Genomic DNA, 46,095 nt, shown 5'->3' on the forward strand with positions numbered 1-46,095 from the left:
AGTCGAATGCAATCGTTTATCATTGCGTGACACTGAAAAATTCATTAGATACATTAAGATAATACAACGTATCGATAATAATGAAATTGGAAATATTCTTTATGGTAAAGCGCTAGCTAAATTGATTGCTGTTTACATATTTTGCTTTAATACAAACTTAGCCATTAATATCGCTAATGGCAGTTACGATATTGGTTCCACACTTGGACTATTTAATTTAAGTAAATTTAATCTTCAACGTAATTTAGATGAAACGCCTAATTTAATTATAGCACTTTTTAATATACTTAAAGATACTCGTGAAATAAAAATATTACATCCAGAGGTAAATGATGAAATTAAAGGAAACTGGCTTGGAAGAATGGCAATTATATCAGGAAGTCCTGTAAGTAACGTTTATCAAATATTTTGTGAAACAATAAATAAATTACAACTTAAATGATGAAGGTCCCACAACACCCTTCAAGGATGTTGTGGGCCGTGTTTATACTGGCAATTTTTCATCTCTAAGACGTCTGACCTCATCCTCTTCAAAAGCATCTCTTAACAGTTGTAGCTGATCGGGAGGATGAGAAGCAACGCATAATTCGGGCCGATATCGTCAGGATGCTCGAGCATCACATGCACCAGGACTCGCGAGCGATCGACCAGTTCTCTGGCTGAGGGTTGTTCTACGGTGATTTTCATAGATACCTCCGGCGGAGGCTGGTGCAATGGGAAATTCAGGGACAGGACACATACGCAGCGCTCCGCTTCGTGATAAGCAGGTTAACGCCACCACCGGAGACGCCAGGCTCACTGGTGGTGACCCAGACAGGGTTGGCGTACCGGTTATCACGACCCGGCGCTTCTTTCGAAGCCCCTGCCTGAGCCACCATTGAAGGGGCGAGCGCAGGCCGCGCCAGTAGCACTGTAAACATCGCTACCGACACTCGTGATAATTCGGAACGCCAATTCCGGTTGCAGTTTTGCCGCAACGTGGGGACTATAGCGCAAGTCAGCACGCAAAAACTATGCTTATCGCCTCATCACCGAGATCGTTTTATGCGCACCGCATAAAACCTTGTGAGTATTTGAAACCGCATATAGTCATAAATTCAAAAATTATACTGCAATAAATTAATAGGTTAGATCAACATATCGGCTTCAGAGACTACACTAGTAGTGTATACAGGAAGTTTGAATAAAAAAGGGAATATACATTTATATTAATCAATAGCCAAAAAATTACAGCAACGGTCCATTTTCAATTGGCGAAGTTCAGATACCCGCATACCGATAAAACTAAAAAGAAGGCTGCGAAAAATCTCCGCAGCGACCTCTTTAGCATAACGTCATATTGTGAATCATTTTAATTTATTATTTTCTCTCTTTCTAAAACTTCTCTTATATCTTGGAATACAGCAGATATATTTCCTTTAGGGAATCTAATTTGACCAAGACCATTTATGTTAGAAAACTCCTCACATCCTTCTTCTAACAATACAATAGCTCGTTCGAACCCTAATCTTCCTTGAAATAAACCAACTTCATGAATAACATTCATTCTCGCCTGCTTATTTCCATCCATCATTTCATCTTCCGCTGTCATTACAAGAAATGCAATGCAGGCTTGATCTAGCATTTGAGCTAACCTAGTAATATTAGTAACCCCAGCAACGGGGACTCGATTAAACTCATCATAAGGTAACCGTAATTTATCTTGGACAAAATCTTTTAAATCTCGCCACATATAGGAACGTCCATGACCAATAAAAACATTTACACCTCTACGATCTTCCACTTCTGATTTTTTCTCTTTGTTTTTTAGATGATTAGCTAGTTTTATGAGATCTAACCTTAACTCTTTACATGCCGTGTAAGGAGCTTTTATGGCCATAACATCACAGAATATAGATATATGGGGAGGTGTTTGAAATCCATGAGTTAAGGCATTCATATCCCTACTGATAAATTTACCGCTAGGTTTAACATAGCTTAAAATATCACTTCTTTTTAATACCGAGGATTTCTCTATTTTTTCAATCAAATCAGTTAAAAATTTATCATCTTTAATGTTATCTCTATTTGAATATACTATAGATAAAACATCACTCTTACAATTTTCAAATGTAGTGCTAGCTTCAATAGAGTTCTTTTCGTAATCATCCAAATCGATATTATTTGCCTGATTATAGATATAATCAATTACATAGTCGTATTGATACTCAACCCAATCTCCTCGAGATCCCATAGAAAAAGCATCCATCATACCCCATTCAGAGCTGAAAACAGCACCAGCAGGAGGACGATTAAATCCCTTGTAATAAACCCGAGAATGATAGCCTAACCATGAACCTGAAAATGACTTTGCAACATTATCATTAATATTTAAAAATTCGTCTAACTTATCCAGATCAACATCTTCATACGAAATTAACTTATCCGCAATTTTTTGCAATTCATTTGATATGACCATTTTCATTCTCATTATCGATTAATAAAGCACAATGAAACTGATTAGTGTACCTTCTCACCGCAAAGCGTTTCGGTGTTCTGCACCATGCGAACTCACCCCCGGTATCCCAAGGCTTTTCTATTGTATATCATAACATTCAAGTTATTTACTTTTAACGAAATTTTCCTCAGAATGTGACTACAATGTGCTCAACGCATCGAACATATCCTCACCGTTGTTGAATGCATGATCTGGTACTTGAATGAATGATATAACGTCAGATATCAGTTCAAATTGAGCAACCTAATTCGTATAGAACGCATTCTGCCTTCCCTTTCCACAAGGTTTATGAAAATCCCCAAGCATATTTGATTATAAATCAACCATGGAAATGAGTTCTTGAATAGATGTGAGTGCACTTCAGCATCCTGCTTTTGTGTCCTTGAATGTGCCCATAGCCATGTTTTCTAGGCAATGCATCGCTGATAGATTAACGAGTTAGTTCGATTTTCCAGCTTCTGTATTGAACCAGAATTAACATGTTGTTAATTCTGGTTTTCTTTTCTCTCGTGCCGCACTAATCCCTCACCTTCGGCTAAACTGGTTAACAGTCCTCTTTTCTTGTTAAACAGGCCACCGCCATGACAACTGAATACACGCTGATTGAAACCACTCCATCTGCTGAAGACTTCTGCCGCCTGCGCAAAATAGCTGGCTTGTCTGCTCGCCCGCTTGCGGCGGCCGAAATCGGCCTGCCACGTAGCTGCTACGGCGTTCATATCCTTTGGCAGGGCACACCGGTAGGCATGGGGAGGATCGTCGGCGACGGTGCGCTGAATTTTGAAATCGTCGATATCGCCGTCGATCCTGAGCATCAGGGAAAAGGCCTGGGGCGTAAAATTATGGAAGCGCTCGTGTCCTGGTTGAATGCCCATGCGTTTAAAGGCAGCTATGTCTCACTCGTCGCCGACGTTCCGGAGCTGTACGCCAAATTCGGCTTCGAATCCGTACGCCCGGAAAGCGAAGGCATGGCGAGGGTCTGGAAGTAAGTTTCCTTGCAGGAAATCACTGTTGTCCAAATGGCAACTCGTGTCATCTCATACACCCCAGTATGCTGAGCGCCACATTTCTCGTGAGGTCGCCATGACACGCTTTCTCGTCTGCTGTTTTGCCCTGGTTTTACTCTATCCCGCCGGTATTGATATGTATCTGGTGGGATTGCCCCGCATCGCCGCTGATTTACAGGCCAGCGAAGCACAGCTGCACATCGCGTTTTCGGTCTATCTGGCCGGGATGGCAACCGCCATGCTATTCGCCGGAAAAGTGGCAGACCAATCAGGTCGCAAGCCGGTGGCCATTGTCGGGGCGCTGATCTACATCGTCGCTTCTGCTATCTGTTCGCTGGCGGAGAGCGGCACGCCCTTCCTGGTCGGCCGATTTATTCAAGGCGTGGGGGCTGGCTGCTGTTATGTGGTGGCCTTCGCAATCCTGCGTGATACGCTCGACGATCGTCTCCGAGCCAAGGTACTGTCGCTGCTTAATGGCATCACCTGTATCGTGCCGGTGCTCGCACCGGTGATGGGGCATCTGATTATGCTCAAATACCCGTGGCAGAGCCTGTTCTACACGATGATCGGCATGGGCATCGTGGTCTGCCTGCTGTCGGTATTTGTGCTGCGAGAATCGCGCCCGGCGACGATTCCTGCCTCGGCAGGCTATACGTCGGGAGCAGAGTCGCTGGTTAACCGCTTTTTCCTCAGCCGCCTGGCCATCACCACGCTGAGCGTGTCGGTGATCCTCACTTTTGTGAACACCTCACCGGTGCTGCTGATGGAAGTGATGGGCTTCGACCGTGGCGAATACGCCACGACCATGGCGATGACCGCAGGCGTCAGCATGGCAGTGTCGTTCTCGACACCATTTGCCCTAAGCCTGTTTAAGCCACGAACCCTGATGCTGACGTCACAGGTACTGTTCCTGGCGGCAGGCATTGTACTGACGCTTGCAGGCACGCATACCGTGACGCTCTTCGGGCTCACCTTAATATGCGCAGGCTTCTCGGTTGGCTTTGGCGTTGCCATGAGTCAGGCGCTGGGGCCGTTTACGCTACGGGCCGGCGTTGCCAGTTCAGCGCTGGGTATTGCTCAGGTTTGCGGGTCGTCGCTATGGATATGGCTGTCGGCTATCCTCGGTCTCGATGCGTTGAATATGCTGATCGGGATTCTGATTGGCTGTAGCATAGTGAGCATCATGCTGATTATCTCAGTTGCTCCTAACCGGTCTGCGCCAACACATGAAGAAGTCCCTCACCAGTCTCGATCTTAACTTACTGCTCTGCCTGCAGCTTTTGATGCAGGAGCGTAGCGTCACCAAAACCGCCAAACGGATGAACGTCACGCCGTCGGCGGTCAGTAAGTCGCTGTCGAAGCTGCGCGCCTGGTTTGACGATCCCTTGTTTGTGAACACCCCGCTAGGGCTAACGCCAACGCCGCTGATGGTTAGCATGGAGCAAAGTCTGGCCGAGTGGATGCAGATGGGGAATCAACTGCTGGATAAGCCGCATCACGAAACGCCGCGCGGGCTGAAGTTCGATCTGGTTGCCGAGACACCGCTAGTCATGATCATGTTCAACGAACTCTCCAGCCAGATCTACCAACGCTATCCCCAAGCGACCATCAAAGTGCGTAATTGGGATTATGATTCGCTGGATGCGATTATTCGCGGCGAGGTCGACATTGGCTTCACCGGACGCGAAAGCCACCCTCGCTCACGCGAGCTGCTGAGCCTGCTGCCGCTGTCGATAGACTACGAGGTACTCTTTACCGACCTGCCCTGGGTTTGGCTGCGTAAAGACCATCCAGCGCTTCAGGAAGAGTGGAATCTGGAAACGTTCTTGCGCTACCCGCATATCAGCATCTGTTGGGAGCAGAGCGATACCTGGGCGCTGGACGACGTGTTACAGGAGATGGGACGCGAGCGCCATATCGCCTTAAGTCTACCGGGTTTTGAACAGTCGCTATTTATGGCCGCCCAGCCAGACCACCAGATGATTGCGACTGCGCCACGTTATTGCCAGCACCACAACCAGCTGCATAATCTGCCATTAGTCGCTCGCCCTCTGCCGTTCGATGCCGTTCAACGGGAAAAACTGCAGGTGCCGTTTACCCTTCTCTGGCATAAACGAAATAGTCACAACCCGAAAATTATTTGGCTCCGTGATACCCTCAAAGCCTTATACCTCACTGTTTCCTGATTCATTATTCGTAAAAATAATTCGTTTCAGTTAAGGCGAAGTGTAAAAGTCTCGTAATACCCCTTTTCAATCGCATTTTTAGGCAGTAAAACCTGATCATAACTGACGTAAATGTTAATCTCGTCATATCCACAGTCCATTAATCACGGAGCGAAAAATGGCGACGCATTTTGCAAGAGGGATCCTTAAGGACGGACATCTACTATCGGTCAGGCTCTCATCCACCAGCCATAATATCGCACGCCAATTGCCGGCCCATCGACGGACCCGTTACCTGGCTTCCCGCGCGCTGCTGGCGGAATTGCTGTTTATGCTGTACGGCATCAGCGAACTGCCTGAAATCGAGACTCAGGAAGAAGGTAAACCGTACTTTAAGGACAGCCATCTGCCTGATTTTTCTATCGCTTATGCGGGCAACATCGTCGGCGTTGCTCTGACTACCGAAGGCCAGTGCGGCCTCGATATGGAACTGCTGCGCACGCTGCGCAATACGCCGCAGGCCACGATGATGGAAAGCTACCGCTTTACCAGTAATGAGAATCTGTGGATCAACAACCAGAACGATCCACATGAGGCGCGCGCGCAGCTCATCACGCTGCGTCAGAGCGTCCTCAAGCTGTCAGGTGACGTTCATCACGACTCCCCGCAAACACTCCAGCTCCTGCCAGGCTCAGGCCGTCTGCGCTCGGCATTAACCGACCAGCTCGAGGTTATCTGCGATGCGGAGGATGTACTGGTCTGGTCGCTGGCGGCTTCACCGTCTATCGACAAACTAAAGGTTTGGGAGTTTGATGGTAAGTACGGCTGGCGTAGCCTGCCTGATGCCCAGACCCGGGCCAATGAACCTTCGGCACGCCTGATGAGATTCACCAGCCTACCGGCGGAGAAAGCGCTTATACTCAACTGATTCGGCTGGATTTCAGCCGCCAAGATGGAAAGGAGTAGTCATGTCTGAAACGTTGAACGTTGTTACGTTACTGGGAAGCCTGCGCAAAGGCTCATTCAACGGTATGGTCGCTCGTACCCTGCCTAAAATTGCCCCGGCGGGTATGAACGTTTCCGCCCTGCCGTCCATCGGCGATATCCCACTGTATGACGCAGACCTCCAGCAGGAAGACGGTTTCCCGCAGAGCGTCGAAGCGCTAGCAGAACAAATTCGTCAGGCTGATGGCGTGGTCATCGTAACACCGGAGTACAACTATTCTGTGCCGGGTGGCCTGAAGAACGCCATCGACTGGCTTTCTCGCCTGCCGGATCAGCCACTTTCCGGCAAACCGGTACTGATTCAGACCAGCTCCATGGGCGCGATTGGCGGCGCACGCTGCCAGTACCATCTGCGTCAGATTCTGGTGTTCCTGGATGCGATGGTGATGAACAAGCCGGAGTTTATGGGTGGTGTGATTCAGAATAAAGTCGACCCGCAATTGGGTGAAGTGATTGAACAAGGGACGTTGGATCATTTGACCGGTCAGTTGACCGCATTTGGCGAGTATATTCAGCGCGTTAAAGCATAATCCTTGATACCCTCACCCCGACGGGGTGAGGGTCATTTCCATCAATGTGCGTCAATAAACACAATCTTCAGGATAAACAGCAGTGCGACAACAATCACGCACGGGCTGAGGTCGCGGAAGCGGCCGGTACCAATCTTCATCACCAGGTAAGAGATAAAGCCCAGCGCGATACCTTCAGTGATTGAGAAGCTGAACGGCATCATCACGGCGGTAATAAACGCTGGAACGGCTTCGGTCAGATCATCCCACTTCACGCGAGACAGGCTGGATGTCATCAGGACACCCACGTAAATCAGCGCACCCGCAGCCGCGTAGCCCGGCACCATACCCGCCAGCGGCGACAGGAAGATAACCAGCAGGAACAGCAGACCGACGACGACCGCCGTCAGACCAGTACGACCGCCTACGGACACACCGGAGGAGGATTCGATATACGCGGTAACGGAAGAGGTACCGATAAAAGAGCCCGCAACCGAGGAGACGCTATCCACGAACAGCGCCTGCTTCATGCGTGGGAACTTGCCTTTCGCATCGGCCAGGCCGGCTTTATCGGTCACGCCAATCAGCGTACCGGAGGAGTCAAACAGGTTTACCAGCATGAAGGAGAAGATAACTCCAGCCAGACCCAGGTTGAAGGAGCCTGCAAGGTCAACGTGGCCGACCACGGTGGTAATGCTCGGCGGCGCCGAAACGATGCCGCTATAGTGCACATCACCCAGCATCCAGCCCAGCAGCGTAGTCACCACGATAGAGACCAGCACCGCCGCGTGAATGTTGCGGGAGGCCAGAATCGCAATGATAAAGAAGCCCAGCACGCCCAGCAGTACGCTGTGAGAGGTCAGATTACCGATAGAAACCAGCGTGTCCTGGTTCGCGACGATAACGCCCGCGTTTTTCAGGCCCATCATGCCGATGAACAGCCCGATACCGCTGGTGATACCCACACGCAGGCTCACCGGGATATTGGCAATCATCCAGTAACGCACGCGGAAAATCGTCAACAGCAGCAGACCGATAGCGCCCCAGAAGATGGCACCCATACCTACCTGCCACGGCAAGCCCATCGCCTGCACCACCACGAACGCGAAGAATGCGTTCAGGCCCATTGCCGGTGCCAGTGCTACCGGCAGGTTGGCGAATACGCCCATCAGGATACTGCCCAGCGCCGCAATCAGGCAGGTGGTAACGAACACCGCGCTGGTGTCCATGCCAGCAACGCCAAGAATTTGCGGGTTAACGAAAACGATGTAGACCATCGTCAGGAAGGTCGTGAAACCGGCGATCACTTCGGTACGTGCCGTCGTGCCGTGCTCGCGCAGCTTAAACACGCGCTCCAGTATCCCCTGACCGGAAGCCGGGGTGGTGTGTTGTTGACTCATTATTAATTTCCGCAGACATGGAAGGAAAATTCGTCGCTATCCTATACCAAAATGCGACAATAGGCGCGGTTGTGAGATACTTTTTTTCATTGATTTTGCTTATACGGCAACGATTGCGTCTCCCAATTCGGCATTACGTAAACGTTAAACTTGTTAAAAAGGAAATGACATGTCCGGAGTTGAAGCGGTTTTTTTCGACTGTGACGGTACGCTGGTAGACAGCGAAGTGATCTGTTCACGGGCCTACGTCCATATGTTTAAAACATTTGGCATCACGCTCGATCTGGAAGAGATTTTTAAACGTTTCAAGGGCGTAAAGCTCTACGAGATTATCGACATCATCAACGATGAGCACGGTACTCAGTTAGAAAAAGCTGAGCTAGAACCGGTTTACCGCGCCGAGGTCGCACGCCTGTTCGACACCGAGCTGGAAGTGATCGCCGGGGCGAATGCGCTGCTCGACGCAGTTAGCGTGCCGATGTGCGTCGTATCAAACGGCCCGGTCAGCAAAATGCAGCATTCGCTGGGCAAGCTGGGGATGTTGCATCATTTCCCGGAGAAGCTATTCAGCGGCTACGACATCCAACGCTGGAAGCCTGACCCGGCGCTGATGCACCATGCGGCAAAAGCGATGAACGTGGATGTGGAGAAGTGTATTCTGGTGGATGACTCTACCGCTGGCGCACAGTCGGGGATTGATGCGGGTATGGAGGTGTTCTATTTCTGCGCCGACCCGCACAACAAACCGATTAACCATCCAAAGGTGACGACGTTTACCGATCTCGCGGAACTGCCTGCGCTGTGGAAAGCGCGCGGGTGGGATATTACGCAATAACGCCTGATGGCGCGAAGCTTATCGGGCCGACAACCTTAGCCCGCCTGAGCGCAGCAACGATAGAGAACAAAAAACCTGCCGAGGCAGGTTTTTTTAACGCGTTTTAAGCGATCACTCTTTCGGGTCTTTTCCCGCCAGCAGCTTATCCAGCTCATCACCGCCCACGTGACGGAAGTCTTGCCCCTTCACGAAGTAGAAGATGTATTCGCAGATATTCTGGCAGCGGTCGCCGATACGCTCGATAGAGCGCGCACAGAACAGCGCGGTCAGCACGCTTGGAATGGTGCGCGAGTCTTCCATCATGTAGGTCATCAACTGACGCACGATGCCTTCATATTCCTGGTCAACTTTCTTATCTTCACGATAAATACGCACCGCTTCGTCGAGATCCATACGCGCGAACGCATCCAGCACGTCATGCAGCATCTGCACGGTGTGGCGGCCCAATGACTCCAGACTGACCAGCAGCGGCTGGTGCTGTTGGGAGAATTTCTCCAGCGCAGTACGGCAGATTTTATCCGCGACGTCACCAATACGTTCCAGCTCGGCGATGGTTTTGATAATCGCCATCACCAGACGCAGGTCGCTCGCCGTTGGCTGGCGCTTGGCGATGATGCGCACGCAGGCTTCATCAATCGCCACTTCCATCATGTTGACGTGCTTATCGCCGTCGATGACGCGCTTCGCCAGTTCGCTATCCTGGTTGTGCATGGCGGTAATCGCATCAGAAAGCTGCTGCTCTACCATGCCGCCCATGGTCATCACCTGGGTGCGGATGCTTTCCAGTTCTGCGTTGAACTGGCCGGAAATATGTTTATTAAGGTTTAAATTATCCACAGTTCTCTCCCGATCAACCGTAGCGGCCAGTAATGTAATCTTCAGTTTGTTTCTTCGCAGGCTTGGTGAACAGATCGTCCGTGTTACTGAACTCAATCAACTCGCCCAGGTACATAAATGCCGTGTGATCGGAGCAACGTGCAGCCTGCTGCATGTTGTGGGTCACGATAACTACGGTGTAGTCCTCTTTCAGCTCGGTGATAAGCTCCTCGATACGCCCGGTAGAGATCGGGTCAAGGGCTGAACACGGCTCATCCAGCAGTAGAACTTCCGGGCGAATCGCGATACCGCGCGCGATGCACAGACGCTGCTGCTGACCACCGGAGAGAGAGTACCCGCTCTGGTGCAGTTTATCCTTGGTTTCGTTCCATAATGCGGCCTTGGTCAAAGCCCACTGCACGCGTTCGTCCATGTCGGTACGCGACAGCTTTTCAAACAGGCGCACGCCGAAGGCGATGTTGTCGTAGATAGACATCGGGAACGGCGTTGGCTTCTGGAACACCATACCCACTTTGGCACGCAGCAGGGCGATATCCTGGGTATTAGTGAGAATATTGTCGCCATCCAGCAGAATTTCACCTTCCGCGCGCTGCTCTGGGTACAGTTCAAACATTTTGTTGAAGGTACGCAGCAGCGTTGACTTCCCGCAGCCTGACGGGCCGATAAACGCTGTCACCTGGTTTTTGGCAATATCCAGGTTGATGTTCTTCAGGGCATGGAATTTGCCGTAGTAGAAGTTCAGGTCACGTACTGAAATTTTACCCGGAGTTGTGTTCACCATACTCATCTCAATCTCTTCCTCATCCAGCGCCGCCGTCGTTGGCCGCGCCGTAAAAAATTAACCGTGTTTCTTCTTCGCGAAAATAACGCGCGCCAGAATGTTCAGCAGCAGTACGCACAGAGTGATAATCAACACCCCGGCCCAGGCCAGTTGCTGCCACTCAGCAAACGGGCTCATCGCAAATTTAAAGATGGTCACCGGCAGGTTGGCGATGGGCTGCATCATGTCGGTGCTCCAGAACTGGTTGGAGAGCGCGGTAAACAGCAGCGGAGCCGTTTCACCAGCAATACGCGCAATAGCCAGCAGGATACCGGTCATAATCCCGGAGATAGACGCTTTCAGCGTAATCGCGGAGATCATTCGCCATTTCGGCGTGCCCAGCGCGTAGGCTGCTTCACGCAGGCTATCCGGCACCAGTTTGAGCATGTTCTCGGTAGTACGAATAACGATAGGCACCTGCAGCAGCGCCAGCGCAATCACGCCCGCCCAGCCGGAGAAGTGCTGCATCTGCGCCACCACGATGGTGTAAACGAACAGACCGACCACGATGGATGGCGCGGAAAGCAAAATATCGTTAATAAAACGGATAACTTCAGCAAGCCAGGACTTGCGGCCATACTCCGCCAGATAGATGCCCGCCATAATGCCCAGTGGAGTACCAATAACGGTCGACCACAGGATCAGCAGGCCGCTGCCCGCCAGGGCGTTAGCTAGACCACCGCCCGCGGTGTTTGGCGGCGGGGTCATTTCGGTAAACAGCGCCAGCGACATACCGTCGATGCCGCGAGTCACGGTGGACATCAGGATCCACACCAGCCAGAACAGACCGAAGATCATGGTGGCCATTGAGAGCGTCAGCGCAATGCGGTTTTTCATGCGTCGACGCGCCTGCATCTTGCGGCGAGACTCAGCCAGCGCGGCGGTGCTTTGCATTTCCAGCGTCGTCATTAGCGTGCCCCCTCATTCTTCGCCAGGCGCATAATCATGAACTTCGATGCCGCCAGCACGATAAAGGTAATCGCAAACAGGATAAGCCCCAGTTCCATCAACGCGGAGACATGCAGACCAGATTCCGCTTCAGCGAATTCATTCGCCAACGCGGAGGTAATACTGTTGCCCGGCATATACAGCGAAACGCTGTCGAGCTGGTAGGTGTTACCGATGATAAAGGTCACCGCCATGGTTTCACCCAGCGCACGGCCCAGGCCGAGCATGACGCCGCCTATCACCCCGTTTTTGGTAAACGGCAGCACGATACGCCAGATAACTTCCCAGGTGGTGCAGCCAATGCCGTAGGCTGACTCTTTCATCATCACCGGGGTTTGTTCGAACACATCACGCATAACGGCGGAGATATACGGGATTATCATGATGGCGAGGATAACCCCTGCCGCCAGGATACCGATACCAAACGCCGGGCCGGAGAACAACGCACCGACAAACGGGATGTTAGAAAGAATATTGCCGACTGGCTCCTGGAAGTAGGTCGCGAACAGCGGAGCAAAGATAAACAGGCCCCACATACCGTAAACAATGCTGGGAATGGCCGCCAGCAGTTCAATCGCGATACCTAACGGGCGTTTCAGCCAGTTGGGTGCCAGTTCAGTCAGGAAGAGTGCGATACCGAAGCTCACCGGAACGGCGATCAGCAGCGCGATAAAGGAGGTCACGAGCGTACCGTAAATCGGTACCAGCGCACCGAAGACATCGTTAGGCGCATCCCACTCTTTGGTCCACAGGAAGGCGAAGCCGAACTTCTCCATACTTGGCCATGAAGAGATGATAAGAGAGACGATAATCCCGCCCAACATCAATAGCACAATCAGCGCAGCCAGTCTTACCAGCGCGCTGAATATCATGTCACCCTTTTTACCCGGTGGGTTAAAAGCAGGCTTAGTTGCAGCCATAAATCACTCTTTCCAGTTTAAAATCCGCCACGACGTTTACTAGTTGCCCGGCGTTTCCGCCGGGCTACCGTAATCAGTACAGCGCTTTACCGCTGCTGTCTTTTACGTTGGTTTTCCATGCAGCACGAACCTGCTCAACCACGCTCTGAGGCAGAGTGGCGTAATCAAGCTCGTTCGCTTGTTTGCCGCCGTTTTTATACGCCCAGTCAAAGAACTTCAGCACTTCAGCACCCTGCTCAGGTTTCTGCTGTTGTTTATGAACCAGGATGAAGGTGGTAGAGGTAATCGGCCACGCGTTGTCACCTTTCTGGTTAGTCAGGTCCTGCGCGAAGGATTTGCTCCAGTCAACGCCTTTAGCGGCGTTAGCAAAGTTGTCTTCAGTCGGGCTAACCGGCTTGCCATCAGCAGAAACCAGTTTGGTGTAAGCCAGGTTGTTCTGCTTAGCGTAAGCATATTCAACATAGCCGATGGAACCTGGCAGACGCTGTACGAATGCCGCGATACCGTCGTTACCTTTACCGCCCAGACCGGTCGGCCAGTTTACAGTAGAGCCCGCGCCAATTTTGGATTTCCACTCTTCGTTCACTTTAGACAGGTAGCTGGTGAACACGAAGGAGGTACCGGAACCATCAGCACGACGCACAACGGCGATGTTCTGAGAAGGCAGCTTAACGCCTGGGTTCAGTTTGGTGATGGCTTCGTCATCCCACTTCTTGATTTTACCCAGGTAGATGTCGCCCAGGGTTTTACCGTCAAGCACCAGCTCGCCGGATTTCAGGCCAGGGATATTAACAGCCAGAACGACACCGCCGATAACGGTCGGGAACTGGAACAGGCCTTCCTGAGCCAGTTTCTCGTCAGACAGCGGAGCATCGGATGCGCCGAAATCAACGGTGTTAGCGGTAATTTGTTTTACGCCACCGGAGGAGCCGATACCCTGGTAGTTTACTTTGCTACCGGTCTCTTTCTGATAGGTATCTGCCCATTTGGCATACACTGGCGCCGGGAAGGTTGCACCTGCACCCGTCAGGCTTGCTGCAGCTCCAGCTGCGAAAGCGCTCATCGATAAGGTCGCGGCGACAACAGTTGCGACAGTGGTACGCATAACTTTCATAATGTCTCCTGCAAGAATCCGTAAATGATTGTTTAGTGGCTACGAGGAGCAAAATAGGACAATCAGGTGACAGTTATATGTAAGGTTTATTACAGTTTAATGACAACGAAAACCATGCGAAAAATAATATTATTAAATAATTATAAATCAGTTGGTTACGAAAATAATTTACAATGAAATTACGGCAAAATTTTCTTTTTATGACAGCCCAAAAGTCATGGTTTATGACAACTTCTGGCGATAAAAAAAAATCCGGCTGTGCCTAAAGCAGAGCCGGATCGTTTTAACTAAACGAACTTATTCGACGGTAACCGACTTCGCCAGGTTACGCGGCTGATCCACATCGGTGCCTTTAATCAGCGCCACGTGGTAAGCCAGCAGCTGTAGCGGCACGGTGTAGAAAATAGGTGCAATCACCTCTTCCACATGCGGCATCTCGATGATGTGCATATTGTCGCTGTTGCTGAACGCCGCATCTTTGTCGGCAAACACGTACAGCTCACCGCCGCGCGCGCGCACCTCTTCAATGTTGGATTTCAGTTTTTCCAGCAGTTCGTTATTTGGCGCAACCACGATAACCGGCATGTCCGCGTCGATAAGCGCCAGCGGGCCGTGTTTCAGCTCGCCTGCGGCATACGCTTCCGCGTGAATGTAGGAGATCTCTTTGAGCTTCAGCGCACCTTCTAGCGCGATCGGATACTGATCGCCACGTCCCAGGAACAGCGCGTGATGCTTGTCGGAGAAATCTTCTGCAAGCAGCTCAATGCGTTTGTCCTGCGACAGCATCTGCTCAATGCGGCTTGGCAGCGCCTGCAGCGCATGAACAATCTCATGCTCTACGGAGGCATCCGCCCCTTTCAGGCGCGCCATCTTCGCCACCAGCATCAACAGTACCGTCAGCTGAGTGGTAAACGCTTTGGTGGACGCCACGCCAATTTCCGCCCCGGCATTGGTCATAATCGCCAGATCGGACTCACGCACCAGCGACGAGCCAGCAACGTTACAAATCGCCAATGAGCCCAGATAACCCAGCTCTTTGGTCAGGCGCAGGCCTGCCAGCGTGTCGGCGGTTTCGCCAGACTGCGACAGGGTGATGACCAGGCTGTTCGGGCGAACGGCCGATTTGCGATAGCGGAATTCCGAGGCGATTTCGACGTCGCACGGCATACCGGCCAGTGATTCAAACCAGTAGCGTGCGACCATCCCGGAGTTATAGGACGTGCCGCAGGCGATAATCTGGATATGCTCAACGCGAGAAAGCAGCGCGTCGGCCTGTGGGCCCAGCTCGCTGAGATCCACTTCGCCGTGGCTAATACGCCCGGTTAAGGTGTTTTTGATGGCGTTAGGCTGTTCGTAGATCTCTTTCTGCATGTAGTGGCGATAGATACCTTTATCGCCCGCATCGTATTGCAGGTTAGATTCGATTTCCTGACGCTTCACGCTGGCACCAGATTTGTCGAAGACCGCGACCGAACGGCGCGTCACTTCGGCGATATCGCCCTCTTCCAGGAAGATAAAGCGGCGGGTGACCGGCAGCAGCGCCAGTTGATCAGAAGCGATAAAGTTCTCGCCCATGCCGAGGCCGATAACCAGCGGGCTACCAGAGCGCGCAGCCAGCAGCGTGCTTGGGTCGCGGGAATCCATGATTACCGTGCCGTAGGCACCGCGAAGTTGCGGGATAGCGCGTAGTACCGCTTCACGCAGCGTACCGCCCTGTTCCATCTCCCAGTGCACCAGGTGAGCGATCACCTCGGTATCGGTCGCTGAAACAAAAACATAGCCACGCGCTTGCAGCATTTCGCGCAGCGGTTCGTGGTTTTCGATGATGCCGTTATGCACCACCGCAATGTGGTCAGAAACATGCGGATGCGCGTTGCCTTCCGACGGTTCGCCGTGGGTTGCCCAGCGGGTATGAGCAATACCGGTGCCGCCCACCAGCGGATGTTCTTCCGCAGCTTGTGACAGCATCTGGACTTTCCCCAGACGACGCAGGCGGGTCATATGACCTTCGGCGTCCACCACGGCCAGACCCGCAGAGTCATAACCACGGTATTCCAGGCGACGGAGACCTTCGAGAAGGATTTCAGCTACATCACGTTGCGCGACTGCGCCAACAATTCCACACATAGTTTTCTATTCCGATTTTGGCATTATGCCATGCGTTGTCGGTCAACCTGTTGCCCGTATTCCGGGCGCCCCGAGCCTTGTAGAGAGTGGGGTTATTTTTATAGGTACTGCTTTTGGGCGGGAGATTATGTTATCTCCTCACCCATGTAGACCTGTATCAGGTCTACAGAAATTACTTTTTCTTCACCGGGCGCTGCCAGCCTTGCTTGTGTACCTGCGGTACGCGGCTCAGCACCAGTTCGTTATCGGCAACGTCGCGGGTCACGGTAGTGCCAGCCGCGATGGTCACGCCTTTACCAATGGTGACCGGCGCCACCAACTGGCTGTCGGAACCGACAAAGACGTCGTCGCCAATAATCGTTTTAAACTTGTTGGCGCCATCATAGTTGCAGGTAATGGTACCCGCACCGATGTTCACGTTGTCGCCAATTTCCGCGTCGCCAAGGTAGGTCAGGTGACCAGCTTTCGAGCCTTTACCCAGACGCGCTTTTTTCATTTCGACGAAGTTACCCACGTGCGCGCCTTCCAGCAGCTCAGCGCCTGGACGCAGACGGGCAAACGGGCCGATGGTGCAAGCGGCTTCCAGATGAGCATCTTCCACCACGCTGTACGGGCTGATTTCACAGTCGTCGCCGATGGTGGCGTTTTTAATCACGCAGCCAGCGCCAATTTTGACGCGATGGCCCAGCACCACGTTGCCTTCAAGGATAACGTTAGTATCAATTTCGACATCACGCCCGTGAGACAGAGTGCCACGCAGGTCAAAGCGCGCCGGGTCACGCAGCATCACGCCAGCGAGCAGCAGTTTTTCTGCCTGCTCGGACTGATAAATACGCTCAAGACGGGAAAGCTGCAGGCGGTTATTCACGCCGTCAGTTTCGCTGATACGCGCCGGGTGAACCGCAGCAATTTCACGGCCTTCGTGGTATGCCATGGCGATAATATCGGTGATATAAAACTCGCCCTGTGCATTGTTGTTGTTCAGTTTCGCCAGCCAGCGCTTCAGGTCCGCGCCGTTAGCAATCAGGATACCGGTATTGATCTCCTGAATCTGACGCTGTGCGTCGGTGGCATCTTTGTGTTCGACGATACCGGTCACTTTGCCGTTTTCACGAGTAATGCGGCCATAGCCGCTCGGATCGTCCAGCACCACCGTCAGCAGGCCAATTCCGCCCTGCGGCTTGGCTTCGCGCAGGCGTTGCAGCGTCTCAACGGAGATCAGCGGCACGTCGCCGTAGAGCATCAGAATATCTTCGTCATCCGCGAAGAACGGCGCAGCCTGCTGCATCGCATGACCGGTGCCCAGTTGTTCAGCCTGTAGCACCCAGTTCAGGTTGTCGTCGGATAAGGTTTGCTTAAGTAAATCACCGCCGTGACCGTACACCAGGTGAACCCGGTTCGCGCCAACATGATTCGCGGCATCAATAACATGCTGCACCATCGGCTTGCCTGCCAGGGTGTGCAGCACTTTTGGGAGATCGGAATACATACGCGTGCCTTTGCCTGCGGCAAGGATCACAACGCTCATGGTACGGTTAGACATAGGTATCCTGTCTGTAGATTAAGTATGAAGTAAACCGGGTTAACGTTGAAAATTCTACATATTTTTCGCCATGAAATGGCTTGATGATAAAACGTTCAACATCCCCTTTCGAACTGATTTTCTTCCCTTATTTTCGTCCATATCAAACGCGTTTGTCTTGTAAGAATTCGGCTCAATCGCCAGATAGCGCGCTATCTCTCTGCTTATATTGTTTTTTTGATACCTGAATAAAGAAACCCGTAATTTAAAACACCGTTTTATTTACTCATTATTGTGACGAACAAAAAAGAAACAGCGTTTTGATTTGTTGATAATTACGGCGCTCAACCATTCAGGAAGATGATATGAAAAAGAAAATACCTCTGGCTCTGACGCTTTGTAGCGCAGCACTCTCTCTTTCGGCACACGCCCAGGCGCCCCAGCAATGGAAGGCGATCGCTTTTGGACAATCCACTGATCTCAACTTCTCCTCTAACGTGTTGCCGGAGAAAGTGGGAGTTAACAACGTGACGATTGACGGTAAAACACTGACATCAGAGCAGATTGCCTCACTCAGCAAACCTATCACCATTGAAAGCCGTGGCGGTAAGATTGCCAACTCACATGACGGTCTGACCTTTTTCTACACCGCGCTGCCGAGCGATGAGAATTTTGTTCTCTCCGCCACGGTAACCGTCGATCAGTTTGGCCCGGAGAATGGGGCAAAACCTGCGGCCCAGGAAGGTGCTGGACTACTCGTGCGCGACATTATTGGCATTCCTCGCCAGGAACCGTTGAAAGAGGGTTATGAAGAGTTTCCTGCGGCATCGAATATGGTGATGAACGCCATTATGACCCAGGATAAAAAAGACGATTATCGCGTGAAGCTACAGGCTATCTCGCGCAACGGCATCACCCAACCGTGGGGTAATGCGGGCTCTGAGATTAAAAAGGTAAGCTACAAGGAAGGCGTTGACCTGCGAGAGTCTCCGGCCTTCCGCCTTAAGCTCGAGCGAACCAACGAGGGCTTTATTACCGCCTGGGCGCCGGTTGGCAGCGAAGAGTGGATAACTCAACAGGTACCGAATGCCGATCTGATTTCGGTTCAGGATAAAAAGCAGTACTACGTAGGTTTCTTTGCCTCCCGTAACGCGAAAATCACCGTGAGTGATGCCTCGCTGACCACGTCGACAGCCCAGACCGTCGCTTCGAAGCCGTTTATAGCAAAATCCTGGCCGGTGGTGATGCAGCTCGCATCCGGCAGTCAGAGCGCCGGGCCAAACTACACCTTACAGGCGCGAGCTAACTACGATGGTCTGTTCTCAGTGCGCCAGAACGAAGTGGTGATCGGGGAGAATAAACCGGTGAAAGCCGGCGAGATGTTTACCCTGCCAACCACGCTTAAAGACAATAACAGCTTCCAGATTACATTTACCCCCACCAGCGGCAGCGATCGTTCGCCGGTTGAGCAGGAGCTTACCGTCAGCCAGCACAAAGCTGCGGCAAACAGCACGCTGTACGCCGCTGCAAATGGTAAAGCCGATGCCAAAGGCACGGCAGAAGCGCCTCTGGATTTAACCACCGCCATCGCGCTTGTGCCACCGGGCGGTAAAGTGGTGCTGGCAGCAGGCGACTATGCAAAAACGGATATCCCACTCTCCGCAAGCGGACTTGAGAATGGACGTAAAACGCTGGAAGCCAACGGTAAAGCGGTTATCCACGGTATGTTGCTGGACGGTCACTACTGGACGATTCGTGGTATCGATATCACCGACAAGAGCCTGCGTATTCAGGGAAGCCATAACCTTATCGAAAACGTCACGGCCTATCACAACGACGATACCGGGATTCAGATCTCTTCCGCCGATAAGATCGGTCGCCCGCTCTGGGCAAGCCATAACCGCGTGGTGAACTCAGAGTCTTACAGTAATGAAGATCCGGGTAAGATCAACGCCGACGGTTTTGCGGTGAAGATGCGCGTGGGCGAAGGTAACCGCCTGGAAGGGTGCTATTCCCACGATAACATCGACGACGGTTTCGATCTGTTCAACAAGATTGAAGATGGCGCCAACGGCGTGGTGGTGATTGAGAACTCGATTGCCCGCAATAACACCAGCAACGGCTTCAAGCTCGGTGGCGAAGGCCAGCCGGTGGCCCACGAAATCCGCAATAGCATTGCTATTGGCAACCATCTCGATGGTTTCACCGATAACTTCAACCCAGGCAGGCTGGTGGTGGTGAATAACGTTGCCGTAGATAACCAGCGCTTCAACTTTATCTTCCGCCCAAGCCCGTACGGGGATGCCGAAACTCAGGGCGTGTTCAGCGACAACATTTCGCTGCGCAGCCAGCCGGGGAAATATGACGATGCGGTAGTGGGGAACGTTGATGCCACCAACTACTTCATCGAGAAGGGAAAAAGCGTCAATACGGAAGGGAAGGAACTGCGCGCGGAAGATTTCCAGTCGCTGTCATTACCGCAGCCGCTGAAACGCAATGCGGACGGGAGTTTTGATACCGGGAATTTCCTGGCTAAGGATTGAGAAACCACTTCCCCGGCGGTGCTTCGCTTGGTCGGGCTACATGATTGGGTAGCCCGGACGAGGTGCGCTAGCACCGACTCCGGGAAATTCTCCGGCCTACAAAATACAAAGGTCGCCGTGAGGCGACCTTCTTCATTTTTGGTTCTGTTTACACCGCATGTGTTGTGGTTTTCGTTAGCGGTACAGCGCTTAACAGAACGGCATCTGACCTACAGGTGAGGCGGCCAGTGCGGTCATCAACCTTACTGGTTGAAAGTACCGAAAGAGATGTTCATAGCGCTGAAAAGGGCGATGATTTTGTTGATCAGTTTCATGATTTTAATCCTGCGATAGTAGTGGTGTTTTCTGTGACTCATGTCACAAAAAGAAGTCTACTCCTCCCATTTTTATCGATCAACATTTTTGTGATTCAAATCACAAAATATTTAAAATACCTTTTCAGTTTCATTTAAATTAAAACAAGACATAAAAAAAGCCAGCCTGGAAACCAGGCTGGCTTTTGGACTTTCAAGCCGGTGTTACATCGCTTTTTTGGTCAACTCGATAACGCGCAGTTTAGCGATAGCTTTGGCCAGTTCCGCAGACGCCTGAGCGTAATCCACGTCACCATGAGAGCTCTTAATGTGCTCTTCAGCCTTACGCTTCGCTTCAATCGCGCGCGCTTCGTCGAGGTCCTGACCGCGAATTGCGGTATCAGCCAGAACGGTCACGCTGCCAGACTGCACTTCAAGAATGCCGCCGGACAGATAGATAAACTCTTCGTGACCGTGCTGTTTAACGATGCGAATCATACCAGGCTTAATGGCGGTGAGCAGCGGGGCGTGGCCCGGGTAAATACCCAGCTCACCTTCGCTACCCGTTACCTGGATTTTCTCGACCAGACCAGAGAACATTTGTTGCTCTGCGCTGACGACGTCCAGGTGGTAAGTCATTGCCATATCACCCTCCGATTAAGGCGTTAAAGTTTTTTGGCTTTTTCCACTGCTTCGTCAATGGAACCGACCATGTAGAACGCCTGCTCCGGCAGGTGATCGTATTCGCCGTCCATGATGCCTTTAAAGCCACGGATGGTGTCTTTCAGCGAAACGTATTTGCCCGGAGAACCGGTGAATACTTCTGCTACGAAGAACGGCTGGGACAGGAAGCGCTGAATTTTACGTGCGCGTGCTACCACCAGTTTGTCTTCTTCAGACAGTTCATCCATACCCAGGATGGCGATGATGTCTTTCAGTTCCTGATAACGCTGCAGAATGGACTGAACGCCACGCGCGGTGTCGTAGTGTTCCTGACCAACAACCAGCGGATCCAGCTGACGGCTGGTGGAGTCCAGCGGGTCAACCGCAGGGTAGATACCCAGGGAAGCGATCTGACGACTCAGTACTACGGTTGCATCTAAGTGAGCAAAGGTAGTTGCTGGAGATGGGTCAGTTAAGTCATCCGCAGGTACGTATACCGCCTGTACGGAGGTGATAGAACCGGTCTTGGTGGAGGTGATACGTTCCTGCAGAACGCCCATCTCTTCCGCCAGAGTCGGCTGGTAACCTACCGCTGAAGGCATACGACCCAGCAGTGCAGATACTTCAGTACCGGCCAGGGTGTAACGATAGATGTTATCGACGAACAGCAGTACGTCACGACCTTCGTCACGGAATTTCTCAGCCATGGTCAGACCGGTCAGAGCAACGCGCAGACGGTTTCCCGGTGGCTCGTTCATCTGGCCATATACCAGGGATACTTTATCGATAACGTTGGAGTCGGTCATTTCGTGGTAGAAGTCGTTACCCTCACGAGTACGTTCACCTACGCCCGCAAACACGGAGTAACCGGAGTGCTCGATCGCGATGTTACGGATCAGCTCCATCATGTTTACGGTTTTACCAACACCCGCACCACCGAACAGACCGACTTTACCGCCCTTAGCGAACGGACACATCAGGTCGATAACTTTGATACCGGTTTCCAGCAATTCCTGAGAGCTAGACAGCTCTTCGTAGGAAGGTGCAGCGCGGTGGATAGCCCAACGCTCTTCTTCACCGATGTCGCCTTTCATGTCTACTGGCTGACCCAGTACGTTCATGATACGACCCAGTGTTGCTTTACCTACCGGAACTTCGATTGGGTGCTCGAGATCTTTAACATCCAGACCGCGACGCAGACCGTCGGAAGAACCCATAGCGATGGTACGTACGATACCGCCGCCGAGCTGCTGCTGAACTTCCAGCACCAGAACTTCATTACCATTCTGCACCTCAAGAGCTTCGTACACGCGCGGTACGGCATCCTGAGGGAATTCGACGTCAACTACGGCGCCGATTACCTGGACAATTTTTCCAGTAGCCATCTTGAATCCTCTACGAATTAACCTGGTTATACCGCGGATGCACCACCGACGATCTCGGTGAGTTCCTGAGTAATGCTGGCCTGTCGAGCTTTGTTGTATACCAACTGCAGCTCTTTAATCAGGCTGCCGCCATTGTCGGTCGCGGCTTTCATCGCCACCATACGTGCGGCCTGCTCGCTGGCCAGGTTTTCTACCACGCCCTGATAGACCTGAGATTCGACATAGCGACGCAGGAGGGTATCCAGCAGCGCTTTCGGATCGGGTTCGTACAGGTAATCCCAGGTTTTACGTTTCAGATCATCATCTTCTGAAGCCGGTAACGGCAGCAGTTGGGTGATCGTCGGCACCTGAGACATGGTGTTAATAAATTTGTTGCTGACAATATAAAGCTTGTCCAGACGACCTTCGTCGTAGGCTTGCAACATCACTTTTACCGGACCGATAAGTTCGGACAGGGCAGGTTTATCGCCCATACCGGTTACCTGAGCGACAATGTTGCCACCTACGGAATTAAAGAAGGACACACCTTTAGAGCCGATCATTGCGAGGTCGCACTGAACGCCTTTTTCGGTCCATGCCTTCATATCCGCCAGCAGTTTCTTGAACAGGTTAATGTTCAAGCCACCGCACAGACCACGGTCGGTAGACACCACCAGGTAGCCCACGCGCTTAACGTCGCGTTCTTCCAGGTATGGGTGCTTATATTCCAGATTACCGTTCGCAAGGTGACCAATCACTTTGCGCATGGTATCTGCATAAGGACGGCTGGCCGCCATGCGATCCTGCGATTTACGCATTTTGGAAGCGGCGACCATCTCCATCGCTTTAGTGATCTTTTGCGTGTTCTGGACGCTTGCGATCTTACTACGTATCTCTTTTGCGCCGGCCATGAGCTTCTCCTCAATGCCTACGGCCTGCCCTAAGACAGGCCGTCAGACTTTACCAGGATTGGGTTGCTTTGAAGGAATCGAGGATGCCTTTCAGCTTGCCTTCGATTTCGTCGTTATAGCCACCGGACTGGTTGATCTCTTGCATCAACGGAGCGTGATCACGGTCAACGTAAGCCAGCAGAGCGGCTTCGAAGCTACCGATTTTCGCCAGTTCTACATCCGCCAGATAACCACGTTCTGCCGCGAACAGAACCAGAGACTGCTGCGCGACTGACATCGGCGCATACTGTTTCTGTTTCAGCAGTTCAGTTACTTTCTGACCATGGTCCAGCTGCTTACGGGTTGCATCGTCAAGGTCAGATGCGAACTGGGAGAACGCTGCCAGTTCACGATACTGTGCCAGAGCGGTACGGATACCACCGGACAGTTTTTTCATGATCTTGGTCTGAGCTGCACCACCAACACGGGATACGGAGATACCCGGGTTAACCGCAGGACGAATACCGGCGTTGAACAGGTTGGTTTCCAGGAAGATCTGACCATCGGTAATGGAAATTACGTTGGTCGGAACGAACGCAGAAACGTCACCCGCTTGGGTTTCAATAATCGGCAGAGCGGTCAGTGAACCGGTTTTCCCTTTCACTTCACCTTTGGTGAAGGCTTCAACGTATTCGGCGTTAACACGCGCAGCACGCTCCAGCAGACGGGAGTGGAGGTAGAATACGTCGCCCGGGAATGCTTCACGTCCTGGTGGACGACGAAGCAGCAGGGAGATCTGACGGTATGCGACAGCCTGTTTGGACAGGTCATCGTAAATGATCAGCGCATCTTCGCCGCGGTCGCGGAAGTATTCGCCCATTGCGCAACCGGCATATGGTGCCAGGTATTGCAGTGCAGCGGATTCAGACGCGGTTGCCACAACAACGATGGTGTTAGCCAGCGCGCCGTGTTCTTCCAGTTTACGTACCACGTTAGAAATGGTGGACGCTTTCTGGCCGATAGCAACGTATACGCACTTGATGCCGGAATCACGTTGGTTGATGATGGCGTCGATTGCCAGCGCGGTTTTACCGGTCTGACGGTCGCCGATGATCAGTTCACGCTGACCACGACCGATTGGGATCATGGCATCAACGGATTTATAACCAGTCTGAACTGGCTGATCAACGGACTGACGTTCGATTACGCCTGGTGCGATAGCTTCAACGGCGGAGAAGCCGTCGTTGTCCAGCGCGCCTTTACCATCGATTGGTGCACCCAGGGTGTTAACCACACGGCCCAGCAGGCCACGGCCAACCGGAACTTCCAGGATACGACCAGTACACTTGACGGTCATGCCTTCGGCAAGGTCAGCATACGGACCCATTACTACAGCACCTACGGAGTCGCGCTCCAGGTTCAGTGCGATAGCGTAACGGTTACCCGGCAGGGAAATCATTTCACCCTGCATACAATCGGCCAGGCCGTGGATGCGGATAACACCGTCACTTACAGAAACAATAGTACCTTCGTTGTGAGCTTCACTCACAACACTGAACTGAGCAATGCGCTGCTTGATCAGTTCGCTGATTTCGGTGGAATTCAGTTGCATGCTCCAGTCCCCTTAAGACTGCAAGACGTCTGCAAGGCGCTCAAGACGGCCGCGTACGCTGCCATCAATGACCATATCACCCGCACGGATGATAACGCCCGCCATTACAGACTTATCGATTTTGCAATTCAGCTTAACTTTGCGTGACAGACGCTTTTCCATCGCGGCGCTGATTTTCGCAAGCTGTTCTTCATTCAGCGCATTAGCGGAGATGACTTCTACCTCAGAGGTAGCTTCACTCGCGGCGCGCAGATGAATGAACTGCTCGAGAACATCCGGGAGCACTTTAAGACGACCATTTTCAGCCATAACCTTAATCAGGTTCTGGCCGTTTTCGTCCAGTTGCTCACCGCATACTGCGATAAACGACTTAGAGAGCGTTTCCGGTGCCAGCGCACCAGACAGAAGCTCTGCCATTTGTTCGTTCTTCGTCACTTCGGCGGCAAACGCCAGCATGTCCTGCCAGCGATCTACGCTTTTGTGTTCGACGGCAAAGTCAAAAGCTGCTTTGGCGTAGGGGCGAGCTACCGTAACAAATTCAGACATCAGCCCCTCCCTCCTTACAGTTCAGCGACAAGTTTGTCCACGATGTCGCTGTTAGCAGCTTCATCCACGGAACGTTCGATGATCTTCTCGGCGCCAGCAACAGCCAGGATAGCAACTTGCTTACGCAGCTCTTCGCGGGCACGTTTACGCTCAGCATCAATTTCTGCCTGAGCCTGTGCCACGATTTTGTTACGTTCCTGCTCTGCTTCAGTTTTGGCTTCGTCCAGGATCTGAGAGCGACGTTTGTTCGCTTGCTCGATGATTACCTGGGCTTCCGCTTTCGCTTTTTTCAGCTGGTCGGTCGCATTGGCCTGTGCAAGGTCCAAATCCTTTTTAGCTCGTTCTGCAGAAGAAAGGCCGTCAGCAATTTCTTTTTGACGCTTTTCGATGGCTGCCATTAAAGGCGGCCATACGTACTTCATGCAGAACAGAACGAAGAGGACAAACGCGATGGCCTGGCCGAGGATTGTTGCGTTAAGATTCACAGCACAATGCCTCTTTATCTAGTTAACGTTCTGATATTGCTCTTACTTAATTCAAAGCAACGCTTACTACGCGACAGCGAACATCACGTACAGACCCAGACCTACAGCGATCATAGGGATAGCATCCACCAGACCCATAACGATAAAGAACTGAGTACGCAGCAGAGGAATCAGATCCGGTTGACGCGCTGCGCCTTCCAGGAATTTGCCCCCGAGGATGCCGATACCGATCGCAGCACCGATTGCCGCCAGACCCATCATCACAGCGGCAGCCATGTACAGCAGATCCATATTCAGGTTTTCCATGACAGTCTCCAGTTTGTTTCAGTTAAAACGTAGTAGTGTTGGTAAATTAATGCTCTTCAGACGCCATCGACAGATAGACGATCGTCAGAACCATGAAGATGAAGGCTTGCAGCGTAATGATCAGGATGTGGAAAATGGCCCACGGCACATTCAGAATCCACTGTGACCACCACGGCAACAGACCAGCAATCAGAATGAAAATCAGCTCACCGGCATACATGTTGCCGAAAAGTCGCAGACCGAGAGATACCGGTTTGGACAGCAGGCTTACCCCTTCAAGGATTAAGTTGACAGGAATAAATGCCCAGTGATTGAACGGCTGCAGTGTCAGCTCTTTAGTGAAGCCACCGATGCCTTTCATTTTGATGCTGTAGAACAGAATCAGGATAAACACGCCCAGTGCCATAGACAGGGTAATGTTTACGTCCGCAGACGGAACCACGCGCAGCGCCGGCAGACCCAGTATATGCTCAGCAATATACGGCAGCAGGTCGATAGGCAGTAAGTCCATCAGGTTCATCAGGAAGACCCAGACGAAGATCGTCAGGGCAAGCGGAGCAATAACCTTGCTTTTGCCATGGTACATGTCTTTGACACTGCCATGAACGAAGCCGATTACCAGCTCAATCGCGGTCTGAAATTTACCCGGTACGCCGCTGGTTGCTTTTTTGGCAACGCTACGGAACGTAAGCAGGAACAACAGACCCAGCACCACCGAGAAGAACATGGAGTCAATATTGAGCGTCCAGAAGGTGGCTGGGGGGTTATGCGGATCTACCAGCGAGAAAGTACGCAGGTCCAGCTGAAGGTTATTCAGATGGTGTCCTATGTATTCCTGCGGCGTCATATTTTCAGAAGCCATGATGCCTTTTACCCTTTGTTGTTAATTACAGCGGGCGCCAGTATTTGAACCACTAGCACCAAAATCCATGTAACGATCAGCGGTAAGAATACCGCCTTAAAAACCGCCAACGCCACGACCAGTAACACCAGCATCGCAAGCACTTTGAACGCTTCCCCGAAGGCGAACGTCCAGGCCACTCGGCCTTTAGCGGGTGTATGTACCTGGTGACGCCAGGCAAAAATCATAAACAATATATTAGGCAGTAACACTGCCAGGCCTCCACACGCGGCGGAGATGCCCCAGAAGGGGTCTTTAAGGCTGAACAGCAATCCACTTGCTATCACTGCCAGAAGCTGAATGAACAGAAGCTTTCGAGCAACATTGCGACTCACGAACGACATAGACATCACGTTTGTACTCCTGCTCCCTTTGAGGTATGCCGCGTGTCGTATAAAACGTTCTTTAATGCTCTGAGTCAAGCATCAAAAAGCGGTCAAATTATACGGTGACACCCCGTGATTTCAAACAATAAGTAGCCAAAACGTGAATAAATATTTAATTATTTTTCATTCGCGCTATTTTTCTACTTTTCGCCAAAGTGTGAACGATCGTACAAAACTGCAAATACACCGAAAATAGTGGCTACAAAGCGTGCACGAGATCACATATTAAACATTTTCGAGCAAAACGCATAAATCATTGTAGCAAAACGGATACGCCCATCATTCTGATATCTAAGACTTAATTCGCCCACTCTTTTAAAAACACCGCGATACAGAACAAAAACCATTCATTGACATTTATAATAATTTATTAACATGACAAAAAGACGAACGGGCTGACTTTTAGCAGACTGATATTTTCCATGTTGACTATTTTAAGTCTTAACAAAAAAAGCCGCGTTAAGATGAAGATAAAGTAAAGTTAATTGCTGGTTAAATATAGCAGGTCACTGGCGCTAATTGTCGCGCATTTGTTAACACCAGAGCCCCCACTTTTTCTCTACTTTTTTTGATAAAAATTAAATTTTATTTGCTGTAATAATAACCAAATGACGCTCCCCTTCCAGCTGAGGAACTTTTAACGGCACCACGCTCTCAACGCTAAACGGCGCTGGAAGTTGGGCGATTTCCTCTTCCGGCAGTTGTCCCTTCAATGCGTAAAAGCGCCCAGCTTCACCAGGAAGATGATGACACCAGGTCACCATGTCGGTCAGTGAGGCAAAAGCACGGCTAATCACACCGTCAAACGGCGGTTCAGCCGGAAAATCTTCAACGCGGCTCTGCACCGGTGTGATGTTAGTCAGCGCTAACTCGTGCTGCACCTGGCGCAGAAAGCGGACGCGTTTGCCCAGGCTATCCAGCAGAGTGAAGTGGGCATCAGGGCGCACAATCGACAGTGGAATACCCGGCAGACCTGGACCCGTACCCACATCGATAAAGCGTTCACCCTCAAGCGATGGCGCGACCACAATACTGTCGAGAATATGGCGAACCAGCATCTCGTTAGGGTCTCGTACGGAGGTCAGGTTGTAGGCTTTATTCCACTTGTGCAGCATATCCACGTAGGCCACAAGCTGGTTTTTCTGGTGATCGGAGAGGGAAATTCCTGCTTCATTCAGCAGTCGAGAGAGTTTGTTGAGCACGGCGAATACCTGTTAGCGATAATATGCCGGATGACGGCTTCGCCTTATCCGGCTTAGGTTGTAGGCCCGGTCAGCGTAGCGCCACCGGGCAATGTTCGGTGCATTAAGCGCTGCGGCGCAGCAGACCTTGTTTTTTGAGCCATACCAGCAGAATGGAGATTGCCGCTGGCGTGATCCCGGAAATACGAGATGCCTGGCCTATCGAGACCGGTTTGTGATCGTTGAGTTTGGCGATCACTTCGTTGGACAGGCCATTAACCTGGCGATAGTCCAGCGTAGCAGGCAGCAAGGTGTTTTCGTTGCGCTGCTGTTTCTCGATTTCATCCTGCTGACGAGCGATATAACCTTCGTATTTGACCTGAATTTCTACCTGTTCTGCCGCCTGCGCGTCTTCCAGCATTGGCGTAAACGGGGTCAGAGCGGTCAGCTGTTCGTAGGTCATTTCCGGACGACGCAGCAGATCTTCGCCGCTGGCTTCGCGGGTCAGTGGCGCACTCAGGTGAGCATTCACTTCGGCTGCAGACTCAGATGACGGTGTAATCCAGGTGGATTTCAGGCGCTGACGTTCACGCTCGATGTTCTCCAGCTTCTCGTTGAAGCGAGCCCAACGAACGTCATCCACCATTCCCAGCTCACGGCCGATTTCGGTCAGACGCAGATCGGCGTTATCTTCACGCAGCATCAAGCGATACTCCGCGCGGGAGGTAAACATGCGGTACGGTTCTTTGGTACCAAGCGTGCAGAGGTCGTCCACCAGCACGCCGAGGTAAGCCTGATCGCGACGCGGCGCCCAGCCTTCTTTGTCGGCAGCCAGACGAGCGGCGTTAAGTCCGGCCAGCATGCCCTGAGCGGCAGCTTCTTCGTAGCCCGTGGTGCCGTTGATTTGACCAGCAAAGAACAGACCGTGGATGAATTTGCTTTCCAGCGTGAGTTTCAGATCGCGCGGGTCGAAGAAATCGTACTCAATGGCGTAGCCAGGGCGAACGATCCGCGCGTTTTCCATCCCTTGCATGGAACGGACAATTTGCATCTGCACGTCAAACGGCAGGCTGGTGGAGATGCCGTTTGGATAAATTTCGTTGGACGTCAGTCCTTCCGGCTCCAGGAAGACCTGATGCTGGTTACGATCGGCAAAGCGCATCACTTTATCTTCGATCGATGGACAGTAACGTGGGCCGATCCCTTCGATCACGCCAGCGTACATTGGGCTGCGATCGAGGTTATTGCGGATCACCTCGTGTGTTTTCTCGTTGGTATGCGTGACGTAGCACGGCATCTGACGAGGGTGCTGAGAGGCGTTCCCCAGGAAGGAGAAGACCGGCAGTGGATTATCACTGTTTTGCTGACCAAGGACGCTAAAGTCGATGGTGCGCGCGTCGATACGCGGCGGCGTACCGGTCTTCAGGCGACTAACGCGCAGCGGCAGTTCACGCAAACGGCGAGACAGCGGGATAGACGGCGGATCGCCAGCACGGCCACCGCTGTAGTTATCCAGACCAATATGAATTTTACCGTCAAGGAATGTCCCTACGGTGAGCACCACCGCTTTAGCGCGGAATTTGAGACCCATTTGGGTCACGGCGCCAACGACGCGATCGTTCTCAACAATCAGATCTTCAACCGCCTGCTGGAAGATCATCAGGTTCGGTTGGTTCTCCAGCGCGGTGCGTACCGCCTGACGATAGAGCACGCGATCCGCCTGTGCACGAGTAGCGCGAACGGCCGGGCCTTTGCTGGCGTTTAGTATCCTAAACTGAATGCCAGCCTGGTCGATCGCTGTAGCCATCAGGCCGCCAAGGGCATCCACTTCTTTTACCAGGTGTCCTTTCCCAATGCCGCCAATCGCCGGGTTGCAGCTCATCTGCCCCAACGTGTCGATATTGTGTGTCAAAAGCAGGGTCTGTTGACCCATTCGCGCTGCGGCCATCGCGGCCTCAGTGCCTGCATGACCCCCGCCAATGATGATGACGTCAAAAGGATCCTGATAAAACATGGTGGTTTGCCTCGCGTAAAGCGGTTTGAAAATGGATTGAAGCCCGGGCCGTGGATTCTACTCAACTTTAGTCGATGGAGAAAGGGTTCGGATCTTGGGTATTAAAAAGAAGATCTTTTTATTTAGAGATCTGTTCTATTGTGATCTCTTATTAGGATCGCCAACCTTTGTGGATAAGTCCGATCCGGATTTTAAGATCAACCGTTTAAGAAGGATCGTTAGCTGTGAATGATCGGTGATCCTGGTCAGTATAAGCTGGGATCAAAACGAAGGGTTATGCACAGGTCAAAAACCAGACAGAAGTTATTCTTTGGATAACTACCGGTTGATCCAAGCTTTTAACCAGAGTTATCCACACAATAAATTCCGATCTTTACAAATCTCTGAGCAAAAGATGCCACGATCCCAGCCAAATTTCGGCCGGATCTTCAGGAATCTCATGTTCGAGTACGTTGATCTTCAGCGTTTCGCCAATCTGTTTGGCCCCGCAGGCCTTCAGTTCGGCATCCAGCTTGTCGATCGCGCCGCAAAACGTGTCGTATTCGCGGCTGCCAATCCCGATTGCGCCGAAGCGAACCTGGGAGAGATCCGGTTTTTGCTCACGTAACGCTTCATATAAAGGCAGCAGGTTGTCAGGAATGTCTCCGGCACCGTGCGTAGAACTGATAACCAGCCAGATCCCTTCAGTTGGCACTTCATCAAGCATCGGTCCGTGCAGCATTTCGCTGGTAAAACCGGCATCTTCCAGTTTTTCAGCCAGATGCTCTGCTACATATTCCGCACTGCCAAGCGTGCTGCCGCTGATAAGAGTAATGTCTGCCATGCTCGCCCACCTTTATATAGAAGGCGCATTGTACGCTGTGAACGAGCTGGGATCTACCTGTGGAAAAATGTGGGATTAAAAAAAACGATCAGGGCTTGATGGTACGCATTATCGGGTTTTGCAGGACGATCAAGGTTTCCGTGGACTGAATTTCATCAATTGTTTGGATCTTGTTGATAAGTACCTGCTGCAGGGCATCGATGGATTTACACATGACTTTAATAAAGATGCTGTAGTGCCCGGTGGTGTAATACGCCTCGGTCACTTCATCCAGGCTTTCCAGCCTTGCTAGTGCTGAAGGGTAATCCTTCGCGCTCTTCAGAATGATGCCGATAAAGCAGCCCACGTCATAACCCAGCTGCTTAGGGCTCACGTCGACGTGCGCGCCGGTAATAATGCCCGCCTGCTTCATCTTCTCTACGCGAACATGAATAGTGCCAGGGCTTACGGCGAACTGTTTGGCCAGTTCGGCATAGGCGGTACGGGCATTGGCCATCAGCGCCTCAAGGATGCCGCGATCCAGATTGTCGATTTGATAATTTTCCATAGCTTTTTCTTATGAAGATTGATGATTCACTCTATTTTAGCCTGTTATTTTATTGAATCAAAAGTGTGTTAGGCTTTTTATTGTTTGATTATTGAATTGGTGCCCGGTTTTGTTGCTTAATCAATACCAACAGGACGCAGGAGTAAAAATAATGAAAACCGCATACATCGCAAAACAACGCCAGATTAGTTTCGTTAAATCCTATTTTTCCCGTCAGCTGGAAGAGAAGCTAGGGCTCGTAGAAGTTCAGGCGCCGATCTTAAGCCGCGTGGGAGATGGGACACAGGACAACCTGTCTGGTTGCGAGAAAGCGGTTCAGGTGAAAGTGAAAACACTGCCAGAAGCCCAGTTCGAAGTGGTTCATTCCCTTGCGAAGTGGAAACGTCAAACCCTGGGACAACACGACTTCAGCGCGGGCGAAGGGCTGTACACGCACATGAAGGCCCTTCGCCCCGATGAAGACCGACTCACCGCCATTCACTCTGTCTACGTTGACCAGTGGGACTGGGAACGCGTAATGGGTGATGAAGAGCGCCATGCGGGCACGCTGGAAAGCACCGTGAAGGCAATCTGGGCGGGTATTAAAGAAACTGAAATTGCCGTGAGCAAAGAATTTGGTCTGACACCGTTCCTGCCAGAACAGATCCACTTTGTTCATAGCGAAACGCTGCTGAGCCGCTACCCGGGCCTCGATGCGAAAGGCCGTGAGCGCGCGATTGCTAAAGAGCTGGGCGCGGTCTTCCTGATGGGTATCGGCGGTAAACTTTCTGATGGCGAGCGCCACGACGTTCGTGCGCCGGACTATGACGACTGGAGCACGCCAACGGCGTCCGGCCTCTCTGGTCTGAACGGCGATATTCTGGTGTGGAACCCGGTACTGGAAGATGCCTTCGAGCTTTCCTCTATGGGGATCCGCGTCGATGCCAAAGCGCTGAAGCATCAGCTGGCGTTAACCGGTGACGAAGATCGTCTGAAGCTGGAATGGCATCAGGCGCTGCTGCGCGGTGAAATGCCGCAGACTATCGGCGGCGGCATTGGTCAGTCTCGTTTGACGATGCTGTTGCTGCAGCTCTCCCATATCGGGCAGGTGCAGTGCGGCGTATGGCCAGCACAGGTTCGTGAGAGCGTCTCTGCTCTGCTGTAATGCTTAAATCAACGCTGCCAGCGTCTTAGCAGGCGGCTTCTCAACCCGGTATCAAAGCGCCAGATATGATCGAAGATGCGCATGATCCCGGGTTTTCCATGTGCAGACATCGCCACCGCATGAAAACGGTGCTGATATTTGTGCTGCAGATCCCCTACCTTCTTCACCACCTCATCCGGCAGCCGCTGTGCGATAAAATCGGAAATGACTACCGCGTCGGCATCCTGCCACTGCGGGTTTTGCAGCTGCTCGATAACCGCACGTAGGCAGCTCGCCATATCGGTACCGCCGCGAAAGCGCTGGCTTAAAAAGCGGATCGCCTGCTCCAACCCCTGACGGTCCGTCAGTTCGTAGCGCACGACTTCCGTTGAGAACAGCATGATGTAGCAGCGTCGGTTATCCGCCAGCGCCACGCGCATCAGCGCAAGGCAAAACGCTTTGGCGCACTGCTCGTTGAAGCCGCCCATTGAGCCAGAGGTATCCACGCATACGACGAACGGGCCGCGAGGCTGTTCATCCTCATCCTGATGAACCACCGGGCGCTCGGTGACCTTTTCACGCCAGGCATCGCCATGCAGCCGATAGGTCAGCAGCTGCTTCTCCACCAGCCGACGGTAAAATTCATACTCCAGCTCGGTCATTCCCAGCGTTGCCAGCTCCGGCGGTAGCAGGCGCAGGATATCGTCGCTTTGCTGAATGCCATCGACCTGCTCTGGTACGGTCGAGGGTTCGCGCACCATGGTGCGGAAGGTCTCCATTGGCGCATCTTTCTTCGGCACCGATTTCGCTTCGCGGGAACGGCCAAGCTGCTCCGCCAGGCGCATCAGTTCCGGCTGCTGGCTGAGAAACTCGCCGTATTTGACGATTAGCTGATAGTCGGCACGCTTGAGCTGTCCGGCACTCATGTCCCATAGCCGCCCGCCTGCGCTGTCGTTTTCCACCAGCACTGGCTCCAGCTGGCCGCTCAAGGTCATGCGCTCCTGTACTTCGCTCAACAGCTGTTCGCGCTCTTCTTCCAGCATTTGTTGATTAAGCGACGTCACCTGAACGACCAGGCTCAGGCGCCAGCGTTGCAGGAACAGGGTGTGCAGCGCGGGGGTAAAGGTGGCGTTGTTGGCAACCAACTGCTGAGCCTGGGCGGCGAACGGTGACCGCAAACGTGTCAGCAGCGCCAGAATCTGCGGCAGTTGGACGATAAACTGTGCGGTGGAGAGAAGCTGGCTCTGCTGATAGCAGATAACCTCTTCTTCCAGCTCTGGCGGAACCGGCGCCCCTTTCAGGCGGCCTTTAAAGGTCTCGCGCCAGCGGGGAAGATCGTCGGTGATGGCCGTTTTTAAACGAGGAAACTTTTCAAAAAAGATAGCCAACTGCGGCGAGGCCAGCAGGGCGATGATCATCTCTTCGATCATCCCCTCTTCGCTGACCGCCAGCATGACGTTGAGCGTATCGATAGTCAGCATTAAAGCTGTGCCTGCTTAATTTGCGCGGCCACATCCTGCAGGCTGGCTTCAATACGGCCGAGCCACTCTTCATTAATAAAGAGGCATTTTTGTTGTTCGCTAAAGCGGTTGTGCTGCTGGTGCCACTCTTCATCCAGCGCGAGCAGCTGCTGGCGGATTTCCGCCGGCATATTCTCCGTCGTTCCCGTTCCGGGCAGTGATAAACGTGTTCCCTGAAGGCTGACATCGCGCACCACCAGGTGCTGACTGGCATCGACTTCCATATTCAGCGCCAGCGCAAAGCCGATGCCGTTGAGCTTGCCGCGGATTTCACCGCTTTTCTCCAGCCAGTTGGCCAGCGCCTGACGTTCAAAGGTGATGTGAATAACCTCGATATCGTGCAGCTTGAGCGGTTTTTGCAGCAGCAGCGTGACCGTAGGCGACTGCACCTCAGGTAGCAGCTCGTAGTGCGGTTTGCGGCTGAACATACCGCCCAGACGCGTCACCTTGAGCGCCGTTTTGTCGCTTTGCTGCTGCTGAATTTGCAGACGCTGCTGGGTGATAGCGCCCAGCTTGTTGAGCATGGCCTGTTGCTGCCATGCGTGCCCGGTCATCAAAATATCTATTTGTTGTTGCAGCAGATTTCGGCTCTCTGCATCATGCCAGAGACACTCTTTTAAGAGGATCAGATCGATTGGCGCGATCGTATCGCGGCCGCTAAAGAAGGCGCTGGCCTGAAGCAGGCGGATCGCCTTTTTCCAGCGACGGTCGGAAACGTAAGGCGCATTCGGCAGGTTATCGAGCTGCTGGCGCAGGGTGAAGATCAGTTCAAACACCGCATCCGGCAGCTTCACATTGCCGATATCCTTCTGCCACTGGAAGCACTCTTCATCAGTGACCTGAAGGTTGGCTGGAATCGGGTTGTCGTTCTCGTCCTGCTGGCTAATCAACATCGAGCGGAAATTGCCTTTATCCTGCACTTTATCGAGCCACAGGCGAATCAGCATACGGTCGTACAGCGCCTCGAGGCTGCTTTCCGCTTCCGGCAGTTCATTGGAGGCAGTCACCAGCAGGCGCATTGGGATTTTTTCGACGCTGGCGCCGTTACGGAAGTGACGCTCGTTGATGGCGGTCAATAGGGTGTTCAGAATCGCCGGGCCAGCTTTCCAGATCTCATCAAGAAAGACGATTTCCGCTTCCGGTAAGTAGCCAGCGGTCAGACGCTCATAGCGCCCTTCATCTTTTAAGGCCTGAATAGAGAGCGGGCCGAATACCTCTTCCGGCGTAGAGAAACGGGTCATCAGGTATTCAAAGGCGCGGGCGTGCTGGAAGGCAAACTTCAGGCGGCGGGCTATCAGGCTTTTGGCGATGCCGGGAGGGCCGAGTAAAAACACGCTCTCACCGCTCAGGGCCGCCAGCAGGCACAGCCGCATGGCGTGGCTACGCTCAAAAAGGCCTTTCTCCAGCGCGCTGCTCAGGCGCGAAATTCTTTCTGCTAATAAATGTGGTTGCGCCATAATTAAGTTGCGTCCTTTCACCGTTTATTCTGCTAACTGGCTGAGTATAGACGTATAACTCTTTAGGTGAATAGCCTGAATAGTACCTCGCTATTTCTTGAGGCAGGTTAAGATGACGCAATTAAGGGGTACGATTTTGACGTTAATCGTGCATACTGTGCGCTTTTGGTGGGCCAAGGGACTAGGCACACATTTGTTTCGTAAACGAAAGACTAGTCTATGAGCACTGATAAGAAACAATCTTTATCAGCGATTACACTCGCTGCAATTGGCGTGGTATACGGCGATATTGGTACCAGCCCTCTTTATACGCTTCGTGAATGTTTATCTGGGCAGTTTGGTTTTGGCGTCGAACGTGACGCGGTTTTTGGCTTTCTGTCATTAATTTTCTGGCTGCTGATTTTTACAGTATCACTCAAATACATTACCTTCGTGATGCGGGCGGATAACGCCGGTGAAGGTGGGATCCTCACGCTGATGTCGCTTGCCGGGCGTAATACCTCTGCAAGAACGACCTCGGTGTTGGTGATCCTCGGGCTGATTGGGGGAAGCTTCTTCTATGGTGAAGTGGTGATTACCCCGGCCATCTCGGTGATGTCGGCGATCGAAGGTCTTGAGATCATCGCGCCTACGCTCGATACCTGGATTGTCCCCATTTCGATTATTGTCCTGACGCTGCTTTTTGCTATCCAGAAGCACGGTACCAGCATGGTTGGCAAACTGTTCGCGCCAATTATGCTTATCTGGTTCCTGCTGCTGGCGGTATTGGGTGCGCGGAGCATTATTGCGAACCCGGATGTCCTGCACGCGCTGAACCCTTACTGGGCGGTGAACTTCTTCCTGCAATATAAAACGGTCTCCTTCGTCGCCTTGGGCGCGGTGGTGCTGTCGATTACTGGGGTGGAAGCGCTGTATGCCGATATGGGTCACTTCGGGAAATTACCGATTCGTCTGGCCTGGTTCTCGGTGGTGCTGCCTTCGCTGGTGCTGAACTACTTTGGTCAGGGCGCGCTGCTGTTAAAGCACCCGGAAGCCATTAAGAACCCGTTCTTCCTGCTGGCTCCTGATTGGGCGCTGATTCCAATGCTGGTGATTGCGGCATTGGCGACGGTTATCGCCTCTCAGGCGGTTATCTCCGGGGTCTTCTCGCTGACTCGCCAGGCGGTGCGCCTGGGGTATCTGTCACCGATGCGCATTATTCACACCTCGGAAATGGAGTCCGGCCAGATCTACATTCCGTTTATCAACTGGCTGCTCTATATCTCGGTGGTAGTGGTTATCGTCAGCTTTGAGCACTCCTCAAACCTAGCGGCGGCGTACGGTATTGCCGTGACCGGGACCATGGTGCTGACGACAATTCTGTTCACCACGGTGGCACGGAAGAACTGGCGCTGGAATAAGTTCTTTGTGGCGCTGCTGTTCGTGGCATTTATGTGCATCGACATCCCGCTGTTCTCGGCGAACCTCGATAAAATCGTCTCCGGTGGTTGGCTGCCGCTGACGCTGGCGCTGATTATGTTCACCATCATGACCACCTGGAAAAGCGAGCGTTTCCGCCTGCTGCGTCGTATGCATGAACACGGTAACTCTCTGGAGGCCATGATCGCCTCACTGGAGAAATCACCACCGGTACGCGTACCGGGCACCGCGGTGTATATGTCTCGTGCGCTGAACGTGATTCCGTTTGCCATGCTGCATAACCTCAAGCACAACAAGGTGCTGCACGAGCGGGTTATCCTGCTGACGCTGCGTACCGAAGATGCGCCGTACGTTCATAACGTCCGTCGTGTGCAGATTGAGCAGCTTTCGCCGACCTTCTGGCGCGTGGTGGCCAGCTACGGCTGGCGTGAAACGCCAAACGTGGAAGAGGTGTTCCACCGCTGTGGTCTGGAAGGCCTAAGCTGCCGAATGATGGAAACGTCGTTCTTTATGTCGCATGAGTCGCTAATTGTCGGCAAGCGTCCGTGGTACCTGCGCCTGCGCGGCAAGCTCTATCTGCTGCTCCAGCGCAACGCGCTTCGCGCGCCGGATCAGTTCGAGATCCCACCGAACCGCGTTATCGAACTGGGCACCCAGGTCGAAATCTAACGCTATCAACGCCCTCCCTCATTTTGACGGAGGGCGTTTTTTTATCCCCTCTCCTTCATTCGCGAAACGTTTCGATGGCGATCACATTTCTATAACCTGATGGTGGTTTTATGTTCGCTCTTCAGACTAAACTGATGCTAGCGAAACGTTTCGCTAGTGGAGCAAGAAAACAAAATGAAGAAAGGCACGGTACTCAACTCTGAAATCTCGTCGGTTATCTCCCGTCTGGGGCATACCGATACGCTGGTGGTGTGCGATGCGGGCTTACCTATTCCCCGCAGCACGGTGCGCATTGATATGGCGCTGACCCAGGGCGTTCCCACCTTTATGCAGGTGCTGGGCGTGGTGACGCAGGAGATGCAGGTCGAGGCCGCCATTCTCGCCGCGGAAATTCAACAACATAATCCGCAGCTTCACGAAGCGTTGCTCAAACACATTGAGCAGCTGCAGCAACACCAGGGAAACACCATTGATGTTCGTTACGTCTCACATGAACAGTTCAAACAACAAACCGCAGACAGTCAGGCGGTGATTCGCAGCGGGGAGTGTTCCCCGTATGCGAATATCATTCTCTGTGCTGGCGTCACCTTCTGAGGCCATCATGGACGCACTCTTACAACTTAAAGGGATCGATAAATCGTTCCCGGGCGTAAAGGCGCTCTCTGGCGCCGCGCTGAACGTCTACTCCGGCCGCGTGATGGCGCTGGTGGGCGAAAACGGCGCGGGCAAATCCACCATGATGAAAGTGCTAACCGGGATCTACGCCCGCGACGCGGGTTCACTATTATGGCTGGGTAAAGAGACCACCTTTAACGGTCCAAAATCTTCCCAGGAAGCCGGTATTGGCATCATCCACCAGGAGCTGAACCTGATCCCGCAGCTGACGATTGCCGAGAACATTTTCCTCGGCCGTGAGTTCGTGAATCGCTTTGGCAAAATCGACTGGAAGAAGATGTATGCCGAAGCCGATATCCTGCTGGCAAAACTCAATCTGCGTTTTAAGAGCGACCGCCTGGTAGGCGACCTCTCTATTGGCGATCAGCAGATGGTGGAAATTGCCAAGGTGCTGAGCTTTGAGTCGAAGGTCATCGTAATGGATGAACCGACCGATGCGCTGACCGATACGGAAACCGAGTCCCTGTTCCGCGTCATCCGCGAGCTGAAATCGCAGGGGCGCGGTATTGTCTATATCTCCCACCGCATGAAAGAGATTTTCGAGATCTGCGACGACGTCACCGTGTTCCGCGACGGGCAGTTTATTGCCGAGCGTGAAGTGGCGAGCCTCGACGAAGACCGTCTGATTGAAATGATGGTTGGGCGCAAACTTGAAGATCAGTACCCGCATCTTGATAAAACGCCGGGTGAGATCCGCCTGAAGGTAGATGCGCTGTGTGGGCCGGGCGTGGAAAACGTCACCTTCACCCTGCGTAAAGGCGAAATCCTTGGCGTTGCCGGGCTGATGGGCGCTGGACGTACCGAACTGATGAAGGTGCTGTACGGCGCGCTGCCGCGCACCAGCGGCTACGTGACTCTCGACGGTCATGAAGTGGTGACCCGTTCACCGCAGGATGGTCTGGCAAACGGCATCGTTTATATATCCGAAGACCGTAAGCGCGATGGTCTGGTGCTGGGCATGTCGGTGAAAGAGAACATGTCGCTAACCGCGCTGCGCTACTTCAGCCGTGCCGGCGGCGGCCTGAAACATAAAGATGAACAGCAGGCGGTCGGTGACTTTATCCGCCTGTTTAACGTCAAAACACCTTCCATGGAACAGGCTATCGGCCTGCTCTCCGGCGGTAACCAGCAGAAAGTGGCAATTGCCCGCGGCCTGATGACCCGTCCAAAGGTGCTGATCCTCGATGAACCGACGCGCGGCGTCGACGTGGGGGCGAAGAAAGAGATTTATCAGCTTATCAACCAGTTCAAGGCCGACGGCCTGAGCATCATTCTGGTCTCCTCGGAGATGCCGGAAGTGTTGGGGATGAGCGATCGCATTATTGTGATGCATGAAGGGCATCTCGGCGGTGAGTTCTCACGCGAGCAGGCCACCCAGGAAGTATTAATGGCTGCCGCTGTGGGCAAGCTTAACCGCGTGAACCAGGAGTAAAAAAGATGACAACCCAGTCTGTGGCGGGTCGCCGCTATTTCACTAAAGCGTGGCTGCTGGAGCAAAAATCGCTGATAGCCCTGCTGGTGCTGATAGCGATTGTATCGACCATGAGCCCGAACTTTTTTACCGTCAATAACCTGTTCAACATCCTGCAGCAAACCTCCGTGAATGCGATCATGGCGGTCGGGATGACGCTGGTCATTTTAACGTCGGGGATCGACCTGTCCGTCGGTTCTCTGCTGGCGTTGACCGGCGCGGTCGCCGCGTCGATTGTCGGCATCGAAGTTAATGCGCTGGTGGCGGTTGCTGCCGCACTCGCATTAGGTGCCGCAATCGGGGCCGTTACTGGCGTTATCGTTGCCAAAGGGCGCGTTCAGGCGTTTATCGCTACTCTGGTGATGATGCTGCTGCTGCGCGGTGTGACCATGGTGTACACCAACGGCAGTCCGGTGAATACCGGGTTTACCGATAACGCCGACGTCTTCGGCTGGTTCGGAATTGGTCGTCCGCTGGGCATTCCTACTCCGGTATGGATCATGGGGATTGTCTTCCTCGCCGCATGGTACATGCTGCATCACACCCGTCTGGGTCGTTATATCTATGCGCTGGGTGGGAACGAAGCGGCAACGCGTCTTTCCGGTATCAGCGTTAATAAAGTCAAAATTATCGTCTACTCTCTGTGCGGGCTGCTGTCGGCGCTGGCGGGGATTATCGAAGTGGCGCGTCTCTCTTCTGCGCAACCGACGGCGGGTACCGGCTATGAGCTGGATGCCATCGCGGCGGTGGTGCTGGGCGGTACCAGCCTGGCAGGCGGTAAAGGTCGTATCGTCGGCACGCTTATCGGTGCGCTGATTCTTGGGTTCTTGAACAACGGTTTGAACTTGTTAGGCGTTTCTTCTTATTACCAGATGATCGTTAAAGCAGTCGTCATTTTGCTGGCGGTGCTGGTGGACAACAAAAAGCAGTAATTCACGACACTACAGGACATCTTAGATATGAACATGAAAAAACTGGCTACCCTGGTTTCTGCGGTTGCGCTGAGCGCCACCGTGAGTGCGAACGCGATGGCGAAAGACACCATTGCGCTGGTTATCTCTACCCTGAATAACCCGTTCTTCGTCTCCCTGAAGGATGGCGCGCAGAAAGAAGCCGATAAACTGGGTTACAACCTGGTGGTTCTGGATTCACAGAATAACCCGGCGAAAGAGCTGGCTAACGTTCAGGATTTAACGGTTCGTGGCACCAAAATTCTGCTGATCAACCCAACGGATTCCGATGCTGTAGGTAACGCTATTAAGATGGCTAACCAGGCGAAAATCCCGGTTATCACCCTTGACCGTGTTGCCTCTAAAGGTGAAGTCGTAAGCCACATCGCTTCCGATAACGTGCTGGGCGGCAAAATCGCTGGTGATTACATCGCGAAGAAAGCCGGTGAAGGCGCAAAGGTTATCGAACTGCAGGGGATTGCCGGGACTTCCGCAGCGCGTGAGCGTGGCGAAGGCTTCCAGCAGGCCGTTGCAGCTCACAAATTTAACGTTCTGGCGAGCCAGCCTGCCGACTTCGACCGTACTAAAGGTCTGAACGTCATGCAGAACCTGCTGACTGCGCATCCGGACGTGAAAGCTGTCTTCGCGCAGAACGACGAAATGGCGCTGGGCGCACTGCGTGCGCTGCAGACCGCCGGTAAATCCGATGTGATGGTGGTTGGGTTTGACGGTACGCCAGATGGCGAGAAAGCGGTAAAAGATGGCAAACTGGCGGCGACTATCGCGCAGTTACCTGACCAGATCGGTGCGACCGGCGTGGAAACCGCTGACAAAGTACTGAAAGGCGAAAAGGTCCAGGCGAAATATCCTGTTGACCTGAAGCTGGTAATTAAGCAGTAATAACGCGAATGCGATTCAGGCTCTCGCAGCCTGAGGGACAACATCAAAAATAAAAGCAGGGCACGCGCCACCGGTTAGTCAGCCGGTGGCGCATCTTACCGGACATACCGAAAATGAAAACCGCAGGCAAACTCGTCGTCCTTGGCAGCATCAATGCCGATCACATTCTCAATCTTGAATCATTCCCGACGCCTGGCGAAACTGTCACCGGTAGCCATTATCAGGTCGCTTTTGGCGGTAAAGGTGCTAATCAGGCGGTTGCTGCCGGGCGCAGCGGCGCGGATATTGCGTTTATTGCCTGTACGGGCGACGACGATATCGGCGAGCGTATCCGTAAACAGTTACAGGTTGACCGCATCGATACCGCGCCAGTGAGCGCCGTGGCGGGCGAGTCGACCGGCGTGGCGCTGATCTTCGTGAACGGTGAAGGCGAAAACGTCATTGGCATTCATGCCGGAGCCAACGCCGCATTATCAACTTCATTAGTCGACGCACAGCGCGAGCGTATCGCCCAGGCTGACGCGCTGTTAATGCAGCTTGAATCCCCGCTGGACAGCGTACTGCTGGCCGCTCAGATTGCCCACCAGAACCAGACCTCCGTGGTATTAAACCCGGCCCCGGCGCGCGCGTTGTCGGATGAGTTGCTGTCGCTGGTGGATATCATTACCCCGAACGAAACCGAAGCTGAGAAGCTGACGGGCGTGCGGGTAGAAAACGATGAAGACGCTGCGAAAGCCGCGCAGGTGCTGCATGCCAAAGGTATCGAAACGGTGATCATCACCCTCGGCAGCCGTGGCGTATGGGCCAGCGTGAAGGGCGAAGGGCACCGCGTACCGGGCTTTAAAGTCCAGGCCATCGATACCATTGCGGCGGGTGACACCTTTAACGGTGCGCTGATGACCGCGCTGCTGGAAAATACGCCGCTGGCGGAGGCGCTGCGCTTTGCTCATGCAGCCGCAGCTATTGCGGTTACGCGTAAAGGCGCTCAGCCATCGGTTCCGTGGCGTGAAGAGATCGACGAATTCTTACGTCAACAGGGGTAATGCTTGGCCACGATGAAGGATGTTGCTCGCCTGGCGGGCGTTTCCACCTCAACCGTATCGCACGTCATCAATAAAGACAGGTTCGTCAGCGAGGCGGTCACCGAGAAAGTTGATGCGGCCATCAAAACGCTGAACTACGCGCCGTCTGCACTGGCGCGTAGCCTCAAGTTGAATCAAACCCATACCATCGGCATGCTGATCACCGCCAGTACCAACCCGTTCTACTCTGAACTGGTGCGCGGCGTAGAACGCAGCTGTTTTGAGCGCGGCTACAGCCTGGGCAGAAACAGCAGCGTATGCAGCTGACGCCCGAGCTGGTGGTTCGCGGCTCCGTGTGAGGCTAGTGCTTTTCTTTTATTAAGTTGCGGCCATCTTTCGGCCGCAGTAGCAGGAACATCAGCGCGGATATCGCCGTAATCACGCCCATGGTAATAAAGGTATAGTGGAACTGATCGATGGTTGAGCCCACGATACTCTGATACGAACGCAGCACCGCGGCGCTGATGGCAACGCCGAGGCTAATCGACAGCTGTTGTGTTACCGCGAGCAGACTGTTGCCGCCGCTGGCGTTATCGTCCGTCAGGTCAGCAAGCGTAATCGTATTCATCGACGTGAACTGCGTCGACATCGCCATCCCCAGAACGAGCAGCGGCAGAATCAGCATCCATATCGGCATCGACGGCGATTGCAGCGAGAACTGCGCGATCATCAGTCCGATAAACAGCGTGACTCCCACCAATGTTTTCCGATAGCCCAAACGACGTAGTACGGCAGTGACGGTCGATTTAGCAATAATCGAACCGATTGCCGTCGGCGCCATCATGCAGCCCGCGATCAGCGCCGGATAACCGAAGCCCACCTGTAGCATCAATGGCATCAGGAACGGTACGCAGCCGGTACCCAGACGGGTGGCCAGATTACCCGCAATGCCGACAGAAAAGGTGCGCGTTTTGAACAGCGACAGCGAAATCAGCGGCGTAGGGTGTTTGCGCGCATGGCGGATATAGGCCAGCAATAGAATGATGCTGAGCAGGACTATCATTAAGGCCACCCAGCCCGATACGATTTGCTCCCCTAGCAGCTCCATACCGATGGAGAACAGCACCAGGCTTAGCCCGAAGAGCAGAAAGCCGGAGAAATCGAAGCGTCTGCGTGGCGTGGTGAAGTTCGGCATATATTTTCGGGCATACAGCATCCCAACAACGCCAATCGGTATGTTAATGAGGAAAATCCAATGCCACGTTGCCCAGGTAACGAATACGCCGCCGAGTACCGGGCCGAGAATCGGGCCAATCAACCCTGGCATGGTGACAAAGTTCAATACCGGCAGCAGTTCGCTTCGCGGATAAGCGCGTAGCAACGCCAGGCGTGCAACGGGCATCATCATGGCGCCGCCAATCCCCTGAATCACGCGGAAGATCACCAGCTCAGTCAGCGAGGAAGAGAGTGCGCAGGCCAAAGAGCCCAGGGTGAACAGGCTCACCGCTAACATAAAGACGCGACGGGTCCCGAAACGGTCGGCCAGCCAGCCGCTAACCGGGATAAGCATCGCGACGGTAAGTGTATAGCTGATAATGGCCGACTGCATGGCCAGCGGTGAACGGTTAAGGCTATGGGCGATGGCGGGAAGTGCAGTATTAAGAATAGTGGCATCCAACGCCTGCATAAAGAAGGCCATTGCCGCTATCCACGGCAGGCCGGCCATACTCCGCGCTTTCTTTTCTGTCATTCGATGTCCTTTATACCGCTTCCCGGATATGCGGTGCGTTTAATAAAGCCTGGCATGCCAGAAACGCTTGCTGACCATCGCCGTCCTGTATTGCATCGACAATTGCCTGGTGGCTGGCAAGCTCAATCACTTCATCCTCGGTAATAGAGGTGAAATAGATGTGGTAAACGGAGTGGAAGAGTTTGGCGAAAGAGGTCAGGAACGGGTTGGCGCTCATTTCATAGATGTGCTCGTGCCAGGAGGTATCGATATCAATCCAGCGAGTACGGTCAAAGGCCTTCTCTAGGGTGGCCATTTCTTCCATTAATGTATTGAGATGGGCCTTTTGTTCGGCGGTACCTAATGTGGCGGCCAGCATGCACGCCTGCGGCTCAAGGCTACGACGCAGCACCAAAAAGTGTTTCATCACCGCCTGGAAGTTATCGGTAGTAAGCCACCAGGAGATGAGCTCTGTGTCGAGGAAGTTCCAGTGCGCCTGTGGCATGACGCGCGTGCCGATGCGTGGACGAGGAAGCAACATGCCTTTTGCTGAAAGCGTTTTAACCGCTTCACGAACGGCGGTTCGGCTTACGCCGAAAATTTCGCCCAGCTCCATCTCGCCAGGGAGAATGCTTTCTGGTGGATATTCGCCGGTGAGTATCTTCTGGGCTATTTTCTCAGCCAGGACCCAGGAGATGTTCTTTTGAGCTGCCAATTGCTGTGCACTTAGAGACATAAATGCCATTCCTATTATTTATCTTTCTTTAGTATGCCATTTGACGTGCTGAATCGGTGTTAAAAACAGCAGTTCAGGCTTTTTACGACGCATTGCTGCACGATTTGTTGAAAAAGAAAGCGAGCGGTAAATTATTTTAAATTTATGCTTGCGGGATCTCAATT

41 protein-coding genes and 3 pseudogenes are annotated in these 46,095 nt (G+C 52.7%); 16 read left to right on the forward strand and 28 right to left on the reverse strand.

The window, feature by feature from the left end:
• Positions 1-442 (forward strand): hypothetical protein (locus GKAS_RS25085; protein ID WP_035893585.1); only part of this gene is annotated, 442 nt, incomplete at its 5' end.
• A 42-nt stretch (positions 443-484) separates the two neighbouring features.
• On the opposite strand, the pseudogene GKAS_RS08910 reads toward GKAS_RS25085, so the two are convergent.
• From GKAS_RS08910 to GKAS_RS08915, 3 genes and pseudogenes are all read right to left on the reverse strand, one after another.
• Positions 485-687 (reverse strand): annotated as a pseudogene (locus tag GKAS_RS08910) (hypothetical protein).
• A gap of 83 nt (positions 688-770) precedes the next feature.
• Positions 771-890, reverse strand: a pseudogene (locus tag GKAS_RS25465) (ash family protein); the annotation flags it as partial.
• Positions 891-1,351: 461 nt separating this feature from the next.
• Positions 1,352-2,464 (reverse strand): TIR domain-containing protein, encoded by a 1,113-nt coding sequence (locus GKAS_RS08915; RefSeq protein ID WP_246870728.1) that lies wholly within the window; start codon positions 2,462-2,464, stop codon positions 1,352-1,354.
• A 614-nt stretch (positions 2,465-3,078) separates the two neighbouring features.
• Here GKAS_RS08915 and GKAS_RS08920 point away from each other — a divergent pair.
• The 5 genes from GKAS_RS08920 (at position 3,079) to GKAS_RS08940 (ending at position 7,204) form a co-directional block, all read left to right on the forward strand.
• Positions 3,079-3,486: a GNAT family N-acetyltransferase gene (locus GKAS_RS08920; RefSeq protein WP_035893589.1), complete on the forward strand. Its 408-nt coding sequence runs from the start codon at positions 3,079-3,081 to the stop codon at positions 3,484-3,486.
• Positions 3,487-3,580: 94 nt separating this feature from the next.
• A complete protein-coding gene (locus GKAS_RS08925) occupies positions 3,581-4,762 on the forward strand; it encodes an MFS transporter (RefSeq protein WP_035893590.1) in 1,182 nt (393 codons plus the stop codon).
• Positions 4,731-5,690 carry an HTH-type transcriptional regulator YidZ gene (gene yidZ, locus GKAS_RS08930; RefSeq protein ID WP_035893591.1) on the forward strand — a complete coding sequence of 320 codons (960 nt, stop codon included), beginning with the start codon at positions 4,731-4,733 and terminating at the stop codon, positions 5,688-5,690. The genes GKAS_RS08925 and yidZ overlap by 32 nt, the downstream gene beginning before the upstream one ends.
• Before the next feature lie 157 nt (positions 5,691-5,847).
• On the forward strand, positions 5,848-6,597 hold the full coding sequence (locus GKAS_RS08935; protein WP_035893592.1) for a 4'-phosphopantetheinyl transferase family protein: 750 nt from the start codon (positions 5,848-5,850) through the stop codon (positions 6,595-6,597).
• A gap of 40 nt (positions 6,598-6,637) precedes the next feature.
• Complete coding sequence (locus GKAS_RS08940) at positions 6,638-7,204, forward strand: NADPH-dependent FMN reductase (RefSeq protein WP_035893594.1); 567 nt, start codon at positions 6,638-6,640, stop codon at positions 7,202-7,204.
• Between the two features lie 41 nt (positions 7,205-7,245).
• Here GKAS_RS08940 and adeP read toward each other — a convergent pair whose 3' ends face one another.
• Positions 7,246-8,583, reverse strand: coding sequence for an adenine permease AdeP (gene adeP / locus GKAS_RS08945; RefSeq protein WP_035893596.1), 1,338 nt, complete (start codon positions 8,581-8,583; stop codon positions 7,246-7,248).
• 169 nt (positions 8,584-8,752) lie between these two features.
• Between adeP and yieH the strand changes: the two genes are divergently transcribed.
• On the forward strand, positions 8,753-9,418 hold the full coding sequence (yieH, locus tag GKAS_RS08950) for a 6-phosphogluconate phosphatase (RefSeq protein WP_035893598.1): 666 nt from the start codon (positions 8,753-8,755) through the stop codon (positions 9,416-9,418).
• 111 nt (positions 9,419-9,529) lie between these two features.
• On the opposite strand, the gene phoU is transcribed toward yieH, so the two are convergent.
• The 7 genes from phoU to glmU form a co-directional block, all read right to left on the reverse strand.
• Positions 9,530-10,255, reverse strand: coding sequence for a phosphate signaling complex protein PhoU (phoU, locus tag GKAS_RS08955; RefSeq protein WP_012907987.1), 726 nt, complete (start codon positions 10,253-10,255; stop codon positions 9,530-9,532).
• Positions 10,256-10,268: 13 nt separating this feature from the next.
• Positions 10,269-11,042 carry a phosphate ABC transporter ATP-binding protein PstB gene (gene pstB / locus GKAS_RS08960; protein ID WP_035893601.1) on the reverse strand — a complete coding sequence of 258 codons (774 nt, stop codon included), beginning with the start codon at positions 11,040-11,042 and terminating at the stop codon, positions 10,269-10,271.
• Between the two features lie 51 nt (positions 11,043-11,093).
• Positions 11,094-11,984, reverse strand: coding sequence for a phosphate ABC transporter permease PstA (gene pstA, locus GKAS_RS08965; protein WP_035893603.1), 891 nt, complete (start codon positions 11,982-11,984; stop codon positions 11,094-11,096).
• Complete coding sequence (pstC, locus tag GKAS_RS08970; RefSeq protein ID WP_035893604.1) at positions 11,984-12,943, reverse strand: phosphate ABC transporter permease PstC; 960 nt, start codon at positions 12,941-12,943, stop codon at positions 11,984-11,986. Before pstC ends, pstA begins: the two co-directional genes overlap by 1 nt.
• A 73-nt stretch (positions 12,944-13,016) precedes the next feature.
• Positions 13,017-14,057, reverse strand: a complete 1,041-nt coding sequence (gene pstS, locus GKAS_RS08975; protein ID WP_035893606.1) for a phosphate ABC transporter substrate-binding protein PstS — start codon at positions 14,055-14,057, stop codon at positions 13,017-13,019.
• A 297-nt stretch (positions 14,058-14,354) separates the two neighbouring features.
• Positions 14,355-16,184 (reverse strand): glutamine--fructose-6-phosphate transaminase (isomerizing), encoded by a 1,830-nt coding sequence (gene glmS, locus GKAS_RS08980; protein WP_035893607.1) that lies wholly within the window; start codon positions 16,182-16,184, stop codon positions 14,355-14,357.
• 172 nt (positions 16,185-16,356) lie between these two features.
• Complete coding sequence (gene glmU / locus GKAS_RS08985) at positions 16,357-17,727, reverse strand: bifunctional UDP-N-acetylglucosamine diphosphorylase/glucosamine-1-phosphate N-acetyltransferase GlmU (RefSeq protein ID WP_035893609.1); 1,371 nt, start codon at positions 17,725-17,727, stop codon at positions 16,357-16,359.
• A 344-nt stretch (positions 17,728-18,071) separates the two neighbouring features.
• Between glmU and GKAS_RS08990 the strand changes: the two genes are divergently transcribed.
• A complete protein-coding gene (locus GKAS_RS08990) occupies positions 18,072-20,249 on the forward strand; it encodes a right-handed parallel beta-helix repeat-containing protein (protein WP_035893610.1) in 2,178 nt (725 codons plus the stop codon).
• Positions 20,250-20,767: 518 nt separating this feature from the next.
• Here GKAS_RS08990 and GKAS_RS08995 read toward each other — a convergent pair.
• The 13 genes from GKAS_RS08995 to asnC all read right to left on the reverse strand — a co-directional run bounded on the left by GKAS_RS08995 (position 20,768) and on the right by asnC (position 32,260).
• On the reverse strand, positions 20,768-21,187 hold the full coding sequence (locus tag GKAS_RS08995; protein WP_035893612.1) for a F0F1 ATP synthase subunit epsilon: 420 nt from the start codon (positions 21,185-21,187) through the stop codon (positions 20,768-20,770).
• Positions 21,188-21,207: 20 nt separating this feature from the next.
• Positions 21,208-22,590: a F0F1 ATP synthase subunit beta gene (gene atpD / locus GKAS_RS09000; protein WP_035893613.1), complete on the reverse strand. Its 1,383-nt coding sequence runs from the start codon at positions 22,588-22,590 to the stop codon at positions 21,208-21,210.
• 26 nt (positions 22,591-22,616) lie between these two features.
• The gene (gene atpG / locus GKAS_RS09005; protein WP_035893615.1) at positions 22,617-23,480 is read right to left on the reverse strand and encodes a F0F1 ATP synthase subunit gamma; all 864 of its coding nucleotides are present in this window, start codon (positions 23,478-23,480) and stop codon (positions 22,617-22,619) included.
• A 49-nt stretch (positions 23,481-23,529) separates the two neighbouring features.
• Entirely contained in the window at positions 23,530-25,071 is a 1,542-nt protein-coding gene (gene atpA, locus GKAS_RS09010) for a F0F1 ATP synthase subunit alpha (protein ID WP_035893616.1), read from the reverse strand.
• Positions 25,072-25,083: 12 nt separating this feature from the next.
• Positions 25,084-25,617, reverse strand: coding sequence for a F0F1 ATP synthase subunit delta (gene atpH / locus GKAS_RS09015; RefSeq protein WP_035893618.1), 534 nt, complete (start codon positions 25,615-25,617; stop codon positions 25,084-25,086).
• 14 nt (positions 25,618-25,631) lie between these two features.
• Positions 25,632-26,102: a F0F1 ATP synthase subunit B gene (atpF, locus tag GKAS_RS09020; RefSeq protein WP_035893620.1), complete on the reverse strand. Its 471-nt coding sequence runs from the start codon at positions 26,100-26,102 to the stop codon at positions 25,632-25,634.
• A 66-nt stretch (positions 26,103-26,168) separates the two neighbouring features.
• On the reverse strand, positions 26,169-26,408 hold the full coding sequence (gene atpE, locus GKAS_RS09025; RefSeq protein WP_000429386.1) for a F0F1 ATP synthase subunit C: 240 nt from the start codon (positions 26,406-26,408) through the stop codon (positions 26,169-26,171).
• Positions 26,409-26,454: 46 nt separating this feature from the next.
• Positions 26,455-27,270 (reverse strand): F0F1 ATP synthase subunit A, encoded by an 816-nt coding sequence (gene atpB / locus GKAS_RS09030; RefSeq protein ID WP_035893623.1) that lies wholly within the window; start codon positions 27,268-27,270, stop codon positions 26,455-26,457.
• Between the two features lie 8 nt (positions 27,271-27,278).
• Positions 27,279-27,659, reverse strand: a complete 381-nt coding sequence (gene atpI / locus GKAS_RS09035; protein WP_035893625.1) for a F0F1 ATP synthase subunit I — start codon at positions 27,657-27,659, stop codon at positions 27,279-27,281.
• Between the two features lie 614 nt (positions 27,660-28,273).
• Positions 28,274-28,897: a 16S rRNA (guanine(527)-N(7))-methyltransferase RsmG gene (gene rsmG, locus GKAS_RS09040; RefSeq protein WP_035893627.1), complete on the reverse strand. Its 624-nt coding sequence runs from the start codon at positions 28,895-28,897 to the stop codon at positions 28,274-28,276.
• Positions 28,898-29,000: 103 nt separating this feature from the next.
• On the reverse strand, positions 29,001-30,890 hold the full coding sequence (gene mnmG / locus GKAS_RS09045) for a tRNA uridine-5-carboxymethylaminomethyl(34) synthesis enzyme MnmG (protein WP_035893629.1): 1,890 nt from the start codon (positions 30,888-30,890) through the stop codon (positions 29,001-29,003).
• A 373-nt stretch (positions 30,891-31,263) separates the two neighbouring features.
• Positions 31,264-31,713: an FMN-binding protein MioC gene (mioC, locus tag GKAS_RS09050; protein ID WP_035893631.1), complete on the reverse strand. Its 450-nt coding sequence runs from the start codon at positions 31,711-31,713 to the stop codon at positions 31,264-31,266.
• A gap of 88 nt (positions 31,714-31,801) precedes the next feature.
• Positions 31,802-32,260: a transcriptional regulator AsnC gene (gene asnC / locus GKAS_RS09055; protein ID WP_035893632.1), complete on the reverse strand. Its 459-nt coding sequence runs from the start codon at positions 32,258-32,260 to the stop codon at positions 31,802-31,804.
• Between the two features lie 151 nt (positions 32,261-32,411).
• On the opposite strand from asnC, the gene asnA reads away from it, so the two are divergent.
• Positions 32,412-33,404 carry an aspartate--ammonia ligase gene (asnA, locus tag GKAS_RS09060; RefSeq protein ID WP_035893633.1) on the forward strand — a complete coding sequence of 331 codons (993 nt, stop codon included), beginning with the start codon at positions 32,412-32,414 and terminating at the stop codon, positions 33,402-33,404.
• An 8-nt stretch (positions 33,405-33,412) separates the two neighbouring features.
• Here asnA and viaA read toward each other — a convergent pair whose 3' ends face one another.
• Positions 33,413-34,864 carry an ATPase RavA stimulator ViaA gene (gene viaA, locus GKAS_RS09065; RefSeq protein WP_035893636.1) on the reverse strand — a complete coding sequence of 484 codons (1,452 nt, stop codon included), beginning with the start codon at positions 34,862-34,864 and terminating at the stop codon, positions 33,413-33,415.
• A complete protein-coding gene (ravA, locus tag GKAS_RS09070; RefSeq protein WP_035893638.1) occupies positions 34,864-36,360 on the reverse strand; it encodes an ATPase RavA in 1,497 nt (498 codons plus the stop codon). Before ravA ends, viaA begins: the two co-directional genes overlap by 1 nt.
• 219 nt (positions 36,361-36,579) lie before the next feature.
• Here ravA and kup point away from each other — a divergent pair, with 219 nt between their 5' ends.
• From kup to GKAS_RS09105, 7 genes and pseudogenes are all read left to right on the forward strand, one after another.
• Complete coding sequence (gene kup, locus GKAS_RS09075) at positions 36,580-38,448, forward strand: low affinity potassium transporter Kup (protein ID WP_035893640.1); 1,869 nt, start codon at positions 36,580-36,582, stop codon at positions 38,446-38,448.
• A 174-nt stretch (positions 38,449-38,622) separates the two neighbouring features.
• Positions 38,623-39,042, forward strand: coding sequence for a D-ribose pyranase (rbsD, locus tag GKAS_RS09080; RefSeq protein ID WP_035893642.1), 420 nt, complete (start codon positions 38,623-38,625; stop codon positions 39,040-39,042).
• A gap of 7 nt (positions 39,043-39,049) precedes the next feature.
• Entirely contained in the window at positions 39,050-40,555 is a 1,506-nt protein-coding gene (rbsA, locus tag GKAS_RS09085) for a ribose ABC transporter ATP-binding protein RbsA (protein ID WP_035893644.1), read from the forward strand.
• 5 nt (positions 40,556-40,560) lie between these two features.
• Positions 40,561-41,526 (forward strand): ribose ABC transporter permease, encoded by a 966-nt coding sequence (gene rbsC / locus GKAS_RS09090; protein ID WP_035893646.1) that lies wholly within the window; start codon positions 40,561-40,563, stop codon positions 41,524-41,526.
• Positions 41,527-41,553: 27 nt separating this feature from the next.
• Positions 41,554-42,444 carry a ribose ABC transporter substrate-binding protein RbsB gene (gene rbsB / locus GKAS_RS09095; protein ID WP_035893648.1) on the forward strand — a complete coding sequence of 297 codons (891 nt, stop codon included), beginning with the start codon at positions 41,554-41,556 and terminating at the stop codon, positions 42,442-42,444.
• A 113-nt stretch (positions 42,445-42,557) separates the two neighbouring features.
• Positions 42,558-43,487 carry a ribokinase gene (rbsK, locus tag GKAS_RS09100; protein WP_035893650.1) on the forward strand — a complete coding sequence of 310 codons (930 nt, stop codon included), beginning with the start codon at positions 42,558-42,560 and terminating at the stop codon, positions 43,485-43,487.
• 3 nt (positions 43,488-43,490) lie between these two features.
• Positions 43,491-43,766 (forward strand): annotated as a pseudogene (locus GKAS_RS09105) (LacI family DNA-binding transcriptional regulator); the annotation flags it as partial.
• Between the two features lie 61 nt (positions 43,767-43,827).
• Here GKAS_RS09105 and mdtD read toward each other — a convergent pair.
• Positions 43,828-45,216 carry a multidrug transporter subunit MdtD gene (gene mdtD / locus GKAS_RS09110; RefSeq protein ID WP_035893652.1) on the reverse strand — a complete coding sequence of 463 codons (1,389 nt, stop codon included), beginning with the start codon at positions 45,214-45,216 and terminating at the stop codon, positions 43,828-43,830.
• A gap of 10 nt (positions 45,217-45,226) precedes the next feature.
• Complete coding sequence (locus GKAS_RS09115) at positions 45,227-45,931, reverse strand: FadR/GntR family transcriptional regulator (RefSeq protein WP_035893654.1); 705 nt, start codon at positions 45,929-45,931, stop codon at positions 45,227-45,229.
• Positions 45,932-46,095 lie beyond the last annotated feature (164 nt).

This window comes from Kluyvera ascorbata ATCC 33433 (assembly GCF_000735365.1).
Lineage (GTDB): Bacteria > Pseudomonadota > Gammaproteobacteria > Enterobacterales > Enterobacteriaceae > Kluyvera > Kluyvera ascorbata.

What these genes read in the sequence shown, in the direction of transcription:
- rbsB (WP_035893648.1), top strand. Translation starts at nt 41,554, where the DNA reads ATGAACATGAAAAAACTGGCTACCCTGGTTTCTGCGGTTGCGCTGAGC.
- pstB (WP_035893601.1), bottom strand. Translation starts at nt 11,042, where the DNA reads ATGAGTATGGTGAACACAACTCCGGGTAAAATTTCAGTACGTGACCTG.
- asnC (WP_035893632.1), bottom strand. Translation starts at nt 32,260, where the DNA reads ATGGAAAATTATCAAATCGACAATCTGGATCGCGGCATCCTTGAGGCG.
- rbsK (WP_035893650.1), top strand. Translation starts at nt 42,558, where the DNA reads ATGAAAACCGCAGGCAAACTCGTCGTCCTTGGCAGCATCAATGCCGAT.
- pstA (WP_035893603.1), bottom strand. Translation starts at nt 11,984, where the DNA reads ATGACGACGCTGGAAATGCAAAGCACCGCCGCGCTGGCTGAGTCTCGC.
- rbsC (WP_035893646.1), top strand. Translation starts at nt 40,561, where the DNA reads ATGACAACCCAGTCTGTGGCGGGTCGCCGCTATTTCACTAAAGCGTGG.
- yidZ (WP_035893591.1), top strand. Translation starts at nt 4,731, where the DNA reads ATGAAGAAGTCCCTCACCAGTCTCGATCTTAACTTACTGCTCTGCCTG.
- GKAS_RS08925 (WP_035893590.1), top strand. Translation starts at nt 3,581, where the DNA reads ATGACACGCTTTCTCGTCTGCTGTTTTGCCCTGGTTTTACTCTATCCC.
- atpE (WP_000429386.1), bottom strand. Translation starts at nt 26,408, where the DNA reads ATGGAAAACCTGAATATGGATCTGCTGTACATGGCTGCCGCTGTGATG.
- GKAS_RS08940 (WP_035893594.1), top strand. Translation starts at nt 6,638, where the DNA reads ATGTCTGAAACGTTGAACGTTGTTACGTTACTGGGAAGCCTGCGCAAA.
- pstS (WP_035893606.1), bottom strand. Translation starts at nt 14,057, where the DNA reads ATGAAAGTTATGCGTACCACTGTCGCAACTGTTGTCGCCGCGACCTTA.
- atpH (WP_035893618.1), bottom strand. Translation starts at nt 25,617, where the DNA reads ATGTCTGAATTTGTTACGGTAGCTCGCCCCTACGCCAAAGCAGCTTTT.
- ravA (WP_035893638.1), bottom strand. Translation starts at nt 36,360, where the DNA reads ATGGCGCAACCACATTTATTAGCAGAAAGAATTTCGCGCCTGAGCAGC.
- yieH (WP_035893598.1), top strand. Translation starts at nt 8,753, where the DNA reads ATGTCCGGAGTTGAAGCGGTTTTTTTCGACTGTGACGGTACGCTGGTA.
- GKAS_RS08990 (WP_035893610.1), top strand. Translation starts at nt 18,072, where the DNA reads ATGAAAAAGAAAATACCTCTGGCTCTGACGCTTTGTAGCGCAGCACTC.
- GKAS_RS08995 (WP_035893612.1), bottom strand. Translation starts at nt 21,187, where the DNA reads ATGGCAATGACTTACCACCTGGACGTCGTCAGCGCAGAGCAACAAATG.
- GKAS_RS09115 (WP_035893654.1), bottom strand. Translation starts at nt 45,931, where the DNA reads ATGTCTCTAAGTGCACAGCAATTGGCAGCTCAAAAGAACATCTCCTGG.
- atpA (WP_035893616.1), bottom strand. Translation starts at nt 25,071, where the DNA reads ATGCAACTGAATTCCACCGAAATCAGCGAACTGATCAAGCAGCGCATT.
- asnA (WP_035893633.1), top strand. Translation starts at nt 32,412, where the DNA reads ATGAAAACCGCATACATCGCAAAACAACGCCAGATTAGTTTCGTTAAA.
- adeP (WP_035893596.1), bottom strand. Translation starts at nt 8,583, where the DNA reads ATGAGTCAACAACACACCACCCCGGCTTCCGGTCAGGGGATACTGGAG.
- GKAS_RS08920 (WP_035893589.1), top strand. Translation starts at nt 3,079, where the DNA reads ATGACAACTGAATACACGCTGATTGAAACCACTCCATCTGCTGAAGAC.
- mnmG (WP_035893629.1), bottom strand. Translation starts at nt 30,890, where the DNA reads ATGTTTTATCAGGATCCTTTTGACGTCATCATCATTGGCGGGGGTCAT.
- atpI (WP_035893625.1), bottom strand. Translation starts at nt 27,659, where the DNA reads ATGTCTATGTCGTTCGTGAGTCGCAATGTTGCTCGAAAGCTTCTGTTC.
- kup (WP_035893640.1), top strand. Translation starts at nt 36,580, where the DNA reads ATGAGCACTGATAAGAAACAATCTTTATCAGCGATTACACTCGCTGCA.
- viaA (WP_035893636.1), bottom strand. Translation starts at nt 34,864, where the DNA reads ATGCTGACTATCGATACGCTCAACGTCATGCTGGCGGTCAGCGAAGAG.
- mdtD (WP_035893652.1), bottom strand. Translation starts at nt 45,216, where the DNA reads ATGACAGAAAAGAAAGCGCGGAGTATGGCCGGCCTGCCGTGGATAGCG.
- glmU (WP_035893609.1), bottom strand. Translation starts at nt 17,727, where the DNA reads ATGTCTAACCGTACCATGAGCGTTGTGATCCTTGCCGCAGGCAAAGGC.
- rbsA (WP_035893644.1), top strand. Translation starts at nt 39,050, where the DNA reads ATGGACGCACTCTTACAACTTAAAGGGATCGATAAATCGTTCCCGGGC.
- pstC (WP_035893604.1), bottom strand. Translation starts at nt 12,943, where the DNA reads ATGGCTGCAACTAAGCCTGCTTTTAACCCACCGGGTAAAAAGGGTGAC.
- GKAS_RS08915 (WP_246870728.1), bottom strand. Translation starts at nt 2,464, where the DNA reads ATGAAAATGGTCATATCAAATGAATTGCAAAAAATTGCGGATAAGTTA.
- mioC (WP_035893631.1), bottom strand. Translation starts at nt 31,713, where the DNA reads ATGGCAGACATTACTCTTATCAGCGGCAGCACGCTTGGCAGTGCGGAA.
- atpD (WP_035893613.1), bottom strand. Translation starts at nt 22,590, where the DNA reads ATGGCTACTGGAAAAATTGTCCAGGTAATCGGCGCCGTAGTTGACGTC.
- atpB (WP_035893623.1), bottom strand. Translation starts at nt 27,270, where the DNA reads ATGGCTTCTGAAAATATGACGCCGCAGGAATACATAGGACACCATCTG.
- rbsD (WP_035893642.1), top strand. Translation starts at nt 38,623, where the DNA reads ATGAAGAAAGGCACGGTACTCAACTCTGAAATCTCGTCGGTTATCTCC.
- atpG (WP_035893615.1), bottom strand. Translation starts at nt 23,480, where the DNA reads ATGGCCGGCGCAAAAGAGATACGTAGTAAGATCGCAAGCGTCCAGAAC.
- glmS (WP_035893607.1), bottom strand. Translation starts at nt 16,184, where the DNA reads ATGTGTGGAATTGTTGGCGCAGTCGCGCAACGTGATGTAGCTGAAATC.
- GKAS_RS08935 (WP_035893592.1), top strand. Translation starts at nt 5,848, where the DNA reads ATGGCGACGCATTTTGCAAGAGGGATCCTTAAGGACGGACATCTACTA.